This is a genomic window from Arthrobacter sp. UYEF36 (assembly GCF_040547025.1).
Classification (GTDB): domain Bacteria; phylum Actinomycetota; class Actinomycetes; order Actinomycetales; family Micrococcaceae; genus Arthrobacter.
The window spans coordinates 1-57,671 of the sequence record NZ_JBEPOX010000007.1 but is presented as its reverse complement, the minus strand read 5'-3'; the positions used below and the strand labels follow the sequence as shown (position 1 = coordinate 57,671).

Sequence of the window (57,671 nt, the reverse complement as noted above, 5' to 3'; positions counted from 1 at the left end):
GCGGACACCGTTCCGGCCTCCAGCGTCAGCACCTCCTGCTCGGGGTTCTCCAGGCCCTCGATGACCGCGGTGTCGCCGGCAAGGACGTCGACGGCGGGCGCCGCCGCCACGTGCCGGACCGTCAGCTTGCCCTCGCCCTGGGGACTGGGCCGGGTGCTGTTCTTGAACAGGGTGGCGGTGGGGTCCCCGTCGGCATCCAGGTGCGCGACGGCGGTGTAGTTCCGGCCCTCCTTGAGGTGGACCTTGACCGGGCCGATCACCGGGTTGTCGGCGCTGGTGGCGTCGGCGGCCGTGATGGCGATCTTGTAGCTGCCGTGGTCGAGCTTCAGCGGGCCCGCGAGGGTGCCGGGCTCGAAGTCGTCCAGGGTGAGCTTGCCATCCACCCACACGTCCACGGTGAGGCCGGGCACGCCGTGCAGGACGGACAGGAGGGCATCGTCGCTGTGGTGCCTGCCGCCGTCGTGATTCCCGCCGGCCTGGGCGGGGGCGGCGAAGGCGAGGGCTGCCAGCATCGACACGGCCCCGGCGGCATATACGGTTTTGCGCATTTCAAACTCCTCGTTGAGTTGCCCGGATCCGGGCGGTGATTTGCTTACACCGTTACTACCGGCCGGGGCACCCGTTTGGATGCAGCCTGCCGGACTTTTGCCCGCGCCGGGTTCGCGCGCCGGGTTCGCGCGCCGGGTGCCTTCGCCGGGTTCGCGCGCCGGGTGCCTTCGCCGGGTTCGCCGGAAAACGTCGACGTCGCCGTAACCTTACGGCGAGCCCGCAGGTATGGGGCGACCCCGGCGGTTTCGCCTCAGTCCCGACGTCCCGCCGCCCCCTCAGCCCCTGCGGTCCAGCAGCAGGTTGGTGATCCGCAGGGTGCAGAGCCGTTCGCCGGCGGCGTTGTTGATCAGCACCTCGTGGGTGGTGACGGTGCTGCCGAGATGGATGGGGGTGGCGATGATCGTGATGAGCCCCTCGCGGGCGGACTTGTGGTGGGTGGCGGAGACGTCCACGCCGACGGCGGTCTTGCCCAGGGTGCTGGCGTGGATGACCGCGGCCCAGGAGCCCACCGCCTCCCCGACCGCCAGCGAGGCGCCGCCGTGCAGCAGCCCGAAGGACTGCCGGTTGCCCTCCACCGGCATGGTGGCGACGACCCGCTCGACGGATTCCTCAACGATCTTCACGCCCATTTTCTCGTCGAGTTCGCCGAGGGTGATCTTCCACAGCTCGGTACTGCGGGGCTCGGGCGTCATAACGTCTCCTCTGTGGCCGGAAATCCAGGGGTCCCGGCGGGTCAGTGCCCCCGCAGCTAGTGTGCGGCAGGCCTCATTCATGTACTGTAGACATATTACCGAACGGACGGTCAGTAATGCTGGCCGTGTTGATCTTGCCCCTGTTGGAAGGACCCGTCAACGATGACCACCACTGCAACTGCTCCGGAACCCACAGTAGACACTGTCGAGATCGTTCCCAGTTTCATCAGGGATTCCTGGTGGACTCCCGACGCCGGCTCCGCAGCCGGCGCTGCCTCCGTCCTGGACGCGAGCACGGGTGAACTCCTCGCCAAGGTGAGCACCGAGGGACTCGACCTCGCCGCCGTCGTGGATTACGGACGCACCACCGGCCAGGCGGAACTCGGCAAGCTGACCTTCCATCAGCGCGCGCTCAAGCTCAAGGAGCTGGCGCAGTACCTGAACGGCCGCCGCGAGGAGTTCTACGCGCTCTCCGCCCAGACCGGCGCCACCAAGATCGACTCGATGGTCGACATCGACGGCGGCATCGGCGTGCTCTTCACCTTCGGCTCCAAGGGCCGGCGCGAACTCCCCAACGCCCAGGTGATCGTGGACGGGCCCATGGAGGTGCTGTCCAAGGACGGTTCCTTCGCCGGCGAGCACATCTACACCCGCATCCCCGGCGTCGCCGTGCAGATCAACGCCTTCAACTTCCCGGTGTGGGGCATGCTCGAAAAGCTGGCCCCGGCCTTCATCGCCGGCGTGCCCACCATCGTCAAGCCCGCCACCCCCACCGGCTACGTCACCGCCGCCGTGGTCAAGGCGATCATCGAATCCGGCATCCTGCCCAAGGGTTCGCTGCAGCTGATTTCCGGCTCGGTCCGCACCATGCTGGACCACCTCGACTACCGCGACATCGTGGCCTTCACCGGCTCCGCCTCCACCGCCAACACGCTCAAGTCCCACGTCAACGTGGTTAAGGGAGGGGTCCGCTTCACCTCGGAAACCGACTCCCTGAACGCCTCGATCCTGGGCCCGGACGCCGTCAAGGGCACCCCGGAGTTCGACGCCTTCATCAAGTCCCTCGTCACCGAAATGACCGCCAAGGCCGGCCAGAAGTGCACCTCGATCCGCCGGGCCATTGTGCCGCAGGAGCTGGTGCAGGACGTCATCACCGCCGTGGGGGAGCGGATCCAGGAGCGTATTGTCCTCGGTGACCCGCGCGCCGAGGGCGTCAACATGGGTGCCCTGGCGTCCCTGGAGCAGCTCGCCGATGTGCGCGCGGCCGTCCAGTCCATGCTCGACGCCGGCGGCGAACTCGCCTACGGCACGCTCGATTCGCCGAAGGTCACCAGCGCGGACGGTACGGTCGGCGTCGTCGACGACGGCGCCTTTATGTCCCCGGTGCTGCTGAGCTGGGCGGATCCGGAAGCCGAAGAGGTCCACTCGCTGGAAGCCTTCGGCCCGGTCTCCTCGGTGATCGGCTACACGGACCTGGCCGACGCCGTCCGCCTCGCCGCCCGCGGTGGTGGCTCGCTCGTCGCCTCGGTCTGCACCAACGACCCCGACGTCGCCCGCGAACTCGTCACCGGTATCGCCGCCCACCACGGCCGCGTGCACATGCTCAACCGCGAGGACGCCCGCAGCTCCACGGGCCACGGTTCACCGGTCCCGCACCTGGTCCATGGCGGCCCGGGCCGCGCCGGCGGCGGCGAGGAGCTCGGCGGCATCCGCTCCGTGCTGCACCACATGCAGCGCACCGCCATCCAGGGTTCGCCGAACATGCTGACCGCGGTCACCGGCGTCTGGCACACCGGCGCCGACCGCAACTTCACGGTCGAGACCGAGGGCCAGCACCCGTTCCGGAAGCACCTGAGCACCCTGCACATCGGGGACGCCATCCGCTCCGAGCTGCGCGAAGTGACCCTGGACGAGATCACGAAGTTCGCCAACACCACCGGCGACACCTTCTATGCCCACACCAACCAGGAGGCCGCCGAGGCCAACCCGTTCTTCCCGGGCATCGTGGCGCACGGCTACCTGCTGCTGGCCTGGGGCGCCGGGTTGTTCGTGGAGCCCGCTCCGGGTCCCGTGCTGGCGAACTACGGCCTGGAGAGTCTGCGCTTCATCACTCCGGTGGCCGCGGGGGACTCCATCCGGGTCACCCTGACCGCCAAGAAGATCACCCCGCGCGAGACCGACGAGTACGGCGAGGTTGCCTGGGACGCCGTCCTGACCAACCAGAACGACGAAATCGTGGCCACCTACGACGTCCTCACCCTCGTGGAGAAATAGGCACCGCCGCACCCCAGCACCGCCGCACCCCCGCGCCGCCGCACCGCCGCACCGCCGCCGAGGTGAGACTTCACGCCCATTGTCCGCCCGGACACGGGCGCGAAGTCTCACCTCGGCGCGAACATTTGCAGGCTCTTTCCACCCGGCTCCGGCGTAAAATTTTCAACGTAGGAGGTGGCGAAATGACCCTAGTTTTGAACAAAGCCACAACAGTCCTGCCGGTCGATGATGTCGAGCGCGCCCACCGCTTCTATGCGGAAACCCTGGGCCTCCCGCTCCGCGGCAAGGCAGACGACGGAAGCGAACTATATGGCAGCGAAGGCGGCCCCATGCTGCAGTTGATGCCTGTCAGGGACGGAAAGCATTCCGAGCACACAACCCTGAGTTTTGAAGTCTCCGAGATCGAGCGGACCGTCCGCGAGATGGAAGCCAAGGGCGTCCAGTTCCAGGACTACGACCAGCCTGATCTCAAGACCGAGAACCACATCTGTACAACAGATTCCGAGAAGTGCGCCTGGTTCATGGACACCGAGCACAACATCCTCTGCGTCCACGAGAACATCACCTCGCCGGTGGATTACCAGCTCTAACCGGCAGTTGCACCCTAACGAACAGCGCCCCGGCTTCCGTCGGGGCGCTGTTCCGTGCTGGAGGCTGCTGCCGGGTGCTCAACGAGCCCCCGCACCGCCGGGACGGGACCACGGCGACACCGGGCGGGGCTGAAGGATGCCATCGACCGTCAGGTCCACCCTCTCGTTGAAGAAACTGATGAGCCCGTGGATCTGGGCGGCGTCGAGGTACCGCCGGTCATAGCTCCACGCCAGGTTCCTGCCCTGCGCGGAGCCCGGGTAGCTCCAGTAGCGGGCCTGGCCCTTGTAGGGACAGACCGTCCGCTTCGGGCTCTCCTCCAGCAGGTCCAGCCGCACGTCCGCGGGCGGGATGTAGTAACGCACCGGGAGCATCGTCTCGTAGAGCATCTGCGCGCCATTGGTGCGGGCCAGCGTCACGCCGTCGAGCGCCACCTCCACGTCCACGGACGACGCGCGGATATCCACGCGGTGGAACGGATCCCGCGGGTGGCCGATGATTTCCTCGTCGTCCTCGCGCCAGTCGAAGGCCGCGAAATCGAGCACGATGTAGCCGGCCAGGTCGGGGTCCTCGGGCCGGAAAGCGGCCCGCGAAGCGGTCGCCGCTGCCGTCACGACGTCGAATTCCTCGCCGGCGATGGTGTGATTGCCAAACGCCGTGGAGGGGTCCAGCGAGGTCGGGGCCGCGCCTTGCCGAAGGGCGAAGGGGTGCACCCCGGCCGAAGCCGCGGGCAGGGCCGGTGCGGAGAGCCCGGCCAGCAGTTCGTGTTCCGGCACGGCAAAGACGGGGGTGATCCGCCGCGGTTCCCAGACCAGCCAGGCCTGCAGGGAATCGACGACGGCGGTCCGGTTGAGGCTCGCGCGGACCCTTTTGGCGGTGGGTTCGTACCGCAGCTGGGGGAAGGTGCCCATGAGCACCCTGGAGAGTCTGGTGGCCATCCTCCCAGCGTGGCCCCGGCGCCAGGCGCCGTCAATGGGAGGCGGGCGCCGCGCCTTCCGCAGCCCGGGACGCGGGACCCCGGGTGGAGGCGGGGTGGACTACCGGGGGACGTGGAGGCCGTGGAAGGCCATGGTGATGACGTCGTCGGCCAGTTTCTCGGGGGAGAGGGAGCCGCCGGGTTTGTACCACTCGACGATGGAGTTGATGGTGCCGAAGAGCAGCCGGGTGACGGTGCGGGGGTCGATGTCCTGGCGGAGCGACCCCTCGTCGCGGGCGGCGGAAATCAGGGCCGCGACCTTGTGGTCAAAGGCGCGCCGGCGTTCCATCGCGTCGCGTTCGATCTCGGTGTTGCCGCGCAGGCGCAGCAGCAGGGTGACGAACGGGAGCCGCTCCACCAGCACCGAGATGGTCTCGCGAAGGACGAACTCCAGCCGCGCCTCGGCGGAACCGGTCTGGGCCTGCAGCTGGTCCAGGATCGCCTCAAGGCCACCCAGGGCGTGGTCCAACGCGAGCTTCAGAAGATCGCCCTTGGACGGCACGTGGTGGTAGATGGCTGACTTCGAGATGCCCAGGTTTTCAGCGAGGATGCCCATGGACGTGGCGTCGTAGCCATGGCGGTTGAAGACGTCGACAGCGATCACGAGTACCGACTGCTGGTCGTAACCGGGTCGGCCGCGTTTGGTGCTGGCTGCTGTTGTGGGCATACTCGCTAGTTTCTCACGATCGGGAGATCAGCCGGCCCGCCGGGGCGGCCGCGCTGGGCCGGCCCGGCGGGCTGGACATGATGGGGTCAGGCCTTGGGACGCATGTCGTAGATCCGGCGGAGCTTGCCGTTGGACCGCTCCAGGGAGCCGGGCTCGACGACGTCGACGGCGCAGGAGGATCCGACGTGGATCTTGATCTGCTGCTGCAGGACCTTGGCGGCCGAGGCGACACCCTCGACCGTGACGGACTCGCGGCGTTCGATCCGGACGGTCAGCTGGTCCATCCGCTGGCCCTCCGGGCGGGTGAGCTCAAGCTGGAAGTGCGGGCTCAGCTCGGGGATGCGCAGAGCGATTTCCTCGATCTGCGAGGGGAACAGGTTCACGCCGCGCAGGATGATCATGTCGTCGCTGCGGCCGGTGATGCGGCCCATGCGGCGGTGTGCGGGGCGGGCGGTGCCGGGCAGCAGGCGGGTGAGGTCCTTGGTGCGGTACCGGATGATCGGCAGCGCTTCCTTGGTGAGCGAGGTGAAGACCAGCTCGCCGTGTGCTCCGTCGTCCAGGACCACGGAGGGGTCGAAGGCGTCGATGATTTCGGGGCGGAAGTGGTCCTCCCAGATGTGGCTGCCGTCTTGGGTTTCCACGGCCTCGCCGGCGACGCCCGGGCCCATGACCTCGGAGAGCCCGTAGATGTCACAGGCCTTGATGTTCATGGTCACTTCGAGCTCGTGGCGCATTTCCTCGGTCCACGGCTCGGCACCCAGCACGGCGTACTTGAGCGAGGTGGAGGCGGGGTCGATGCCCTGCTTCATCATCGCGTCGGCGATGGTCAGCAGGTAGGTCGGAGTGGCCAGGATCGCGTCCGGCTTGAAGTCCTGGATCAGCGTGATCTGGCGTTCGGTCTGGCCGCCGGAGATCGGGATGACGGTGCAGCCGAGGGCCTCGGCGCCGCCGTGGGCGCCCAGGCCGCCGGTGAACAGGCCGTAGCCGTAGGCGTTGTGGACTTTCATGCCGGGGCGGACGCCGGAGGCGCGCAGCGAGCGGGCCACGAGCTTGGCCCAGTCGGCGAGGTCCTTCTTGGTGTAGCCGACGACGGTTGCGCGGCCGGTGGTGCCGGAGCTGGCGTGGATGCGGGCCACCTCGTGCTGCGGCACGGCGAACATGCCGAAGGGGTACTCCAGGCGGAGGTCCTCCTTGGTGGTGAAGGGGAACTTGCCCAGGTCGGAGAGCTCGCGGAGGTCCGTGGGGTGGACGCCGTGCTCGTCGAACTTGCGCTTGTACAGGGGAACACGGTCGTAGGCGTAGGCCACGGTGTGCTGCAGGCGGCTGAGCTGCAATGCCTCGAGCTCGTCGCGGGAGATGGTTTCTTCGCGGTCCAGGACAGCATCACTGGTGGGTGCGACGGTTTCTTGGGTCATCTGGGGTTCCCTGTTTCTATTTCTTGGAGATGGTGCGGCTGCGGCCGCGGAACTCGGCGACGAGTTCGCCCGGGAGGATATCGGTGGGGAGCTGGCCCGGAACCGTAGCGGTCGGGGCCGTGGCGGCGGGGACGGTGCCCGGGGCCGCGTCGGCGGGTGCTGCGCCGGCGGGTGCCGGCAGTCCGGCTGCAGGCACGCCCGCGACGGGATCGGCGGCATAGATCTGGATGTCGTAGAGCCCGCTGCGTCCGGTGCTGGCGCGGCGGTTGGCCACGGCGGTCAGCACTTGGCCGCGGAAGGCCGGCTTGAGGAAGTTGATGTCGACGCCGGACGCCACGGTGATGTTGCCCTCGTCAGCCGGGCTCGGGTTGGTCTGGTTGCAGGCCAGCGCGAAGGCGGTGTCGCCGAAGGCGAAGATCATTCCGCCGTGGGCCATGCCGAATCCATTAAGCATTTCCTGCCGGAGCATCATGCGGATGGTGGCATGTCCGTCGTCCAGTGCCACAACCTCGATGCCCATCCACTCCGAGGCGTAGTCGTCTTTAAGGATGGGGTGGGTGCTACCGGAAATCGTCAGTTCAGCCATGCGTCATTGCCTCCAGCTTTATTTACCGAATGTTCATTAGGTAATCCCATTTGGGTGCCTTCTGTCAAGAGCTGGCGGGCGTATGAAGCTCACGGCGGACACGGCTGGGCGGCCGGAAAACGGTCGGAAACGCCCGGAATCGAGCGGCGAACCGCGAGAAACGCGGCCCGGCGGCACCGGCGCGGAGCGTCACCGGCCGCAGAGAGGAAGGCCGGCGTGCAGGCCGCCCGTCAGGCCGGCGTGGACAGGCCGGCGTGGACGGACCGGAGGTCAGTTCCGTTCGAAAGTCAGGGACCAGGGTTCGCTCGCGCGGCCGGCCTGGGTCCATCCGTCCCGCCGGATGTCGCTGAGGAGCTCTTCCAGGCTGCGGGTCATTCCCGGGGCCCATTTTTCTTCCGGCGGAACCGGCGAGATAGGCGTCGGCGACGCGAAAGTGGAACTCGAATAGCGGACCTCGTCGGCCACGCGGCCAACGAACCGGAACTGCACACTGCCCGACTGGGACGCGAGGGTGGTGAGTATGCGGGCCCACCAGGCCGTGCCGCCGATGTCCTGCAGTTCCACACGAAGCGTTTCCACGAGTTCCTCCGCTCTGGTCCCCCTCACACTGGCTGGTCGGCGCCGGCAGAGTAAGGGGCCAAAGTCCTGTGGGCAGCCTCCGGGCGCCGCATGGAGAAACAGCGGCAACAAGTGAAAGTATGGAGGGACCGAGCACCCGCACAGCAAAGGGCGAACCATGGCCAAAGGAATCTACGTCAGCGCGACCACCCCGGGCTCCGGGAAGTCGCTTATAGCCCTGGGGCTGGCTGACACCCTGCACCGGCACGCGGACCGGATCGGCTTCTTCAAACCGGTGGTCAACGGCCACGACGCCGCCTCGGATCCCATGGTGGCGCTGATGAAGGCCCGGTTCAACCTCGAGGACGAGCGCTGCCGCGGCGGGCTGACCTTCCCCGAGGTCCGCAGCCTGCTCGCCGAGGGCAAGCGCGAGGAGATCGACTCCCGCTGCGTGGAGATCTTCGCTGAGATGGCCCGGCACTGCGACGTCGTGATCGTGGAGGGGACCGACCTGACCGGCCAGGACGCCGCCGTCGAGTTCGACCTCAATGCCCGGCTGGCCAACAACCTCGCCGCCCCGGTCGTCGCCGTCGTCGGCGCGAAGGGCCGCACCGTCGCGGAGACCGTCGACGCCGTCGAGGTGGCCCGCAAGGAACTCGTCGCCGAGCGGTGCGCGCTGCTGGCCATTATGGTCAACCGCGCCGACCCGGAGGACCTCGAGGCCATCGCCGCCGAGGTCCGCCCCGGCGCCTCCGGCCGTCCCGTGTACGTGCTGCCAGAGCTGGAGGAGATCGCCCGGCCCACCACCGGCGAGGTCGCCGCCGCCCTGGGGATCGGCCAGGTGGCCGGCCTGTCGGACCTGGAACGCGACGTGCGGTCGGTGAAGGTGGCGGCCATGAGCGTGGCCAACTTCCTGCACGTGCTCGACGACGGCGCGCTGGTGATCGTGCCCGGTGACCGCGCCGACGTGCTCGTCGCCTGCCTGGCCTCCTCGTTCTCGCCGGAGTTCCCGGTGCCCTCCGCCCTGATTCTCAGCGGCGGCCTGGCCCCGGACCCCACCATCTACTCGCTGCTGGCGCAGGCCCCGTTCCCGATCTTCGCCGCCCCGGACGACACCTATGTCACCGCCAAGCGCGTCTCCGAGGTGCGCAGCGAGATCTGGTCCGGGCACCGCCGCAAGGTCGCCTCCGCCCTGGGCCTCTGGGCCCGCCGGGTGGACGAGGCGGAGCTGCTGGAGCGGCTGCACCTGCCGCGGCTGGAGCGGATGACGCCGCTGCGCTTCCTGCACGACCTGATCGAACGGGCCCGCACCGAGCGCCGCCACATCGTGCTGCCGGAAGGCACGGACGTCCGCATCCTGCGTGCCGCGGAAATCCTGCACCGCCGCGACGTCTGCGAGCTGACCGTGCTGGGCCGCGAATCCGACGTCCGCGAGCTTGCCTCCACCCAGGGCATCGACCTCTCAGGGATCAACATCATCGATCCCGCCACCTCCGAGCTGCGCCAGGGGTTCGCGGAGAAGTACGCGGAGCTGCGGGCGCACAAGGGCGTGGACCTGGCCAAGGCCCTCGAGGTGATGCTGGACGGGAGCTACTTCGGCACCATGATGGTCCAGCTCGGTGTGGTCGACGGGATGGTCTCCGGCGCCGCCCACACCACCGCGCACACCATCCGGCCGGCGCTGGAGTTCGTCAAAACCCGCGACGGCGTCAAGATCGTCTCGTCCGTGTTCCTGATGCTGATGCCGGACCGGGTGCTGGTCTACGGCGACTGTGCCGTGAACCCGGAGCCCAACGTGGAGCAGCTCGCGGACATCGCCGTGGCCTCGGCCGAAACCGCGGCCCAGTTCGGCGTGGAGCCGCGGGTCGCCATGCTGTCCTACTCCACCGGCGGCTCGGGCGCCGGCGAGGCCGTGGACGCGGTCCGCCAGGCCACCGAGCTCGTGCGGTCACGCCGCCCGGACCTCGCCGTGGAAGGGCCCATCCAGTACGACGCCGCCGTCGACGCCGCCATTGCCGAGTCGAAGATGCCGGGCTCGTCCGTCGCCGGGCAGGCGACCGTCTTCATCTTCCCGGACCTCAACACCGGCAACAACACCTACAAGGCGGTCCAGCAGTCCTCCGGGGCGGTCGCCGTCGGGCCGGTGCTGCAGGGCCTGCGCAAGCCGGTCAACGACCTCTCCCGCGGCTGCACCGTGGAGGACATCGTGAACACGGTGGCCATCACAGCCATCCAGGCGCAGTCCGCGGAGCCCGCCGCCGAGCTGGCACCCGCGGCCGCCCATGCCTAGTCGGCTGTTGTCCGGTCAGTGTTGTCCGGGTCAGCTGTTTTCCGGCTCGGCCGGGCTGTCGGGATCTTCCTGCTGTGCGGGCGCATCGGCCAGGCCTGTCGGCGTGAGGTCCAGGTCCTCCAGGTTCTCGGGGGCCTCCGGGGCTTCTCCGGTCTCGGCGGCCTTGATGTCCCCTGTGTCGTCCAGGGCCGGGTTCGCGCCCTCGACGCCGGTGGGATCCGTCTTACCGGAACCGCTGTCCGGCTCAGTGCCCTCCGGCTGTGTTGTCTCCGGCTGGGTGCCCTCTGGCTGGGTGCCCTCTTGCTGGGTCGCGTCGTCGGTCATGGAAATCCCTTCGTGAGTTGTCCAGTTCGTCCGCCGACTCTAAGCGCCCGCCGCGGCTTTCGCAACGGATTGGCGGCTCCGCCCGTCCGGCAAGAGACAGTCCGGCAATTTATAGTGGTTCCACTGGAGTGCTCCGCCAGGCTCCGCCGTGTTGCCCGTCCCGACGCGCCCCTAGGGGGCAGCGCAGAAGCCAAGGCGTAGGAGGCCCCATGCTCGTGCTCGTTATCAACTCAGGCTCGTCCTCGCTCAAGTACCAGGTCCGCGACGTCGAAGCCGGCAGTGTGCTCGCCGAAGGGCTGGTCGAGAAGATCGGCATGGGCACCGGCGGCGAGGGCGACGGCGAGATCGAGGGCCCCCGCGACCACGCCGAGGCGCTGGAGCAGGTCGACGCCGAGATCCACGCGGCCCTGGGCAACCGGGTGCTCGACGCCGTCGGGCACCGGGTGGTGCACGGCGGGGAGCGCTTCGCTGAGCCGGTCCTGATCAACAACGAGATCACCCGCGCGATCGAGCGGCTCAACCCGCTGGCGCCCCTGCACAACCCCGCGAACGTGCTCGGCATCCGCGCGATCTCGAAGAAGTGGCCGGACATGCCGCAGGTCGCCGTGTTCGACACCGCCTTCCACCGCACCCTGCCGGAGCACGCCTGGCGCTACGCGGTGCCGGAGGAGCTCTACGCCAACCACGGGATCCGCCGCTACGGCTTCCACGGCACCTCGCACGAATACGTCGCTAACCGGGCGGCGGCGCTGCTGGATGTGCCGCTGGACGAGTTCGACGCCGTCATCGCCCACCTGGGCAACGGGGCCTCGGTCACAGCGATCCGCGGCGGCCAGTCCGTGGACACCTCGATGGGTTTCACCCCGCTGGAGGGCCTCGTGATGGGCACCCGCTCCGGGGACCTGGACCCGTCCATCCTCGTCTTCCTCGGCCGGGCCGGCTGGTCCCCGGAGGACCTCGATGCCATGCTCAACCGCCAGTCCGGGCTCAAGGGCCTGGCCGGCAACAACGACATGCGCTCCGTGGTGGAAGCCGCGGAAGCCGGCGACGCCCGGGCGGCCATGGCGCTCGCTGTCGCCTCCTACCGGCTCGCGAAGTACATCGGCGGCTACCACGTGGCCGTCGGCGGGGCGAAGGCCCTCGTCTTCACGGCCGGGATCGGGGAGAACTCGCACCAGTTCCGCGCGCTTGTGGCGGAGCGGCTGGGCGCCCTGGGCGTGCAGCTCGACGACGGCCTGAACCGCGAGCGGTCCAAGGAGCCCCGCGTGATCTCCTCGGCGTCCTCGGCCATCCCGGTGCTCGTGGTGCCCACCGACGAGGAACGCGCGATCGCCGAGGCCACGGCCGGCGTCGTCAGCCACTCATCGGTTGCTCCGTAACGGCCCTTTTGGCGGCTCATAAGGGTGCCTGCGGAGCAGTCGATGGGTAGCGTTGGGGCATGACGGAACCCAAGCTCCCTCTTCACCTGCCCCTCCGGACCGAACGCCTGGTGCTGCGCCGGTTCGAGGCCGGGGACCTGGACGCGTACCACGCCTACCATTCGTTGCCCGAGACCGCCCGGTTCCTGCCCGGGGAGGCGAAGAGCTACACGAAATCCATGGAGTCCGTGGGCAAGTACGCCAACTTCGTCTTCGAGAAGGAGGGCGACTGGATCTGCCTGGCCATCGAGGCCGCGGACTCACCCGGGCTGCTCGGCGAGGTGGTGCTGAAGTGGCTGCCGGGCTGCGGCCAGGCCGAGATCGGCTGGAGCCTCGCCCCGGAAGCCCGCGGCAAAGGCATCGCGACCGAGGCCGCCGGCGCACTGCTGCAACTGGGCTTCGGGGAACTCCGCTTCCACCGGATCGAGGCCAAGCTCGATGCCCTGAACACGGCCTCCGCGGCGCTGTGCGAACGCCTCGGCATGCGGCTGGAATCCACCCAGGTGGACAAATGGCACTACAAGGATCAGTGGGCCACCGAAGTTGTCTACGCCATCCTCGAGCACGAATGGAAGGCCCGGCACGCGGGTTAGAAGCGCGCCGGACTCACCGGATTGACACGAATGGCCGCTAACCGGCTCGGGATAGCGGCCACTCGTGGCGAATTGATGACGAGCGTCGGCCAGCACGTCCGCACTGGTGCACCCATCTGACACGAATGGCCGCCATGGTGCGCGCCGGGGCGCCCATCTGACACGAATGGCCGCCATGCTGCGCGCCGGTGCGCCCATCTGACACGAATGGCCGCTAACCGGCTCGGGATAGCGGCCACTCGTGGCGAATTGATGACGAGCGTCGGCCCGCCCAAACACCCATCTGACACGAATGGCCGCCATGCTGCGCGCCGGGCCACCGATCTGACACGAATGGCCGCTAAATGGCTCGGGATAGCGGCCACTTGTGGCGAATTGATGACGAGCCGGCCAGCACGTCCGCACTGGTGCGCCCATCTGACACGAATGGCCGCTATGCTGCGCGCCGGGCCGCCCATCTGACACGAATGGCCGCTAACCGGCCCGGGATAGCGGCCACTTGTGGCGAATTGATGACGAGCGTCGGCCCGCCCAAACACCCATCTGACACGAATGGCCGCTAAATGGCCCGGGATAGCGGCCACTTGTGGCGAATTGATGACGAGCGTCGGCCAGCACGTCCGCACTGGTGCACCCATCTGACACGAATGGCCGCCATGCTGCGCGCCGGTGCGCCCATCTGACACGAATGGCCGCTAACCGGCTCGGGATAGCGGCCACTTGTGGCGAATTGATGACGAGCGTCGGCCCGCCCAAACACCCATCTGACACGAATGGCCGCCATGGGACGTCCCATCGCGGCCATCCGTGGCGAACCGGTGCAGGCGCGGGTCAGTAGCTCGCGGGGGAGCCGCCGTCGGGCCGGATGAAGTCCGCGGCGAGTGCCTCGGAGCCGCGGGCCAGCAGCGCCACGTCGGCGCCCACCAGGATAAACGAGGCGCCGGCGGCCAGGTAGTGGTGCGCGGTGGCGGGGTTGAAGGCGTTCACCCCGGCGGGTTTGCCGGCCGCAGTGGCGGCGGCCAGGCAGTGTTCGACGGCGGTGCGCACCTGGGGATGTTCCTGCTGGCCGAGCAGCCCCATCGAGGCGGCGAGGTCCGAAGGCCCCAGGAAGATGCCGTCCACGCCGTCGACCGCGAGGATCGAGTCCACCGCGTCGACAGCCGCCGTGGACTCGATCTGGACCGTGACGCTGATGGTCTCGGAGGCCCGGGCAAGGTAGTCGGGAACCCGGTTCCACCGTGCCGCGCGGGCCAGGGCGGAACCGACGCCCCGCACGCCGTGCGGCGGGTACCGGGTGGCGGCCACGGCGGCCTCCGCCTCGGCCGCCGAATTCACCATGGGGATCAGCAGGTTCTGCACGCCCAGGTCCAGGTACTGCTTGATCACCACGGTGTCGTTCACCGGCGGCCGGACCAGGGTGTGGACCGGGTAGCCGTTGATGGCCTGCAGCTGGGCCAGGATGGATTCGAGTCCGTTGGGGCTGTGCTCGGCGTCCACCAGCAGCCAGTCCAGGCCGGAGCCGGCGCAGAGTTCGGCCACCAGGGGGCTGCCGGAGCAGACCCACATCCCGGCCAGCGGGCGGCCCGCAGCGCCGGTTTGGTTGCGCAGGGCGTCCCGGAACGTGGGGGCGGGTTCTACTCGAAGCGGCATGTCACAACTCCCAGGGGTCCGTAGTCGGCGTGGACGGTATCACCCTTGTACACCCAGAGGGGCCGGGTGAAGGAACCGGCGAGGATGATGTCGCCGGCCTTCATTCCGTCCCCGTGGGCGGCGATTTTGTTGGCCAGCCAGTGGACGCCGTTGGCGGGGTGGTCCAGGACGCCGGCGGCGACGCCGGTTTCCTCCACGGTCTGGTTCTTGTAGAGGATGGCCGAGACCCAGCGCAGGTCCACGGCATCCGGGCGGACCGGGTTGCCGCCGACCACCATGGCCCCCATCGCGGCGTTGTCCGAGATGGTGTCCACGATGGTCCGGCCCTCCATTTCGATCCGGGAGTCCAGGATCTCCAGGGCCGGAATGACGTAGTCCGTGGCGTTGAGGACGTCGAAGATGGTGCAGCCCGGGCCGGTGAGGTCCTTTTTCAGCACGAACGCCAGCTCGACCTCCACACGCGGGTGGCTGTACTGGTCCCATGCCACGGAACAGCCCGTCTCCAGCACCATGTCATCGAAGATGGCGCCGTAGTCCGGCTCGGTGATGCCGGTGGCGGCCTGCATCGCCTTGGACGTGAGGCCGATCTTGCGGCCCACCAGCTTCCGTCCCGCGTCCTCGTTGCGGCGCCGCCACAGCTGCTGGACGGCATAGGAGTCCTCGACCGTCATCCCCGGATAGCGGGCGGTCAGCAACGGGACCGGAGTCCGGCTGCGGCCGGCCTCCAGCAGCTCATCGGCGATGGCCTCAATCGTCTTGGCGTCCAGCATGGCTACAGCTGCGCCCCGAGCTTGAACCCCTCGGCCGCAGCGTCGGCGTCCTTGCGGGTGTAGGAGAACCCGTCGGCGCCCACCGTCACGGCCATTTCGCTCTTTTCCTCGCGCACGACGACGGGCTGCGGGTTGCCGTCGAGGTCCAGGACCAGGGAGGCCTCGGTGTACCAGGACGGGACCACGGGGTTGCCCCACCAGTCGCGGCGCTGGTTGTCGTGGACGTCCCAGGTGATGGTGGGGTTGTCCGGGTCGCCCGTGTAGTAGTCCTGGGTGTAGATCTCGATACGGTGGCCGTCCGGGTCCAGGATGTACAGGTAGAAGGCGTTGGAGACACCGTGCCGGCCGGGGCCGCGTTCGATCCGGTCGGAGATCCGCAGGGCGCCCATCTTGTCGCAGATCTGGATGATGTTGTGCTTCTCGTGCGTGGCGAACGCGACGTGGTGCATCCGCGGACCGTTGCCGCCGGTCAGGGCGGTGTCGTGCACGGTCTGCTTGCGGTGCATCCAGACGGCGTAGGAGACGCCGTCGGAATCCTGGATGTCTTCGGACACGCGGAAGCCGAGGTCCTCGAGGTACTTCCTGCCGCGCGGGACGTCCGGGGTGACCTGGTTGAAGTGGTCCAGCCGGACCAGTTCGCCGGCGGAGTAGAGGTCGTAGCGCTGGGTGAGGCGTTCGACGTGCTCCACGTCGTAGAAGAACTCGTAGGGGAAGCCCAGCGGGTCCTCCACGCGGACGGAGTCGCCGATCCCCTTGGTGAAGCCGTCCGCCCGGCGTTCCGTGCGGCAGCCGAGTTCCTTGTAGTAGGCCTCGGCGGCGTCGACCTCGGCGGGGGACTTCACCCGGTAGGCGAAGGCGGCAACCGCTGCGATGGGGCCCTTGCGCAGCACCAGGTTGTGGTGGATGAACTCCTCCAGGGAGCGCAGGTAGATGTTGTTCTCGTCCTCCTCGGTAACGTGCAGGCCGAGGAGGTCAACGTAGAACTCGCGGGACTTGGCCAGGTCGGTGACCACGATTTCCATGTACGCGCAGCGGACGATGTCCGGTGCCGGGACGGAGGGCTTGGGGATGACGTTGCTCATGGGATTCTCTCTTCGTTGAGGAGGGGCAGTGGTTGATGTACGACGACGGCGGGCGGCTTACCCGGTTGCGCTTTCAGTTGTGGTTGCCTTCAGGGCCTCGAAGGGACCGTAAGTGATAGCGCATCGGGGTTAGGCGCCGAATTTGGGGGTGTGGACGGTGCCGAGGGTGATGTGGACGGCCTGCTGGTCGGTGTAGAAGTCGATCGAGCGGTAACCGCCCTCGTGGCCCAGCCCGGAGGACTTGACCCCGCCGAACGGTGTGCGGAGGTCGCGGACGTTGTGGCTGTTGAGCCAGACCATGCCGGCTTCGACGTTCTGCGAGAAGTTGTGCGCCCGGGTCAGGTTCTGGGTCCAGATGTAAGCGGCCAGGCCGTACTTCGTGTTGTTCGCCAGGGCGAGGGCCTCGTCGTCGCTGTCGAACGGGGTGATGGCGACCACCGGGCCGAAGATCTCCTCCTGGAAGATCCGCGCGTCCGGTGCGACGTCGGCGAACACGGTGGGCGCGATGTAGTTGCCCTCCGGGAGGTGGTCCGGGCGGCCGCCGCCGGCGAGCAGCCGGCCCTCGGACTTGCCGATCTCCACATAGGAGGCCACCTTGGCGTAGTGCTCCGGGTGCACCAGGGCGCCGACCTCGGTCTTCGGGTCGTGCGGGTCGCCGACGACGATGTTCTTCGCGCGGGCGGCATACTTGTCGCAGAATTCCTCGTACACGGCGCGCTCCACCAGGATCCGGGACCCGGCGGTGCAGCGTTCGCCGTTGAGCGAGAAGACCCCGAACAGGGCCGAATCGATTGCGGCGTCGATGTCGGCGTCGGCGAACACGACGCACGGTGATTTGCCGCCGAGCTCCATGGACAGGCCTTTGAGGTTCTCCGCGGCGTTGCGGAAGATGGTCTGCCCGGTGGTGGTCTCGCCGGTGAAGGAGATCAGCGGGACGTCAGGGTGTTTGACCAGGGCATCGCCGGCTTCCTCGCCGAGGCCGTTGACCAGGTTGAACACACCGTCGGGCAGGCCGGCGTCCTTGAAGATCTGCGCCCAGAGCGAGGCGGAGAGCGGCGTGAACTCGGCGGGCTTGAGGACCACGGTGTTGCCGGTGGCCAGCGCCGGGGCCAGCTTCCAGGACTCCAGCATGAACGGCGTATTCCAGGGCGTGATGAGGCCGGCGACGCCGATCGGCTTGCGGTTCACGTAGTTGATCTGCGCGCCGGGGACCTTCATGGCGTCGTCGAACTGCGCCACGATGAGGTCCGCGAAGAAGCGGAAGTTCTCCGCCGCCCGCAGCGCCTGGCCCTTGGCCTGGGTGATCGGCAGGCCGGTGTCGAAGGTCTCGAGCTCGGCGAGACGTGCCTCCTGGGCTTCGACGGCGTCGGCGATCTTGTTCAGGATGCGGGCGCGTTCCCGCGGCTTCATCTTCGGCCACGGGCCGTTGACGAACGCTTCGCGGGCGGCGGCGACGGCGAGGTCGATGTCCTCTTTCTGCCCGGCCGCCGCGGTGGCGTAATTGGTATTGGAGACCGGGTCCAGCACATCGAAGGTCTTGCCGCTGACGGAATCAACGAATTCGCCGTTGATGTAGTGCTGGATGTGGGTGGTCAGGTCCTGCGGAATGTAGTGGGTGGTGGCAACCGGAGCAGTAAACGTCATTGTTATCTTCCTTGCTGAACTGATAATGGCAACGCGGGGTCACTTGCGGCCCATGTTGGGGGCCTTAATGGGCGCTATGTGACCCCGCGTTGCTTTGGGCGAGGTAGGCGTCCAGGGTGGCGGAGCGGTGGAGGCGGGCGGCTTTTTCGATCACGTCGGCGTCGGCCGCGGTCTCGATGAGCCGGAGCAGTGCCTCGTGTTCGTCCACCGATTCGTGTGCGCGGCGGGGGACAAAGCGGAACGTGGAGGACCGCAGCGACGCCAGCCGGTTCCAGCCCCGGTGGACCAGGTCCAGGATGTGCGGGTTGGGGCAGTGCTCGAACAGGATGCTGTGGAAGTCCTGGTTCAGCCGGGTGAACCGGACGGGGTCGAAGTGCTCCAGGCATTCGCGCATCTCAGCGTTGACGGACCGGGCCCGGGCCACGTCAGCCGGCCCGATCAGGGGAGCGGACAGGGCCGTGGCGGCGCCCTCGACGATGCTGAGGGTCTGCATCGTGTAGAGGTACTCGGTGGGGTCGATCCCGGCGACGGTGGCGCCGACGTTCCGTTCGAACTTCACCAGGCCTTCGGCTTCGAGCCGGCGGATGGCCTCGCGGACCGGCACCACACTGACGCCCAGGTCCTCGGCGATCTTCGCCAGCACCAGCCGGTAGCCGGGGGAGTAGCTCCCGTCTACAATCCGGGCCTTGACGGCCGCATAGGCCTGCTCGGACTTGCTGGCGGTGTGCGCGGCAGCGGGAGTGGCGGCGGAAGTTGCTGTGTCATTCATTGACTTTCCCGGCTTCCCAGTTCTCGTAGCGGGCCCGCCATTCGGCGTTGAGCGGGTACAGGCCGTCCACGCTGTGGCCCTGCTGCACCATCTCGGCGATGAAGACCTCCTCGCGCTCCTGGGCGATGGAATCGTCCGCGAGCTCCTCGGCCAGCGACGGCGGGATCACCAGGATGCCGTCCGCGTCGGCCACGATGATGTCCCCGGGCTGTACGGTGGTGCCGCCGCAGGCGATCGTGATGTCCGTGTCCCACGGGATGTGCCGGCGCCCCAGCACGGCGGGGTGCGGGTTGGCGTAGTAGGTGGGCATGTCCATCGCGGCCACGGCGGAGAAGTCCCGGACGCCGCCGTCGGTGATGACGGCCGCGGCGCCGCGGACCTGGGCGCGCAGTGCCAGGATGTCGCCGATGGTGCCCGTGCCCTTTTCGCCGCGCGCCTCCATCACCAGGATCTCGCCCTCGTTGACCGAATCGATGGCCTTCTTCTGGGCGTTGAAGCCGCCGCCGTGGGTTTTGAAGAGGTCCTCGCGGTTGGGCACGTAGCGCAGCGTCCGGGCCAGGCCCACGATCCGCCGGTCCGGACGCGTGGAGGTGAGGCCGTCGATGCTCACGTTGTTCAGGCCGCGCTTGCGCAGCTGGGAGGACAGGGTGGCGGTGCAGACGCTCTCCAGTTTCGCCTTCAGCGCAGGCGAGAGGACATGCCCGACGGCGGCGGCGGGCGCCTCTGCCGACGGGACATGTCCGACGGCGGCGGAGGCCCCGGCCGCGAGCCCGGCGGCCGCACGGGAGCCGTAGGCCTCCTCCCGCTGCAGGTCATCGGTCTTGGGCTGCGCACCGAAGTCACCGAACGGCGTCATACCTTCCGCAACCAGGGTGACCAGCCGGCCGGTGGTGAGGACGCCGGACCCGGTGCCACCCGCCGTCGTACTCTCAGTGCTGAGCCCAGCGGTGCTGACTTCGACCTCGACGACGTCGCCCGGCTTGGCCACGGACGCCCCGGCGGGGGTGCCGGTGAGGATGATGTCGCCCTCCTCGAGGGTGAGCAGCTGGGACAGGTCGGCAACCAGGCGGGCGAAGGGGAAGAGGAGGTCCCCGGTGGTGTCGTCCTGGACCAGCTCGCCGTTGTGCCAGGTGCGGATCCGCAGGCCGGAGGGGTCCACGGCGTCCGCGGCGATCAGTCCCGGGCCCACAGGGGTGAAGCCGTCGCCGCCCTTGGAGCGGAGGTTGGAGCCCTTGTCGGCGTAGCGGAGGTCGTAGACGCCGAGGTCGTTGCTGGCCGTGACCCACTCGACGTGGTTCCAGGCGTCCTCGATGCCCACGCGGCGGGCGGGCTTGCCGATGATCAGCGCGATTTCGCCTTCGTAGCCGAGGAGTTCGCAGCCGGCCGGACGTTCCACGGTTGAACCGCTGAGGGCCAGGGACGAGGATGGCTTCAGGAAGTACGAGGGCTGCTCGGGGGTCCGGCCGCGCTGGGCTGCCCGGCTGGGGTAGTTGATATGCACCGCGATGACTTTGCGGGCCGCTGCCAGGGTGTGGTCGGTGACCTGTTCCAAGAATGACTCCTCATCGAGTACGAAATCGTATACGAAGACTATTGCCCAGGAACGGCGGATCGTCAACCCCCAATTCCGGGGGGATTCCCGGACACTTGTAACCCGCGTCATATCTGCGTACAGTTTCGAGTGGAGACAAAAATTCTAATATCGAACGTCCTGTTCTATTATCGAACACGCACTGGCGGTGAGAGCCCCCACGCAGCGACGTCCCACACAACGAAGTGAGGAAAGCCCGTGCAGTTCCACCACCACGGTTACGTATCCGGTGACCCGCGAGTCCAGCCCGCCGCCGGCGTCGGCATCGACCGGCCCACAGAACTTCCCGACGAGGTCGACGTGCTCATTGTGGGCACCGGCCCTGCGGGCGTTGTCACGGCCGCGCAGCTGTCCCAGTTCCCGGGGATCACCACCCGGATCGTGGAGCGCCGCGGCGGCCGGCTCCCCATCGGCCAGGCCGACGGCATCCAGGCCCGGAGCGTCGAGACCTTCCAGGCCTTCGGCTTCGCGGAGCGGATCATCGCGGAGGCGTACCGCATCACCGAGATGGCGTTCTGGAAGCCGGACCCCGCGGATCCGTCCCGGATTGTCCGTGGCGCCCGCGCCGTGGACGACACCACGGGCATCAGCGAGTTCCCGCACCTCATCGTCAACCAGGCCCGCGTCCTGGACTACTTCGGCGAGTTCATGGCGAACGCGCCCACCCGCATGTCCCCGGACTACGGCTTCGAGTTCCGGGGCCTTACGGTCGACGACGCGGCGGAGTACCCCGTCACCGTCACCCTCGTCCGCACCGCCGGCCCCGACGCGGGCCAGGAGCGCATCGTACGGGCGAAATACGTCGTCGGTGCGGACGGCGCCAAGAGCAAGGTGCGGGACTCGATCGGCTGCACCCTCGCGGGCGACCAGGCCAACCACGCCTGGGGCGTTATGGACGTCCTCGCCGTCACGGACTTCCCGGACATCCGCACGAAGTGCGCCATCCAGTCCGGCAGCGGCGGCAGCATCCTGCTGATCCCGCGCGAAGGCGGCTACCTCTTCCGCATGTACGTCGATCTCGGCGAGGTGGACAAGGAGGACAAGGGCGCCGTGCGCAGTACCACCATCGAGCAGATCATCGCCCAGGCCAACGAGATCCTCCACCCCTACACACTCGACGTCCGCAATGTCGCCTGGAACAGCGTGTACGAGGTCGCGCACCGCCTCACGGACCGGTTCGACGACGTCCTGCCGGAGCAGCAGGGCACCCGCACGCCGCGGGTGTTCATCACCGGCGACGCGTGCCACACGCACAGCGCCAAGGCCGGCCAGGGCATGAACGTCTCCATGCAGGACGGCTTCAACCTGGGCTGGAAGCTCGGGCACGTGCTGGAGGGCCGCAGCCCGGAGAGCCTGCTGTCCACCTACTCAGCCGAGCGCCAGGTCATCGCGAAGAACCTCATCGACTTCGACAAGGAGTGGTCCACCCTCATGGCGAAGAAGCCCGAGGAGTTCAAGAGCCCCTCCGAACTCGAGGACTTCTACGTGAGCACCGCCGAGTTCCCCGCCGGATTCATGACCCAGTACACCCCGTCGATGCTCATCGGCGAGGCCACCCACCAGGACCTGGCCACCGGTTTCCCGGTCGGCAAACGCTTCAAGTCCGCGCCCCTGGTGCGGGTCTGCGACACCAACCCGATGCACCTGGGCCACCACGCCACGGCGGACGGCCGGTGGCGGATCTACGTTTTTGCCGACACGGCAGCAGCAGGCACTGCGTCGCCGGTCGCGGACTTCGCCGACTGGATAGCGACCGCGCCGGACTCGCCGCTCGCCGCAACCCCCGAGGGGGCCGACCGCGACGCGTGGTTCGACCTAAAGGTGATCTACCAGCAGGACCACACGAGCATCGACATCGGCGCCGTGCCGGCCGTGTTCAAGCCCCAGGTGGGTCCGTTCCAGCTCACGGACTACGAGAAGGTCTACGCCACGGATCCGAAGGCGGACATCTTCGAACTGCGTGGCCTGGACCGCGGCGGCGTCGTGGTGGTGGTCCGCCCGGACCAGTACGTGGCCAACGTCCTGCCCCTGACGGCGACGGCGGAGCTCGGCGAGTTCTTCGCGCCCCTGCTGCGGGCCGGCAAGCGCGCCCCCGAGCTCCAGGACCACGCGGGCTAAGCACCAATCCCGGCCGGAGGGCGGCTGAACTGCAGCCCTCCGGCGGTGTTGCGGCGCTCCAGCCCAGTTACTTCCCACCGCACCGCCCCGCGCCCGCGGAATTTCGCGGTTCTGCGCGGCAGGAGCGGGGTGCGGTACGAGGTAACCGGGCAGGAGCGTCGCCACCCGGGGAGCAGGGGCGAACGCGACTCCCGCCGCGGAGCATGCCCAGTGCTCCGCACCCGAAACTTGCGTCCCAGTCCTCTCCGCAGCTATTTAAGCTGCGGTAAACGGCCCATGACGCGCAACCGGCCCAGCGCTGCGATATACCCGTAGCGCTGGACCGTTTGCGCGTCGCCAGCCCGGAACCGCAGCGCAGGACGAGCGTAGACGGCGGGAAGTCGTCCTCGGGCGCCCTACCAGCAGAGGTGCGACGCTCCCGCCCAGTTACTTCCGCCCGCACCGCCCCGCGCCCACGGATTTCCACGGTCCAATGGGGCAGAAGCGGGGTGCGGCACCAGGTAACTGGGCCGGAGCGTCCGGGACGAGGCCGCGTCAGCCGGTAAGGTCACGACGCCGGATCAAGTATGAAGCGATTCCAGCCCCCAGCAGCGCGACGGCGGTCAAGGCCAGGGCTGCCGCTGGGTCGAACGGTTCAACTGGCATGGCCGCGGAGTGGCGGAACGGGCTCAGGTCCTGGATCCAGAGCGGCAGGCGCAGCAATTCCCCGAACTGGCCCAGGATCAGGCCGGCGGCCAGCAGGCCCCAGCCCAGGGGAATGCTCAGGCGGGGTGCTGCCGCGAAGACGATTGCGGTTGCCGAGAGGAACACAGTGGCTGCGGGGACATGCGCCAGGGCGGCACCGATCAACAGCGCCTCCGGAGGGCTGCCCGTGCCGGAGAGGGCCAGTCCGATGGTGGCTGTGGTTCCTGCGACGGCGGCCACGACGGCCACCGAGGCGGCGGCAAGGACGAGGTTCGCGCTGAGCCAGCGCGCCCGGGACATCGGGACGGCCAGGAGGAGCTCGGCCCTGCCCTCGACCTCCTCCGCGCGGAGCCGCAGCACCGCCTGGACACCCGCGGCTGCAGCGAAGACTCCGGCGATGCCCAGCAGCGCAGTGGTGAACACGTCGATGATTTCGGCCCGGCTGCCCGGGACGAGCCGGCCGATGAGTTCCTTCAGCGACTCGTTCCCGGCCACCGCATCAGTCACCACGGGCCCGAGGCCACCCGCGAGGGCTCCCAGGACGGCGGCGCCGATGCACCATCCGATCAGCGTGGGCAGCTGAAGCCGCCAGGCCAGGCCCAGGAACGATGTCCCGCCGGCACCGGCGCGCTCCCGGCCGGTACGCTCGGGCAGCAGGCTCCCGCCCAGATCCCGGCGGCTCCTGACCACTAAGACGGCACAGGCCAGGACGGCGGCCGCCCCTGCCATAACCAGCAGCGGCACGGGGTCGGCGGTTGAAAACGGCCGGGAGCGCTGGCCCCAGCCGATCGGCGAGAACAGCGAGGCCCAGCCGCTCGTGACCTGGGTCAGATCGGCACTCGGAGTGCCGAAGGCGTCGCCGATGCCGCGGAGAAGATAGGCGGCGCCGACCAGGCCTGCGGCTGCACCGTTCGCGCTGCGTCCCGAGGGCATGACCTGGGCGACTGCCGCGGCGACGGCGGCAAAGAAAACCCCGACAGCACCCACGGCGGCGCCGGCAGTGACCGCTCCGGCGCCGGGCAGCCCGGCGGCAGCGAAGCCCGCGGCCACACACACGGCCAGCACCAGGTTCGCGGCCGCACCCAGCAGAAGCGTCGCAGCCAGGGTCGCGGCGCGCGGGAGCGGAACTGACCCGAGAAGTTCTTCGCGCCCGAGTTCTTCATCGGCCCGGGTATGCCGGATGACCAGAAAGGTACTCATCAGTCCCGCGAGCACGGCCGTGAACGCGTAGCCCTGAAAGAACACCACCGCTCCGATGCCGGCCCCGTCCGGCAGGCCCCGCAGAAACAGGAACGCCGGGTTGACCGTCGCGACGCCGATGATGGCCGCGCGCTCGGCTTCTTCACCGAATTCCGTGGCCACGGCCGTTGCCGTGACGAACCCCAGCAGTGCTATGCCCAGGATCCAGACCGGAAGGAGTACCCGGTCCCGGCGCGCCTGGGCCAGTGCCAGCCGCACGACGCCGGACATCAGCGCGCCTGCCCGTTCCGGTCGCTGTAGTGACGGAGGAACAGCGACTCCAGCGACGGCGGGGACACGGTCAGGCCGCTGACGCCGCCGCCGGCGGCAACGGCGGCGAGAACGGGTCCAAGGTCCGTGGCGTCCGCGTCGAATTCGACGGCCGTCCCGTTGGTGCGGACGCCCTGCACGCCCGGAATAGCCGCCAGCTTGACGGGGTCGGCTCCGCCCTCGATCCTGAAGTGGGTTCGCTTCAGATGCCGGAGGTCGGTCAGGCTTCCCTTTTCGACGGCCCGGCCGGAACGGATGATCGTCACCCGGTCGCAGAGCTGCTCGACCTCGCTGAGAATGTGGCTGGAGAGCAGCACGGTCGCCCCGTCGTCGCGGACCCGCCGGATCTGGTTCCGGAACACGGTGTCCATCACCGGATCCAGGCCGGCGCTCGGCTCGTCCAGCAGATACAGGCGGGCCGGGCGGGCGAACGCGGCGATCAGCGCCGCCTTCTGCCGGTTGCCCTTGGAATACGTCCGGGCCTTCCGCTTCGGGTCAAACTCAAAGTCCTCGATGAGCGTCCGGCGCAGCCGCTCATCCGCGCCGCCGCGCAGGCCCGTCAGCAAATCAATGACCTCGCCGCCGGAAAGGTTCGGCCACAGACTCACATCGCCCGGGACGTAGGCGAGGTCCCGGTGGACAGCGACCGGGTTGCGCCACGGATCCAGTCCGAAGACACGGACAGTGCCCGACGTCGGGCGGATGAGTCCCAGGAGTACCCGCAGGGTGGTTGATTTGCCGGCACCGTTGGGGCCCAGAAACCCGTGGACCTCGCCCGCGGCGACGCTGAGGTCGAGGCCGTCCAGGGCCCGCGTCGGGCCAAAGGTCTTCACGAGCACCGTGGCTTCAATAACTGGATCGGCTGCAGAAGTCATCGGGGTACTCCGCTCGGATCGTTGCGGTGGGACCAGCGCCGGGCGGCTTTCTCGGCCTCGACGATGATCAGCACCGTCGAGCCGACGGCGGCGCACAGGAGCCATTCCCACGCGGTCAGCGGTGTGAGCTCCAGCAGGCCGGCGGAGACGGGCCAGGTCATGACAGCCCAGTGCAGGGCCAGGGCGGCCAGCGAGGTGTAGAGCAGCGGCTTGTTCGCCAGCAGCCTGAGCTGGAAGAGGGATTTGTTCTCGGCCCGGGAGCTGAAGACCTGGAAGAAACTCAGCATGACGAACATGGTCAGCGCGAGGGTCCGGGCCTGGATTTCAGGGTAGCCGGCGTGCAGGGCCGCGATGAAGCTCAGGATCACGGCCAGGGCCATCCAGGCGCCGGTGATTCCGGCCCGGAACCAGAGGGTGCGGGAGAGGATGCCGTCGGACGGGGGCCGGGGAGGGCGGTTGAGTTCATCGCCCTCGCCCGGTTCGAAGGCCAGGGCGATGTCCTGGACGCCGTTGGTGACCACGTTCATCCACAGCATCTGGACCGGCAGGAACAGCAGGGGCGTGTCCGCGAAGACGCTCAGCGTCACCGCCACCAGGGCTCCGGTCCCGGTGGAGAGCAGGAAGTACGTGGTCTTGCGGATCGCGGCGAAGGTGACCCGGCCTTCTTCGACGGCGTGCACGATCGTGACGAAGTTGTCGTCGGTGAGCACGACGTCGGCTGCTTCCCGGGCGACGTCCGTGCCGGATGTTCCCATGGCGACGCCGATCGCGGCTGCCTTGAGTGCCGGAGCGTCGTTGACGCCGTCACCGGTGACGGCAACGACCTTCCCGACGCTCTGCAGCGCGTGCACAATCCGGAGCTTCTCTACCGGCGAGACCCGGGCCGCGACGCTGGTTTGCTCGAGGCGTGCCGCAAGCATGTGGTCATCCAGGTCCGCCATTTCAGACCCGGTCAGGGCGGGTTTGTCTGTTGACATGCCCAGCCGGCAGGCGATGGCCGTCGCGGTCACCGGATGGTCCCCGGTGATCATCATGACTTTGATCCCGGCCTGCCGGCACCTGGCGATGGCATCGGCGACTCCGGCCCGCGGCGGGTCGGTCATTCCTTCCATGCCCAGGAACGTGAGTCCGGACGGCGGAGGCAGGGGGGCGGGCAGTTCTTCACCAGGATCCAGGATCCGGGACCCGGTGGCGATGACCCGCAGACCGTCCCGGCCCATCGCCTCGTTGGCCGCGTGGATCAGCGCCTGGTCCAGGGGGACTTCGCCATCCTCCCGGGCCATGGTGCCGGCGGCGTTCATTACCGCTTCCGGGGACCCTTTGACGTACAGGGTCCGCCGCCCCTGGGCATCGGTGTGGACCGTCTGTGAATACCGGAGGTGGGGTTCATAGGGCTGGTGGGCCAGGGGCTCCGCGGTGCGGTCCCGTTCTGTGACGGCGCTCCGGGCCACAGCGGTCTTGGCCATGGCCGCGTCGACGGCGTCTCCGGAGTATTCCAGGCCCTCGTCCTCGGAGGAGAGCGTCGCTTCGTTGGTCAGGGCACCGGCCCGCAGGACAGCCCTGACGAGTGCCGGGTCCGATGTTTGGTCTCCGTCAGTCCCGTCAGTCCCGGCGGTAATGTCCAGCAGGCCGGCGGTGGTCCAGATTCTTTCCACCGTCAGCCGGTTCTCGGTCAGCGTCCCTGTTTTGTCGGAGCCGATGACGTTGGTGGAACCCAGGGTTTCGACGGCGGGCAGGGTCCGGATGATCGCGTTGCGTTTCGCCATCCGGGAAACTCCGAGGCTGAGCGCGACGGTCAGGACGATGGGCAGCGATTCAGGGATGGTGGCCACCGCAAGCCCGACGGACGTGCGGAACATGGTGGACACGTCATTGCCGAGCACCAGCCCGGCGATGAAGATGAAAACGAGGGCGGCGAGGATGATCAGGCCGATCCGCCGTTCCAGGCTGTGGGTGAGCTCCTGCAGCGGCGACTTGCCGGGCGGGCCCTGGACGAGGGCGTTGATTTCGCCGAGGGCAGTGCCGGCACCGGTGGCAATGACCAGGCCCTTGCCCCGGCCGCTGCCCACGAACGTGCCGCTGAACGCGATGTTCGCCCGGTCCGCGTCGCCGGTATCGGGCGGAAGCGGTTCCGTGTGCTTGGTGGCCGCGAACGGCTCACCGGTGAGCATGGACTCATCGAGCTGCAGGCCGTTGGATTCGAAAAGCCGCAGATCGGCCGGCACCCGTTCACCGCTCTCCAGCAGCACCACGTCACCGGGGACGACGTCGCGCCCCGGCACCACCCGCTCGGTGCCGTCCCGCAGCACCCGGCACGACGGGGTGGAGAGCGACTGGAGCGCCCGAACGTCGGCCTCTGCTTTGCGCTCCTGGAAGAAGCCCAGGGCAGCATTGAGTGAGAGGACCAGGAAGATCGCGACCGAGTCCACCCAGTGTTGCTGGATCAGGGTGACCACGGCGGCGGCCAGCAGGATCCCGATCAGCGGGCTGATGAACTGGCGCAGCACGACCCGCCACCACGGGGTGGCTCCGGCGAAGCTCAACTCGTTGGGACCGGCGTCGGTCAGTCGACGGGCGGACTCCGCGGTGCTGAGTCCGCCCGGCCCGGACGACAGCCGGGCAAAGACGTCATCGGAAGCAAGGGCGTGCCACAGCGCAGGTTTCGTGGCGGTGCTGCTTGCTCCGGTGGATTGCGACGTCATGGCCTGTTTTTCCAGACGGAGGGGAGTTTCTGGGCCACGGCGGAGTCCTAAAAGTTGAGTCGACAAATAGACTGCCGACCAGACTTCCCGGCGCACCTTCCGTCAGTCTACGGGGCCTGCGCTCCGGCTTCGAGGCTTCCACGAGCCAGCGATCAGCACGGCCAGGAAACCCGCGGCGACGGCCGAGCCTTTCGGCCTACGGCGCCGGCGGGGCCGTCGCCGTTGGGACCGGCGACGGCGTGACCGGCGACGGTGCGGTGGCCGTCCCCGTGGACTCCGTGGGCTGCGGCGCCGCGGGTGCCGTGGCAGGGGAGGTGGCCGCAGGCGCCGTCCCCGTGGCGCCAGGCGTGGCCCCCGTGGTAGCCGAAGGTGTCGCGCCCGGAGTGCCGGAAGGGGTCGCCCCCGGGGTCGCCCCCGGCGAGCTCCACGTCGTGGCGGGAGCCGTGCCCGGCGAACCGCCCGGCGTGGCACTGGGGTCGGACTTGATGACCTCCATGATCTGGGCCTTGAACGCGTCCAGGCGCCCCTGGATCTCCGAGAGCGGGACGTCCTGCAGGTTCCGCCCGTATTCCGCGATCTGCTGCCAGAGTTCGTTGAGCCGGGTCATGCCGTCGGCGCTCAGCGGCCCGTCAAGTGTGAGGACCAGCTGGCTCGCCAGGGCGTAGGTCAGGCACCGCACGCAGTCGTAGTTCGCGGCGGCCGAGAGGTTTTCCGGGATGATCACGTCGGTCTGGCCCACGATCAGCACCACCTGGAAGCCCACCGCGACGGCGGCGCAATCGGTGCAGCTGGCAAAGGCATAGGCCTCGTTGCGGGTGGTCACGTCCTCGCCGTCGTCCGCCCAGACCAAGGCGAAGGCGACGTCGTAGACCACGGACCCGTCCGTGGTGTTGACGGCGAGTGACTGGTTGCCGTCCTCCTCCGGTGCGGCCGGCTGGTCGAAGGGGAAGACCCAGGCGGGGGAGGCGGTTCCGGCGTCGCGCGGGACCAGGACCATGCTGAGCTGCGGATCCTCCCGGGTGGGCTTCTCCGCGCCGGCGGGCCAGAGCGCCACGGTCCGGCCGGCCCGGCCTTCCCGCAGACCGGTGGTGGAACCGGCCGGGAAGATCGCGGTGGTGGCGTCGGCCAGGGTGCCCCGCTCATAGGGCTGGACCGGCCGGTAGCTCTCGGCGCCCGGCCACCAGGCCCAGGCGAGGCCGGCCGTCACGGCCGCAATCACGGCGAGGGTCGTCCCGCGCTGGAGTGCCTTGCCGCGGGCCTTCTGCCACAGGGCTGTAATAACTTGCCGGCCCAGCCGGAACAGGATGTAGAAGATCCCCAGGACCGGAAGTGCGACGGCGGCGATGGCCAGGATCCGCACGGCGGCGTCGAGGATGTCCCCGCCGGCGAGGCTGCTGTTGAACATGGCGTACTGCTTTTGCCCGCTGTCCCACGCGGTGCCCAGGAGCCGCGGCAGGGCCAGCACCATCATCACCAGGCTGAACAGCAGCAGCGGCACGGTGATGAGCACCCAGGCGGTCACCACGGCGCGGGCCCACGGCTTAAGGACCTGCGCCTCCGGGTCCTTCCGGCGCCACGGCAACAGGCTCAGGAGGGTGGGCTTGATCCGCTGGAACAGGTCGGGGACCCCGGTGGCGTCGGCGAGGATGTGGTACCCGTCGAATCGGACCAGCGGCAGCAGTTGCCGGACCATCTGCAGCACCTGGGTCACCAGCACCAGCAGCAGCGCGTCGAACCCGGTGGCCCACCAGATCCCCATGATGGCGACGGCGACGATCGCGTTGAAGTACAGCCCGCCCAGATCGGTCCGGATGCGGCCGGCGCGGCCCAGCCGGTAGGAGTCGGTGACGTCGGTGAAGAACGCGGGCCAGATCAGGTAGAGGCCGGTGCCCATGGCACCCGGGGTGGCGCCGCCGCGGCGGGCGGCCGCTGCGTGCCCGAACTCGTGGAACCCGGCGGACAGCACGGTCACGGCCAGGATCAGGAGCACCAGGCCCGGGTTGGCGAAGGCCTCGTGCGTGGCCGAGGCCAGGCCCTTGACCATGAACACCCACCAGCAGGCAGCGAGGAAGGCCGCGGTCACGAGGACCACGATGAAGGGGTTGAAGAGCGCCGCGAAGGGGGCCGTGATCCGTCGGGTGCGCTCCGGGTCGGTGACGGTGTAGCGGAACTTCATCCCGAGCAGCGGGTCGGCCTTGCGGACCTCGGGCTGGGAGCCGTCGGCCAGCTGCAGCAGGCCCAGGGGCAGCAGCTGGGAGTCGATCAGCGTCCGGACGTTGTCGGCGCTGACCAGCCTGCCGAACCCCGCGCTGGCGTGGCTGGCGATTTCCTCGACGCCGCGGGTGCCATCCATCGCTTCGAGGACCAGGTACAGCAGCCGGGTGAGCTGCAGGGTCTGGCCGTCGGCGCGGCGGACCAGGGAGGGCGCCTCGCGGTAGCCGGAGCCCTGGGTCTCGCCAAGGAGTTGGACCCCGTCGGCCCGGACCGGAACCTGCAGGGTACCGGCAGCTGCCCCCGGCGCGAGGGAAGATGGCGCAGGGGAAACCGGCGGGCCGTCCGTGAGGGACGGCCCGCCGTGCGTTGTACTCATCCGGGGGACTACTGCCGGAGGTCGGACTGCTGGTCGGCGGTGGCCGTGGCTTCGCCCTCGATGTTCTGGTTGATGATCGCGTCCTGCTGTGCCACGGCGAAGGCGTTGCTGTCGATGGAGCCGATGTTGGCGGCGACGGCGGCGTCGATCGGGGCAGCGACGTTGGCGTTGGCGGCCACGGCACCGTTGATCGGGGCGGCGAGGTCGGCGGAGGCGTCCAGGTCCACGTTGACGTTGAGCAGGTTGGAATCGAGGGCGCCGGCGACGTCGGTGGGCAGCCCGCCTTCCTCGGCCGTGACGTCGGTTGCGCCGGTGTCGCTGCCGTCGGTGCTGCCGGATTCCTGCTCGATCGTGCTGTCCTGCGTGGAGTCGGCGGTGGCGTCCGCCTCGATGTTCTGGTTGATGACGACGCCCTGGTCGGCGAGGGCCTGGGCGTCCGAACCGAAGGACAGGATGTTCGCCGAGGCGGCGGCATCGATCGGGGCCGCGACGTTGGCGTTGGCCGCTACGGCGAGGTCGATCGGCGCGGCCGCGTTGAGGCCGAGGTCCAGGTCCGCGTTGAGGTCCAGGATGGAGGCCACTTCCTTGTCCGGAAGCGCAGTGCCTGCCTCCGCCATCAGCTCATCGTCGCTCAGCGGGGTCAAATCCTGTTCAGTGCTCACGAAAAACTCCAGTTCCGGCACGGTTCCTGCTGCCCCCAGTGAGCAGTTTCCAGACCGACGTGCCTCATGCGAGTCAATAGTAAGCATGATGAGCATTTAACCGGTAGGCGACTCCCGAAACCCCCGCCCCAAAGCGCATCGATTGCTCCGTAACGGCCCTTATAGGGCTCCAAAAGGGCCGTTACGGAGCAACCGATGGGACTGACTACTTCAGCCCGGCGCCCGGCAGCAGCTCCGTGGCGCCCAGGGAGTCGGCGACGAAGGCGTAGTCCCAGGCCCGTTCCTTCCACTGCACGTAGCGGCCCGAGCCGCCGCCGTGGCCACCCTCCATCTCGATCTTCATCACGATCGGCTCGCTGCCGGTGTTGAGTTCGCGCAGCCGCTGCACCCACTTGGCGGGCTCCACGTAGAGCACCCGGGTGTCATTAAACGAGGTGACCGCGGCGATCTTGGGGTAGGCCACCGCGCGGACGTTCTCGTAGGGCGTGTAGGACTTCATGTACTCGTACACGGCGCGGTCGGTGATCGGGTTGCCCCATTCCTCCCACTCCAGCGCGGAGAGCGGCAGTTCGGGATCCAGGATGGTGGTCAGGGCGTCCACGAACGGGACGGCGGCCACAATCGCCGCGTACTTCTCCGGCGCCAGGTTGGCGACGGCGCCCATCAGCAGGCCGCCGGCGGAGCCGCCCATGGCCGCGATCCGGGCCGGGTCCACCCAGCCGGAGTCCGCCAGCCAGTCGGTGGCCGCGATGAAGTCAGTGAACGTGTTCTTCTTCTGCAGCTTCTTGCCGGTGTCGTACCAGTGCCGGCCCAGTTCCCCGCCGCCGCGGATGTGGGCGATCACAAACACGATGCCCCGGTCCAGCAGGGACAGCCGGGGGATGCCGAAACCGGGATCCATGCTCAACTCGTAGGAACCGTACCCGTACACCAGGCCCGCCGCCGTCGAGTCCGGGCTGACGGAGGCGTGCCGCAGCACCGACAGCGGAATGCGGGTCCCGTCGGCAGCGACCGCCCATTCGCGGGTGGCGACGTAGTCAGCGGCCGAGTAGCCGCCGAGCACCGGGCTTTCCTTGCGCAGCAGCAGCTCACCGGCGGGCAGCTCCGCGGTGGGCAGCACAAAGTCATAGACCCGGGACGGCGTGAAATAGGAGGTGTAGCCCATCCGGATCACGGGGGCCTCGTAGTCGGAACCGGCCACCCCGGCGGTGTAGAGCTCCTCCTCGAAGGCCGGCTCCACCGGCGCGCCCTGCTCCGGCGTGCCCAGCCCGGCCAGCGGCAGGACCTGCACCCGCTCGATCGTGTCCTTGCGGACGGAGACCACCAGGTGCGTGGAGGTGACGCCGGCGCCGTTGACGCGCACCTGGTCGGAGTGTGCGACGACGGTGGTCCAGTGCTGCTCGGCCACCGGCCTGGCGAGTTCGGCCGCGTCCACCAGCGAGACCATGGAGTTGATGGCGTCCCTGTTGTGGGTCAGGACGATCGCCTCGGACTGCTGGCCCGAGGCGTCCGCCAGCAGGAACGGCTCGGCCTCGTAGAGGATGCGTTCGTCCCGGGAGATCACGGTGCGCAGTCCGGCGTCGAGCGCGTCGAAGCGCAGCAGCCGGGTCTCGCTGAACTCGGAGCAGCCGATGCTCAGCACCAGGTGGCGCCGGTCGGCGGAGAGCTCGAAGCCCAGCCACATGGCGACGTCGTCCTCCTGGTAGATGACCTCATCCGTAGCGACGGGCGTGCCCAGCACGTGCGACTTCACCTGGTAGGGCCGCCAGGAGTCGTCCACCACGGTGTAGAAGATCCGGGTGCCGTCGGGGGAGAAGGAGATGCCGTAGAAGACGTTCTCGATCACGTCGGGAAGGAGTTCCCCGGTCCGCAGGTTTTTGATGCGCAGCGTGAACCGCTCGTCGCCGGCGTTGTCCACGGCGTAGGCGTAGAGGTTCCCGTCGATGGTCACGGCGGCACCGCCGACGGCGAAGAACGGCTTGCCCTCTGCCTCGACGTTGCCGTCCAGCAGGATTTCCTCGCCCGGAATCTCGACGCCGACCTCGACGGCGGGCGGAGTCCAGTCAGCGACGCGGTCCCCGGTGTCCCGGGCGCGGACGCGGCACTGGATGCCGTATTCCTTCCCCTCCACCGAGCGGGTGTAGTACCACCAGCCGTCCTTGCGGTTGGGTACGGAGAGGTCCGTTTCCTGGGTACGGCCCTTGATCTCGCCGAAGATGGCTTCGCGCAGCGGCTCCTGGTGCGCGGTCACGGCCTCCTGGTAGGCGTTCTCGGCCGTGAGCAGCTCCACCACCTCGGCGGATTCCTTATCCCGCAGCCACTCGTAGTTGTCCTCGAAGGCATCGCCGTGGTGAGTGCGGAGGGCGGGGATTTTCTTGGCAACGGGGGGCTGCGGGGAAGGCTGCACAGGAGTCTGGGTCATGGCTCCAATCTACCGGCAGGGCACGGGCAGACCGCCGCACGCCGGGCCGCCCGGTCACTGCTGGCGGGTGCTTCCTCAGTTCCCGCCCTGCAGCCCGTTCGCGGCGATGTACTCGCCCAGCGTCCCGGAGGCCAGCGCGGCGGAAACGGCGGCGGTGGCGGCGGGGTTCTGCAGGATGATGGACTGGCCATCCCGGCTGAATCCCGCGCCTGCGGTGGGGAGAGTGAAGAACAGGCCGTTGCCCGGGGGAGTGCTGCGCAGGCTGAAGACGAGCTGTTCCAGCGTCTCCACCGTGAGGCCCGGGGACACCGTGACGTGGGGGAGGACGGTGGACACCAGCTGCTTCACGGTGTTGCGGTCCGTCAGCGCGCCCTCGGCGGCCATCTTGGCCATCATGGCTTTGAGGAAGGTCTGCTGGTTCCGGACCCGCTGGTAGTCGCCGTCGGAGAAGGCGTGGCGCTCGCGGACAAAGGCCAGCGCCTGCACCCCGTTGAGCCGGTTCACCCCGGGCGGGAAATACACGAAGTCGTCGACGGTCCCCTGAAAGGACTGCGTGATGTTCACATCCACCCCGCCCAGCGCATCGGTCATGGCGGCGAAGCCCTGGAAGTCCGCCATCACGGTGTGGTTGATCGGCTGGCCCAGCAGGGCCTCCACAGTCTGCGTCATGAGGGGCACCCCGCCCAGTTCCAGCCCGGCGTTGACCTTGGCCGCACCGTAGCCGGGAATGTCCACCCACAGGTCGCGCATGATCGAGATGCCGTAGATGCTCTGCCGGTCCGCCGGGAGATGGAGGAGGACCAGGGCGTCCCCCCGCTGGTCCGACGTGGCGCCGGACGCCGCGACTGCCCGTTCGTTGATGCGGCTGTCGCTGCCGACCAGCAGGATGTTCAGCGCGGTGGGCGGCGGATCCGGGGTGGGGGTGGGTGTGGGTTCCGGGGTGGGTTCGGGCGCGGATGTCTCCGGTGCCGGGGCGGAGGTCTGCGCCGGGGTCGCGGTTTCGGTGCGCGGCCGGTTCAGCAGGAACGCGGCGGCGGCGACGGCGAGGATCATCAGCCCGGCAATAACGGCGATGACAATGGTCCGACGGCGGTTTCTTCCGCCCGGTGCCGCGGCGGAGCCTGCGGCTGCTTCTGCTGGTTCCGGCGACGTTCCCATGGCCGGACACTACCACCGCGCTCCGTCAAAAGATGCCGGCGGCGCAGAGGCAAATAGTTCAGCTGTGCTGGCGTGCGAACCGCAGGATGGTGAGGATGGCCGGGGCCAGCTCGTCCTCCATCTGGTTGTAGAGCTCCTGGCCGCGCCGGTAGGGGTCCACCACGTCGTTGTCGGAGGTCTCCGCCGCCAGCGCCAGGTGCCGCACGGAGGCCGCCCGGGCGGGGAGTCCCCGCCAGAACGCAGGAAGGTCGACGACGGCGGACGGCGCGTCGCGCTGTTCCAGGACCTGCAGCATCCGGGCAAATTCACGAATGGTGAAGGTCCGCTTCAGCAGGGACGCATCCATCTGCATCACGGCGCCGCGGTGTTTGGCGGTCATCGCCAGCACCAGGTCGGACTCCCTGAGGAGCTTCGGCGTCAGCAGCCGGGCCGCAAAATCGTCCGGGGTCCCGCCGTACGTCCTGATGATCTCGGCCGAGGGCGGCTGGATCGGATCGCCCACCATGGCGCGTGTTCCGGCACTCCGCACCACGAAAGCGCCGGGCTGGACCTGGTCCAGGCCGGTCTGCAGCAGGCGCTCGGCGACCGGAGAACGGCAGATGTTGCCGGTGCAGACCGTCAGGATCCGAACGGGGTGGGGCGCTTCCAAGGTTTTCCCAACTTCCAATAGCGAGACTCATGCCGGTGGCGTGGTTTTCGAGTCTAGCCGCGCCGGGCCGACCAGGCCGCTTCAGGGAGATAGGGCCGAGTTCTGTCGTTCTTGAAAATAAAGCATCTTGATATTGAAGATTCATGCTTTTCTGCGTACAGTCGTCCAAGGATGCCGAAGCGCTCGGCCGGAGCTTGCCCGTCTGGGGGTTCTCCACAGCACAAGAACTTGGGGTAAATGATGTCGGAGACTAAGAGCCTGGTCGCACCGAAAGCTAGTTTCGACCGCCGTTCCGTTGTGAAGGGCGCAGCGTGGAGCGTGCCTGTTATCGCGGCAGCCATTGCAGCCCCGGCCGCTGCGGCGTCGACGCACACGTACTCGGCAGCCCTTATCGCCGGCAGCGGCTTTCCGACGGTTGTGGGAACTCCCCAAATGTCAGGGACCGGACTCCAGGGCTTTGCCGTCTCCACTACTGGCGCCACTTTCACGGGAGCCGTATCTGTCGTCATCAACGTCCAGCCCGACGCGGCGACGGCGGCGACTGGTGTCGGGCTCGCTGTCACCGCATCGGCACTGGCGCGCACCGCACAGTCCGCACCATACAACTTCGCATACAGCAGAACCGGGGCGGGTAATGCCGCGAGCAATGCCGTTTTGAAGTACACGGTCACTGTGACGGTCACTGTTGTCGAGTCCGCTACCAAGAGCACTGTGCTGCCTGCTATGGCTTTCGTTGCCACTCTCCAGCCGATCACGACGCTAAGCCTGGTGACCGGCAACGGCGCTCCAGTCATCGGCGGAAAGCCGGAGTCATTGGGAACGGGACCCCTGGGCTTTGACGTCACCACCACGGGCTCAGCCGTGGTAGGCCCCATCTCCGTCGCTATCGACGTAAAGCCCGACGTGACTGGGACCGAGGGCATTACGCTCCAAGTGGCCGCAACGGCACAAGCGCGGACCGGTCAGGTCGCACCTTACAACTTCACCTACACCAGAAGCGGTGGGGGTGCAATTACCAACGTTAACGGCGTCAAATACACCGTCACCGTCACTGTCTCCGGCGCCGGGGTCGCAAGCGCCAGCAAGGTGTTCGACGTGATTCTCAAGAAGAAGTAAAACCTCAGGGCCTGCCACGCGAGATGCTGGCATTCCAATAGTGATCTAATGGCCAGAAGCAAGTGCCGGAATCATGTTGGAGTGTCACATCGGAAAAATTCTTCGAGTACGCGTTCTTCGGTCCAGGCAGGAAGATCCCAAGGCGTTGCCGGATGGTGAGACAGATTGAAAGCCCCCAGTAACTTGGCCCTTGATGTGCTGGGCACAAGCTTCACCGTTCACTGGGGTGCAGCGGTGACTTCCGCCCAACGGCAATCCATGACCCGAGCCTGGAGGCGGTGCTTACGAGACTCCTTCCTCGTCGCACAGCAGGCGTTGCCGTGCGCTTCGGACCTGCCCTTCACAGCATCCTTACGCTATGAATCGAAGCTCCCCGGCGTCGGCGTGAGGCATCTCGGCTCGGATAGCTTTGAGGGTTTGGCCGAAGCAGTGACGTCGGAAGTCACCGTTGCTGCCATCCTGGAACGTGCCGGTGAGCTGACAATGCTCCACGCGTGCGGGGTCGCAGACCCCAACGGCGCGGTTATTGCCCTGGTGGCAAAATCCGGCACCGGCAAGACCACCGCCTCGTCGCAGCTTGCCCGGACCTTCGGCTATATAACAGACGAAACCGTCGCGATCCGGGCTGATGGGTCTGTTGTGCCGTACCCGAAGCCGCTGTCCGTTAAACAGGCAAAGCCCGGAGCCGCCAAACTCCAGGTCGGCCCGGACGAGTTGGGCCTGAAAGTCGCTCCGGACGACCCCCGCATCAAGGCCATCGCACTGCTGGACAGAGTGGCCGGCACGGAGTACCAGTTACCCGTTATCGAGCCGGTTCCGTTGGCAGAGGCAGTGCTGGCGCTCATTCCAGACACGTCCTCCCAGGCGGCCGTGGTGGAACCGCTTCAGTCACTCTGCCGGCTGATCGACAGTGTTGGCGGAGTATGTCGAGTCAGCTATTCGGAAGCGGCTGACCTGAAGGACGGCCTGGCGCCGCTGTTCCTGAAGGAACCCATGAACCCGTCGGAGGCCATCGCGGAATGGTCGCCCGCAATGATGGAGCCGCAAGCGAAGCCTGCACGGGCACCAATCCCCAACGGCTGGCTGCAACGGACCGACGCCGTTGACGCAGTGGAGATCGGCGAGGACCTGCTGGTCCTGACGGAAACCGAGCTCACCAGGCTCAGCGGCATCGGACCCGTCATCTGGCAGACCGCCCAGCGTCCCGTCTCGATGCAGACAATAGTGGACCGGATCGAGGCCGTGCACGGGCTGCCTGAAGGCTATGAAGCGCTGCTGGATGCGGCCGTGGACGGCCTCGTTGACCAGGGATTACTCCTGCGCGGTTAATATGCATACCAACGCGGTCACCGTACCGTACAGTAAATTTTCGTGTGGGTCGTTGGGGCCAGGCACGGGGGAGAGGACCTAGGCGTGACTGGTTTTGAAACGGCCGACAACAATAACGGGCAGGCATCGGCGGGGCTCGCGCTTGAGGACTACCTGCGCATCGCCCGGGCGCGCTGGAAGGGAATCCTGGCTTTCACCCTGGCCCTGACCGTGCTGGCTTTCTGCTGGACCCTTCTGCAGCCCAAGATCTACTCCGCACAGTCCACCGGGATTGTGGTAACGGGCGGCTCGGATAACCTCAGCCTTTCGCTCATGGGCGAGAACCTTGCCCAGACCAAGGCCGCCAAGTACGAGTCTGTGGCCAAGTCCCGGCTCGTCGCCGAGCGCGTAGTCACGTCGCTTGGCCTCACCACATCGCCCGATTCTCTCCTGGGGTCCATCTCAGTGACGCTGCCGAAGGAGAGCGCCCAGATTGCGGTAACGGCCACGTCCACGAACCCCGCCACCGCGCAACGGGTTGCTGATGCCTGGGTGGTGGGCCTGGCCGAGCAGGTCAGGGAGATGGAAAGCCTCCCGGCAGTTGAGGGCTCGGATGTCGTCCCCGTCCCGGTCATCCGCGTAGTTCCGCTGGGCCAAGCCCCCCTGCCGACCACGCCGACCTCCCCGAACGTCAAGCTGACGCTCGCGATCGGAGCGCTGGCCGGGCTGGCGCTCGGGATCCTCTATGCCATGCTCCGCCACCACCTGGACCGCCGGCTCCGCAGCGCCACCGCGATCGAACGCCGGTTCGGGGTGCCCGTGCTGGGTACGCTGCCGGTGGACCACCGTCTGGATGGCAAGAGCACCGTGCTCGACGACGGATTCAGCCCCGTAGCGGCGGGCGAAGGCTCGCATGCCATCACCGAGGCCCTGCGGGAGCTCCGGACAAACCTCCAGTACGTCGACGTCGACAACCCACCGCGGATCATCGTGGTGACCAGTTCCGTTCCGGCCGAGGGCAAGTCGACGGTGACCGCCAACCTGGCCGTCACCATGGCGGCCGCCGGCGAGAACGTTGTGGTGGTCGACGGCGATCTGCGCCGCCCCACTCTGGTGGATGTCTTCAACCTGGTCCCCGGGGTCGGTGTCACCGATGTCCTGAGCGGCCATGCCGAGCTGGAGGACGTGCTGCAGGAATGGAGCGCCATGCCGAACCTGCGGGTACTCGGATCCGGCCGGATTCCCCCGAACCCAAGCGAGCTGCTGGGGTCGCAGGCCATGAAGACCCTGCTGAGGACTCTCGCGCAGGACGCCATTGTGCTGGTCGATGCACCGCCGCTGCTCCCCGTTACGGACGCTGCCGTTCTCACGCGCATAGCCGACGGGGCGATTGTGGTCATCAGGGCCGGGAAGACCACCGATGAGGAACTGGGCAAGTCCCTTGGCAACCTCAACCGGGTGAACGGCAACGTCCTCGGCACCATCCTCAACCGTGTGCCCACTACCGGCGCCGGCTCCTACCGGTACTACACCGCGTATCAGTCCCACGAATCCCAGCCCGAGCCGGTGTCCGTCGGAACCCCGCGGGACCACCTGGAACCCGAACCCGTCTACGACCAAAGCGACGAGTCGCCGGCGCGGCCAGCGACGCGGTTGCCGGCGCGAAGCCGGTCATCCTTTGACTGAACACTGAAAATATCCCCTCGGAGCAACCGCTCCGGGGGGATATTCGTTTCTGGGAGCTCAGCCCACTCCGCCGGCGCGGTTCAGCGGCCAGAACCGGCCCGCCACCTGGCCGACCACGGCCGAGGCCGGGATCGTCCGGACGCAGTCGCCAGCCACATCAGCGGACGTCCGGCAGGCAATGGCGGAATCCACGGAGTTGGACCGGTGATCGCCCAGCACCACCAGCTCGCCCTCGGGAACGGTAAACGGGGGAACGCACCGCAGGGACCGCGGGCTGCTTTGGCAGTCGAGGCTGCCTGCCTCAAACGGCAGGTCCACAAAAATGTAGGGCTCGTCCAGCGGCTTGCCGTCGACGAGCAGTTTGCCGTCATCTGCGCAGCAGCTGATGGTCTGGCCGCCGGTCGCCACCACCCGCTTCACCAGGAACTGCTCGTTGGAAGGTCCGATCCCGGTCACATCGCCGAAGGAACGGGCGATTCCGGCGACCCCGCCGCTGCGGGGCACGGTGGATTCCGCCTCCCAGCTGTCCGGCCGGGTGAACACCACGATGTCGCCGGCGCCCGGCCATGAACCAAGATAGGCCAGCCGGTTCACCAGGATTCTGTCGCCGCCGTCCGCGGAACCCTGCAGCGTCGGCTCCATCGATCCGGAGGGGATCCGGTACGCCTTCACCAGGAACCCCTGGACCAGCGAGACGGCCACCAGGGCGATCAGCATGTTCAGGGCCACGGAGGCCCAGAGGGGAAGCTTCTTGCCGGCGCCGATATTCACGAGTTCAAGCTATCACCGGGCCCTGCGCTCAAACGCCGCATATCGCCCCGGTGCTTGACGCATCTCCCGCCTTCCGCATATCCTGAACGAACGGTCGGTAATTATTTATCGGAAATGCATAGGAGCAACCATGGCATCGCAGACCCTGCAGTCAGTGCCCGGAGAGCCATCATCGGCGCGGCACGAACAGAGCCTTGAAGATGTGGCCCGGCGTGACGCTGAAGGCCAGGCATACTTCGACAAAGTCATGGCGGATGACTCGCGGATCGAACCCCGCGACTGGATGCCCCCGGCATACCGCAAAACCCTGTTGCGCCAGATCTCCCAGCACGCACACTCGGAGATCATCGGCATGCAGCCGGAAGCCAACTGGATCTCCCGCGCCCCCAGCCTCAAGCGCAAGGCCATCCTGATGGCCAAGGTCCAGGACGAGGCTGGCCACGGCCTGTACCTCTACTCCGCCGCCGAGACCCTCGGCCAGCCGCGCGATCAGATGAACCAGGACCTGATGGACGGCAAGGCCAAGTACTCCTCCATCTTCAATTACCCCGCCCGTACCTGGGCGGACATGGGTGCCATCGGCTGGATGGTCGACGGCGCCGCTATCGCCAACCAGGTGCCGCTGTGCCGCGCCTCCTTCGGCCCCTACGGCCGCGCCATGGTCCGCGTCTGCAAGGAGGAATCCTTCCACCAGCGCCAGGGCTTCGAGATCCTGCTGGAACTCTCCCACGGCACACCGGAGCAGAAGCAGATGGCACAGGACGCAGTGAACCGCTGGTACGCCCCGGCCTTGATGATGTTCGGCCCGCCGGATGACGATTCGCCCAACTCCAAGCAGTCCATGGCCTGGAACATCAAGCGCTTCAGCAACGACGAACTGCGCAACCGCTTCGTCGGCATGATGATGGAGCAGGTCAAGGTCCTGGAGCTCACCCTCCCGGACAAGGACATCCGTTTCAACGAGGAAACCAAAAAATGGGAGCACGGCCCCCTGGACTGGGACGAATTCCACGAAGTCCTCGCCGGCCGCGGCCCCTGCAACGCCCAGCGCCTGGAACGGCGCCGCGAAGCACACCACAACGGCACCTGGGTCCGCGAAGCCGCCGCCGCCTACGCGGAAAAACAGAGCCGCAAGCAAGCAGAGAAGGAATCCGCAGCATGACCACCCCCGAACCGCACGCAGGAAACGTTTGGCCCATCTGGGAAGTCTTTGTCCGCTCCAGCCGCGGCCTGTCCCACGTCCACGCCGGCTCCCTGCACGCGCCGGACGCCGCCATGGCCCTGCGCAACGCCCGCGACCTCTACACCCGCCGCAACGAGGGCGTGTCCATCTGGGTTGTTCCGGCCGACGCCATCGCCTCCAGCGATCCCGACGCCAAGGGCGCTTTCTTCGAATCGCCCCAGGGCAAGGACTACCGGCACGCAACGTACTACACCAAGAGCGAGGGCGTGAAGCACCTGTGAGCACCTCACCCGAAACCAAGGAAGCGCACGACGGCGGCCACGGCGACCTCTCCGTCGGCGTCAAGGGCTCCGGCAACAGTGGCGAGGCCACGGCCAGCGCCACCCGCATCACCCCCGGCAATGCCCTCCGCCCCGAGGACATCGCCCTGGCCGTCAGCCGCGGCACCGCCAAGCCGAGCGAGGACGTCGCCGAGTTCGCCCTGCGCCTGGGCGACGACGCCCTGGTCCTCGCCCAGCGCCTGGGCCACTGGATCTCCCGCGCCCCGGAGCTCGAGGAAGACATCGCCCTCGGCAACATCGCCCTGGACCAGCTGGGCCACGCCCGGTCCTTCCTCAGCTACGCCGGCGGACTCGACGGCCGGAGCGAGGATGACCTCGCGTACTTCCGCCGCGAGCCCGAGTTCCGTTCCGTGGAGATCTTTGAAATCCCCAATGGCGACTTTGCCGTCACCATTGCCCGCCAGTTCGTGGTCAGCTATTACCAGTTCGAGCTCTACAGCAGGCTGACGCAGTCCACCGACGCGACCCTGGCCGGCATCGCCGCCAAGGCCGTCAAGGAAGTGGACTACCACCGCGACCACAGCGCCCAGTGGGTGCTGCGCCTGGCCCAGGGCACGGACGAGTCCCGCGAGAAGATGATCCACGGCTTCAAGGTCATCTGGCCCTACGTGGATGAGCTCTTCCGCGACGATGAGCTCACCGCCCGCCTCAGCGCGAGCGGCGCCGCCGTCGAGCCGTCCAGCCTGCGTGCCGACTTCGACCGACTCACCGGCGAGGTCCTCGCCGCCGCCGAACTGGACATCCCCAAGGTCCAGCCCGTCCCCGGCGGCGGACGCAAGGGACTGCACTCCGAACACCTCGGCTACCTCCTGGCCGAAATGCAGGTGCTCGCCCGCGAGTACCCCGGCGCCAGCTGGTAACCACCATGGACATGTACGTCAGCCACCCCACGGCCGCAGACGGCCGCCCGGCGGAGCAGCAGACCCCCGAGCAGAAGGCCTGGGACCTCGCTGCCACCGTCACTGACCCGGAAATCCCGGTCCTCACCATCGAGGACCTCGGGATCCTGCGCAACGTCCAGCTCTACGACGACGGCGGCATGGTCCCCGCGGTTCAGGTGACCATCACGCCGACGTACTCCGGCTGCCCGGCCATGGACGCCATCCGCGACGACCTCAAGACGGCCTTCCACCGCGGGGGCTACCCGAGCGTCAACGTGGAAATGGTCCTCTCCCCGGCGTGGACCACCGACTGGATGAGCGAGGCCGGCAAAGCAAAGCTGCAGGAATACGGCATCGCGCCGCCCAGCGGCCACTCGGCTGCCGTGCGGCACGCCGGGCCGGTCCGGCTGTCCCTCGCCGTCAAGTGCCCGCAGTGTTCATCGCTGAACACCAAGGAACTCACCCGCTTCGGCTCCACCTCCTGCAAGGCGCTGTACGTCTGCCAGGACTGCAAGGAACCGTTCGACTACTTCAAAGTTTTGTAAGGAACAGGTGCACCCATGACTGTTGTCCGCCAGACCGCCGCTGAAACGGCTGCAGCCACCGGCCGCCGCCGCGCGTCCTTCCACCCGCTCACCGTGGACGAGGTCCGCCGCCTCACCGATGACGCGATCGAGGTGACCTTCGGCGTGCCGGCTGAGCTCGCCGGCCAGTTCGATTACCTCCCGGGCCAGTACGTCGCACTGCGCACCACCCTGCCGGATGAGACAGGCGAGCCCAAGGAAATCCGGCGCAGCTACTCGATCTGCGCCGAACCGCGGAGCTTCGCGGACGGCAGCAGCGAGGTCCGGGTCGCCATCAAGAAGGACTTGGGCGGGCTGTTCTCCACCTGGGCGAACGCCGAGCTCAAGGCCGGTGACGTCCTGGACGTCATGAGCCCGATGGGCGCGTTCGTGTCTAAGCACGGCCGCGACGGCAAAGAGCAGAACCTGATGAACTCGATGAACCACCCGGAGGCCATGGCCACCGAACTCGCGGGGGAGCCCGGCTCCTTCGTCGCGATCGCCGCCGGCTCCGGCATCACCCCGGTCATCGCGATTGCCCGCACGCTGCTCGCGGCGCACCCGGAAACCCGCTTCGACCTGGTCTACGCCAACAAGGCCGCCATGGATGTGATGTTCCTCGAGGAGCTCGCCGACCTGAAGGACAAGTACCCGGCCCGGCTCGCCCTGCACCATGTGCTCTCCCGCGAGCAGCGGATCGCCCCGCTGCTCAGCGGCCGGATCGACGCGGAGAAGCTGCAGTCCCTGCTGGGCACCGCCATCCACGCCGACGACGTGGACGAGTGGTTCCTGTGCGGCCCGTTCGAGCTGGTCCAGCTGTGCCGGGACACCCTGGCCGAGCGCGGCGTTAACCCGGACCACGTCCGCTTCGAACTGTTCACCACCGGCAAGCCGGACCGCCCCGAGGGCAACGCCGGGCGCCCGGTGATTGTGGACGAATCCCAGGCCACGTACAAGATCACCTTCAAGCTGGACGGTCTCCAGGGCGAGGTTGCCAGCCCCACGCACGCCCGCGAATCCATCCTGAACGCGGCCCTCCGGGTCCGCCCGGACGTGCCGTTCGCGTGCGCCGGCGGCGTCTGCGGAACCTGCCGCGCCAAGGTGGTCACCGGTGCTGTCACCATGGATGAGAACTACGCGCTGGAACAGGACGAACTGGACAAGGGCTACGTGCTCACCTGCCAGTCCCACCCAACGACGCCGGAAGTCACCGTCGACTTCGACGTCTAGCAGCCCACCCCGCTTCCCGCCCCGACCCCAGGAGCCCCATGATTTCCCTTTCCATCGCCGACGGCGTCGCCGAGATCGTTCTTGACGCCCCGCACAAGCTCAACTCGCTGGACGATCAGGCGCTCAGGGATTTAGCACAGGCGTACGACGACGCCGCTGCCGCCGCCTCGCGCGGTGAGGTGCGGGCGCTGCTGCTCAGGGGAGAGGGGCGCGCCTTCTGCGCGGGACGGGACATCGCCGGCGTCACGCCGGAGACCGACGACGTCCAGGCGTACCTGGGCGGGCTCCTGCAGCCGCTGCTCAAGAAGATGAGTGCGTTCCCGGCCCCCACGTTCGCGGCGGCCCAGGGCGCGTGCCTGGGCGTCGGGCTGGGCCTGCTGCTGGCCACCGACGTGGTCTACGTGGCGGAGAACGCCAAGTTCGGATCCCCCTTCGCAAACCTGGGAGCCACGCTCGATTCCGGCGGCCACTGGTACTTCACCGAACGGCTCGGCATGCACCGGACCCTGGACCTGATCTACACCGCCGAGCTGATGAGCGGCGCGGACGCCGTGGCCCAGGGAATGTTCAGCCGTGCCATGCCCGCGGCTGACCTGCTGGAGAACACCCGCGCCATCGTGGCTAAGGCGGCCACCGGCGCCACCAGCGCATTCACCGCCAGCAAGGACCTCGTGGCGCACATTCGGGACCAGCGGCTGGGCCTCTGGGAGTCCATGGAAGAGGAAAACGCCGAGCAGGCCCGGCTCTGCAAAACCGAGGACTATGCGGAAGGGTTCCTGGCGTTCCAGCAAAAGCGCCTGCCTGTTTTCAAGGGTTAGCCGCTAGAATCCCCTCATGACTTTGGGGAAAACCATTAGAAAAGCCGTCATTCCTGCTGCCGGGTTGGGAACGCGTTTCCTGCCCGCTACCAAGGCAATGCCGAAGGAAATGCTGCCGGTCGTGGACCAGCCGGCCATCCAGTACGTTGTCGAGGAAGCCGTGAAGGCAGGCCTGACGGACCTCCTGATGATCACGGGCCGCCAGAAGCGCGCGCTGGAAGACCACTTCGACCGCGAACCGAACCTGGAGCGCACGCTCGAGGACAAGGGCGACGTGGACCGCCTGGAAGCCGTCCAGCACGCCTCCAGCCTCGGCCCCCTGCACTACGTCCGCCAGGGCGATCCCAAGGGCCTGGGACACGCCGTGCTCTGCGCCCGCCAGCACGTGGGCGACGAGCCCTTCGCGGTCCTGCTGGGCGATGACCTGATCGACGAGCGCGACGAGCTACTGAGCACCATGATCGAGGTGCAGGCCCGCACCGGCGGCTCCGTCATTGCCCTGATTGAGGTGGATCCCGCCGAGATCAGTGCCTACGGCTGCGCGGACGTTTCCGCCGTCGACGGCGAAGGCCATGTGCGCGTCAACCGGCTGGTGGAAAAACCTTCAATCGCGGACGCACCGTCCAACCTTGCCGTCATCGGACGGTACGTGCTCCACCCGGCTGTCTTCGACGTGCTGGAAGAAACGGAGCCAGGCCGCGGCGGCGAAATCCAGCTCACCGATGCCCTGCAGACCCTGGCCACCTCGGACTGCGAGGGCGGCGGCGTGTACGGGGTGGTCTTCAAGGGCCGCCGCTACGACACCGGCGACAAGCTGAGCTACTTGAAGGCGGTCATCTCGATCGCCTCAGAACGCGTGGAGTTCGGCGAAGAGCTCAGGACCTGGATGAAGGCCTTCGTTAGCTAGCCGCCCTCGAGCCGCTCCGGGGGCGAACAACGTGCGCCACGAATAGAAATCCCAGGAGGCATCCGGCGGTGTTCGTGGCAAGGTCAAGCGGGCTAGGGAAGCGGCTGTGAAGAAACAGCAGCTGCCCCAGCTCCATGCACCCCGAGATCAGCAATCCCAAGGCGCCGATCTGCCACCATTCTTTCCTCGGGAAGGATAATGCCGCCAGGACGCCGAGGGGCACAAAGAGGGCCACATTGGCGGAGGCTTCAACGAACCCGTAGCCAATCCAGGCCGGAACACCGAATCTGTGGATCAGGAATAGGAATCCGGCAATCTCTCCCTGAACCGGCTGGTCCACCGGGCTCGGCCAGAAGCCCACCAGCGCCAGGGCGGCCAGGAATCCCGCCAGGACCGTGCGCCAAGTCGGGGGTGTTGCCGTGGCCCTCATGTGCTCCTTTAGAGGCAGTCAATGCAAAAGGTGGTGGTCTCCAGTATCCCGGAGACCACCACCTTGTTTGATGCTTGTTGGCTGGTGCTTAGACGGTGACGTCAGCCTTCGCGCGGCGGCGGACCACAACGACGGAGGTTACGCCGGCAGCCAGTGCGCCTGCGCCCACCAAGGACCAGATCATCAGGTTGGCATCGGCACCGGTGTTGGCCAGTGCGGCTCCGTTAGCCTTGTTCGGGAGGCTTGCACCCACTGCGGCGCCCTGCACAGTGACGGTGGAGCTGGCGGTAATTCCCGACTCCAGACCCGTCGCGGTCAGGGTGTAGACGCCGGTCTCGCTGATCGTGACCGGGAAGGTAAAGGCGCCCTGGGCGTCTGCCTTGGAGGAGAATTCCTGCGGTGCCAGCGGCAACGTAATCTTTCCGGTGACCGTCATGCCACGGCCGGCGACGCTTGCGCCGGTTGAGGCGGGCCTGCCACCCGGCGTGACAGTGATGGAGAGACCTTCGCCGGCTTTGAAGCCCTTGCCGCGGAAGACGAACTGCTCGCCAGGGCCAACCGTGCCATCAGAAACGGCGGAGTTGGCGGGCGGAGCCGGGTAAGTCGTGTTGGTTGCCATGGCCGGAACCGCGCCAATGAGAGCGATGGAGCCGGCGAGTGTGAGCGCTGCAAGTGTTTTCTTCATGTGTCCCCCTGAGACCGTACGTACGAGTGTTAAGCGATGTGGAGATTTCCGGCCCCCCAGCGGCCGCCGGTTGAAATCTCATGGAATAAGTCCCTGCTGACGATAGCATTGATCACGCGAGTGACCAAAGATACGCAAGTTGTTTTACGTGACGTTAACTTGATGTTTACTCTGCCTAATTACACGGAGCCATTTCGGGGGCCAGGATGACGTCTTTGACAGGCTGGACAGTGGGCGTGACAACCACGTTCGGCTCTGTGTGCTGAACGATCTTGCCGAAGGTCAGCTCTACCGTGCTGCTTTGGCCGGGTGCCAGCGTGACGGTTATCGTCCCCACGGGCCTATTGGCGTGACGGTGGGCAGCAAAGTCCGTTTTCATGCCGTCCACTGCAGCTGTCTCCACGTTGGCTTGCGCTGGTCCATAGGCGATCACGTTGGTCCGCACTGAACCCGCTGCAACTCCGTAGGATCCCCCAGCGGTGACGTAGGGCGGTAAAGAAGTCGCTGCGTCAGCCGGGGCCGTGTTAGTGCTAGTAACGCGGATTGTAGTTTGTTCGTATCCGCCTATTTCACAGTTCTTGACAAGTTGAACGGTCCGCTTGACATAATAATCCATTTTGGCTCCGGTGCCATCATTGAAATAGACCCCGAACTGCGCGGGGGCGACGCTGGGACCGGCGATTGAGCCGCTCAACGGATACTGGGCAAGGACGGACTGTTCCTCCGCTGAAGCGGACCAAAGCAAAATTCGGCCCTCAGAAGCTCCGCGTGAAATCCCCTCGATGAGGCCCTTGGCGTCGCCCTTCCCGCCGGTGGATAGCGCGCCGAAGACTTCTTTGGCGACTCCAGCAAAGTAGACGTCTTGGTATTGGGGCAGCGTAATTTTGGCGTAGACGTCCGAAAGTAGGGTTGGTACGACGTTCTTGCCGCTCAGCTTGGTTGGCAGTCCGCCGCTAGCCAGTGCCAGGAGCTCGGGAGCTGTGATTTCCACAGGTCCTGTTGCGTCAAGGACATACCCCAACGACATCGGATCCATGGAGATGACACCGTCGACCCTCTGGCCGGTCTTTCTCTCCCACATGGACTGCGCAGAGGCAGCCGCCGTGGGGAAATCAGGGGTCAGATTGACGTCCTGCATGTATTTACCGATTCGTGTGGAGTAGATCTGTTCCTGCTCCTCGTCCACAGCGAGTGCAGGCGACATGACACCCACTTCGCCGGCACTGCTCTGTTGGCCCAGTGTCAGCTTTCCGTTGTCCAATGTTAGTACCGCCAGCGCTCCGGGAATTCCCCCTGAGGCCCGTGCTTCGGCATTGTTCTGGATCATGAGCAAGTAGCTGCGCTGGCCGTCAGCGCCCAACATGCCTGGGGCGATTTGGGCGGCATTCGCGGATGCATCGAGGGCGCCTGTTACTTCCTGCAGCTGCTCCCGGGCCCGCGTCAACGGCTCGGCAACTTGAGGCCACAGGCTGCTCGCGTCAATTCTGTCCAAACGTTCGGCTGAAGCCCTAACAGCCAGAGCAGCCGATGAAACGCTGGGGGCGGCACTTTGGACCGGTTCCAGGTTCGAACCCGTACTACTGGGCAGCAGCTCGTTCCAGTCCAGCGACTCGAAAACGTTGACCAAGGGTGCGACCCCCAGATTGGCGACGTCGTCGGCTGATCGGGCTACTTCAGCGATGGCCCCGAAATTGGCGCCTAACCACGGAATCGACGTGGCCAAGGTCCAAAGCGGATCTCCTGCTGCTTCTCGGGCCGCAGCGGTGTGGGTGCGGAGCTGACCGGCCGTCGCATTGGCGTCGTGTGGCCTGCTGCCGACAATGTTCTCTTTGAGAACCGGGACAAGTTGCGCTGTTGCCTCAAGTTCATTCTTGATGATGGTGGCTCGCGTGCCCAGCCATGCGGCCACGGCAACAGCGAGGGCCGCCGTAAGCGCCAGCCACCCGGAAGCGATGGCGTAACGACGACGGCGCCGTTGCATGTTCCGGCCCGTTGCCGAATTCGTGCGCTCCCGCTCCTCTAGATTGCGGCCACTGCCCTCAGGCGTTTCGTGAGTATCAGTCATCGGCTACGGACGTCCCAGCCCGCGGTAGCTCCAACCGGCAGCACGCCATTTTTCAGCGTCTAGGACGTTGCGGCCGTCTAATATGCGGGGGGAGGCTACCAGCGCGGCGAGCTCGTAGGGGTCGAGGTCGCGGTATTGCTGCCATTCGGTGAGGAGTAGTAATGCGTCTGCCCGCTGGACTGATTTCTCGGTCTCCGATTCGTAGTGCAGCTCAGGGAATCGTCCTGCCGCATTGGCCAGCGCCTTCGGATCCGTCACTGTGACCACAGCACCCTGAAGCTGGAGCTGGGCAGCGATGCTTAGCGCCGGGGAGTCCCTCACATCGTCGCTCTCAGGCTTGAACGCGGCACCAAGGACTGTGATTCGCTTGCCCAGCAGCGTTCCGCCGCACAGCTCGCGTGTGAGCTCTACTACCCGCGTCCGGCGACGCATATTAATCGCGTCCACCTCGCGAAGGAATGTCAACGCCTGGTCTGCGCCCAGCTCGCCGGCACGGGCCATGAATGCACGGATGTCTTTCGGCAGACAACCGCCGCCGAACCCGATTCCAGCGTTGAGGAACTTCCGGCCAATTCTGTCGTCCAGGCCGATCGCCTCAGCCAACTGCGTTACGTCTGCCCCGGCGGCTTCACAGACCTCGGCCATTGCGTTAATGAATGAAATTTTCGTGGCAAGGAAGGAATTTGCCGCGGCCTTGACGAGTTCAGCGGTTGCCAGATCTGCCACCAGCCGAGGAGTACCAGCGTTCAACGGCACGGAATAGACTTCGTCGAGAATTGCCACTGCCGGATGTTCCTCGGAGCCACCCTCGACGCCGTAGACAAAGCGGTCGGGCTGAAGCGTGTCGGAGACCGCGTGGCCCTCACGCAAGAACTCGGGGTTCCACATCAGGTGAGCAGATGGGGCCACGTCGCGGACCAATTCTGCCAGGCGGGCGGCCGTGCCCACCGGCACCGTCGACTTTCCAACGACAACGTTGCCGGGAAGTATGTGCGGGAGGAGCGCGACGGTTGCGGCGTCAACATAACTCATGTCGGCCCCGTTCTCGCCCTTCTTCTGCGGAGTGCCTACGCAAATGAAGTGGATAGCACTCCCTGCTGCGGCGGCCATGTCCGTCGTGAAGGTTAGCCGACCTGTCGCCTGAACTTCCGCCAACAGTTCGTCCAGCGAGGGCTCGTAGAAGGGAGCCTTGGCCGCTGCCAGTGCGGCAATCTTCGCCTCATCCACATCGATACCGACAACGTCATGGCCGAGTTTCGCCATGCATGCGGCATGCACTGCCCCCAAGTATCCGCACCCGATTACTGATATACGCATTGTGTTGCCTTCCCCAAAACCAGGATAGGCGGCGTTTGAGCCGCTGAAATTGGACCGGATCCTGTCAGACCGCTCCGGTGCTAGCAAATACTGCTTTGAAAGTCTTGAAAAGTATGACTACGTCACCCATGAGTGACCAATTTTCTACGTAGTAGAGGTCGAGCCTGATGCTTTCCTCCCAGCTGAGGTTGGAGCGCCCGCTAACTTGCCATAGTCCGCTCATCCCTGGGCTGACATACAACCTGCGGTGTGCCGCGTCATCGTAAAGTGCCACTTCGCCCTCGCGCTGAGGTCGTGGTCCAACCAGGCTCATACTGCCGCCGATAACGTTCAGCAGTTGGGGGAGCTCATCAAGGGAATACTTTCGCAGCACTCGGCCGACTGGGGTTATACGTGGATCGTTCTCCACCTTGAAGAGCGGGGTTGCCGCAGATCCCTGCGCGACGAGGAGTAGTTGGAGTTCCGCGTCGGCATTCACCCTCATAGATCTGAATTTCAGCATCCTGAAGGTCGTGCCCCGGAGTCCGATGCGTTCCTGGGAATAGAAGACTGGCCCATCACTGGTCATTTTGATGAGAAAGGCGAGACCAATAAACACGGGTGACAGAATCACGACAAGGATCCCTGCGATCGCAATGTCGAACACTCTTTTCGCGACTTTCTTGCCTCCGGTGAGCTTCGGCGTTGAAACATGAATAAGGGGCAATCCCGCAACTGGCTGCGTATGGATGCGTGGCCCAGCGACGTCAGTCAACGCGGGCGCCAAGATCATGCCGATGTCTCGCGCAGCTAGCTCCCATCCGAGACGGCGGAGGTCACTTGGGTGAATGTTGGCACCAGCAGAAACGGCTACAGCATCAACTTCCGAAGCTGTGATCGCAGCAAGTATCGCGCCAAAGTCCACTTCCACGCCTGTGACTGGCAAGCTCAGTCCTGACACACTTGGTGAGTCGTGTGAGGCTCCTGGAAGGTGCGCTGCGACCGGCACGTAGCCCGCAGCCGGTGCACTCCGGAAAGATCGAACCAGGTGATCGACGGAGTAGGGGCTCCCGATGATTAGAACGCGCGAGGCGCTGCGGCCAAGGGTTCGCTCCAACGAGAGGTGCTGGCGTACCAACCATCTCGCCACTAGCAGTCCGATGACGCCGGCAGGAAAGGCCAGTCCAACGAAGCCCCGCGCTGTGTCTATCCTCAACGCATAGGAAACGATCGCGACAAACCCAAATAACCACGCTGACGCAGCCAAAACTCGTTTGTACTCTTCAGACCCTGAGCCCAGCACGGTTGGTTCTCGGGATCCCCAAGAGCCAAGCATCAACCACCAGACAATGGCAAGGACACCAGAGAGCAACAAGTACTCGCCGTCTCGGGTTGCCAGGTTGTCGGCTTCTAGGAAGCCGAAGCGAACGACAAATGCCCCAGCAACTGCCCACACGACAACGCCCCCATCGAGGACTCGGAGCCGTCGTGAGTAGCGTACTCGCCACGAGGTGGTGCGAGTCATTATTTCCCCCAATAAAAACCTGATGCGGTAGTTCGGAATTCCCCTGCATCCAAAAGACAACTGTAATACCCGCGGCAAGGGCACTTTAGAGTTCGTGGATGGATCCCCTGTCGACGTCGATTGCACGCAACCGCGGCCGAGAACAAGCCACGTCGGTGCCAACGCGACTCCAATGGTTCAAGGTCTAGGCTGATAGTAGACGTTCTGATCCACGAGCGTCCAACCCGTAGCGAAACGTGATGATGGCGATGGTCCGTCGGGCCTTCTACTACTATTACTTAGCGGATGGTCTATGGCTGAAACGCAATCGACTCACCCGTCGCCCGCATCTCACGAAACCGGATTTTTCTCGCGGCCGGGCGCGAAGTCAGTCCGCGAACGGTAACCACGCCACCTAATGGAGCGCGGCCGTCGCGCTGCCCGCTCGTAGCTCCATAAGCCGCAACACTCTTGGTCATCGCCGGGGTGTTTCCCGATCTTCAATATCGAAAAGTTAGGTTTCCAACATTGGGGAATGAATCCATTGAAGTCTCGGTCGTAATCCCCTCCACGGGACGAACGGAACTGACCAGGGCCGTGCACAGTGCCCGAAATCAAAACTTTGCAGGGCGCGTGGAAATCATCGTGGTGTTCGACCTCGACGAAGCCCGGACGTCGCCCGAAGTCGTTGACTTGGCAACCGGCGCCGATCACGTCATGTATACCGGCGGCCTTCGAAAGGGAGGCGCGGCGCGCAACCTTGGTGTCATGCAGGCAAAGGGCGACTGGGTTGCCTTCCTCGATGACGACGACGAATGGCTGCCGGACAAGCTGGCCATTCAGCTCCAAGTTGCTGCCGAACAAAAGGCCCTAGGTTACGCTCCGGTGGTTGGTTGTCGAGTGGAGCAGGTAGTCGCCAAGAACGGTAAGAGGCATGTAGTTCAAGGAGTTCCCGCGCGGCTTGTATCAAGCCAGGAAAAAATTGAAGACTACCTGTTCGTAAATCGCCGAGCAGGAGCGAAGCGAGCGTCCTTCTTCACCTCGACTGTAGTGGCAGAACGATGGCTTTGTGAGGCGGTCAAGTGGGACGAATCGCTCACACGCCATCAAGATTGGGATTGGCTCATCAGCGTGAGCAGGGTCCCCTCAGTATCGTTCAGCCAAGCCGAACGCGACTTAGTCGCCATTCATGTTGGAACTGCCGGGTCCATCTCCGCCGGCGCCGCATGGGAGGGATCGCTTTCGTGGGCCAAAGCAACCCTTGCTCCCGTTGGTCCCAGAGTCTTTGTCGACTTCTTGTTCGCGCAGACGTTGCGGTACGCGCTTCAGAAGAGGGACTGGGTCGGCGTTCGCACTGTTGTCGCACACGCGGCCCGATTGAGAACGGCGCCTGGTGTTGGGCCGTTTGTAATTGGCGTTGCGGGGATACTGCCGCGAGTCACTATGCAAAATCTGATGCGCCGAATCCGATAATGAGTGCATCAGCGGTAGGGGTCAAAGGAATTTGCGCATGGATGTGAGCTCACGGTCGCGAGTCATAATGGTCGTTTCTCATCTGGCTCCAGTTTTCGGTTTGGAGAGGGTCGCCTTGGACGTTCTCCAACTCCTAAGGAAAACCTACGATGTGGAAATTGTGTGTGTCGGGGGTAGTCATGCCGACACTGCGGAATGTCCGGATGCTCGCCTCTTAGGCAGTTCCCTCCGGGGATTTCGCAGGCTTCATTCCCTCCGAAGGCTGCGCGGGTATGCGCGTACGCTTGAATCAGAAACTGTAATTCTCGTGGGCGTATGGGTTGCGGTTCCCTGGCTTCTTGTCGCAAGAGGATCGGGTCGCCGAACTCTGGTCTGGGAGCACTCAATGATGAAGGCGCGTCTCGAACAGTCGAAGCAACTCCGATTATTAGCACTTGCAGCTCGATTTCTGTACAGAAGAGCCAGTGCAGTCGTTGCCGTGAGTCGTCCGCTGGAGAGTGACCTTGCATCGATATGCAAAGGTGTCTCCATAGTGACCATCCCGAACCCGGTATTGATCGAGGCATCGGGCCTGTCAGCGCAGGCACCGCCCGCGCTTATGCAGTTTCCCCAGCGCAAGACTACGCGGATGCTGACGGTAGGGTCTTTAACCTCGGTGAAGGCCCAACACTTGGTTATCCGGGCATTGGCACTTCTAGACGACTCTTACATTCTCAGTATTGCCGGATCAGGTCCAGAAGAACGCCGGTTAACCGAGCTTGCGCGGGAACTGGGTGTGGCTTCGCGCGTGACTTTCGAAGGTTTCGTGGCGCCTTCTGACTTGAAGGGCCTCATGTCCGAGTCGGATCTCATGGTGCACTGCGCCGTTGTAGAGACGTTCGGACTCGTCTACGTGGAGGCGGCGAACGCCGGATTGTCCGTCATTGCCACTCGCAATTCATTGGCGGAGGAAATGATCCCCAAATTTGTTCCAGGACGGATTTGTGAGCCAGATGCTCCTTCGCTCGCAAAAGCAATAGCTAGTCGTAAAACGCACGTCGTATCCCCCACCGAACTCTCGTTGGCCGCTGCACTAAGGGGCGTGGAGTTTGATCCCGACCGAGTCGCATCGAGATGGACTTCTCTTATTGATGCACGATCCGACTCCGACTGCCTTCAGAAATTCAAGTGATCGAGAAGATGGTGTGACCTGGTGAAAGAATTCCTAGTAGTGTTCATAGCGTGCGCGTCCGTGCCGCCCCTGATCATGAACCTGAAAGCTTTGCGTCGTAGTCTCGGGCGGCGCCAGGGTGATGGCGCCGGGGTCTTCGGCGTGGTCGTTCTCGTCTTAGGTGGACTCCTCTACGAGGCCAGGCTAGTGCCCACTGGCCAGCCGACCCAGCTGGTTGTCCTTGGTTTGCTGCTCGTATCCGTTGTGCTGTTGGCCACTGCATCTTCAGGGTTGGGTAGTGGTCGAAAGTTTCACGTTGGTGGAGCAGCCTTTTTGCCCGCCGCGGTTGCGGGGGTCATGTTTCTCATCAATGCATTGATGAACGATGAACTCCCGCTCGAACAGTCGCTCGGACGTCTTCTTGCTGTCGCGATTCTAGTACTGGCAGGTCTCGGTGCGAGCATCAGCCCAATTTCTATTGAGGATATTTGCAGAATCATAGTCTCCTCAGTCCTTTTCATTCTTATCGTCACGGCCTTCAGGCCCGAAGTCTGGCGAGCTTGTGACATATTCAAATGCGGTCCCTTTGGAGCTATTTATACTGGCCCTTTTAGCTCTGAGAACGCGCTTGCTATATTTGCATGCGTAGGAATCCTTTGTGTTCTAGCTTCGCGCAGTGTTTCCATAGCCTTCTGGACGCTTATTCCTCTGGCCTTGACTCTGTATGCCACGGAATCCAGGACCTCGCAGGCTGCTCTGACAGGGGCAATCGCTACTTGGTTTTCTTTGGTTCTCTGGAAGAAAATGTCAGTCGCTGGGCGGAGTAAGCTAAGCGGGCAACTTCGGTTTCAGGCGGGAGTAGTGATCGTAATAGTTGCTGGTCTGTTCGCTTCCAGCTTCTACCTCATTCTGACTGCTGAACCCTCATCCTTCAGCAATCGCGGGAATATCTGGATTCGAGCGCTAGATGCATTGGATGGCGACTGGTGGCGAGGGCTTGGACTCGATCGATGGTCTTATTTGCAGTCTATTGGAATTCTACCTTTGCTATTTCCCCATAGTCAGTATCTTCTGCTGCTCTTTGGCGGTGGCGTGGCAGCGGTTGCTGTTTTGCTCGTTTTCTTCGGTTCTGTCATTCGGCGTTCTGCGGCGAGTTCATCAAGCCTGACGTTTGCTTCTGCCTATATAGTCTTTCTATCAATATTGGGACTGACGGAGGTTTATTGGAATCCGATGGCATTTGATGGACACACTTTCTTGGTCCTGCCTCTAATATTTCTAATGGTTGCGGGCCGTCGGGATGCTGCTGAAGTCACTAGCCAGGATAAGTACAAAATTATTCCCGCGCTGCGGGCGGGCTGATCGACGCACGGCAGGCCAGCTGAGCGACTAGGTGGGGGGAAGTTGTCGATTTCCCTAGTAGAGCAGTTTTCTGTAAAATTTCCGGCCTTTCGAGGTTGTCCTGGAATCGATTCAGTGTCGCAGCGAAAAAATAGTGCGCCGAATGCTCCTGATTGCCGTCGGCCGCTTCAATTTGATCGATTGATGGATCGCTACCGTCACTGTGCTGGACGATGGCCGGCGCCGATCATCTTGAAATCGATCAGCCGACGCGTTCCCCAGCTGTGGAGTATCGCGGCATACGGAACGGATGCTTCGATGAAGCGGTTGCGGTGGCCCAAGAAGCTGCAGAGGGGTCGATTGCGACGACCTGGACGCCGAGGCGCAACTCCAGCGCCGGGCGAAGAGCCAGTCCCCGACGCCATTGTGGGACCGGTCGGCGACCACGCCCAGGTCCTGCCCGGTGTCTGGATCAACGAGCGTCGTCATCCACGGCTCATGCCGTACCCACGACGTGGAGTCAGGGTCACGGAAATGCCTCGCGACCGGAACCCATGCTCGTCAATGCCCAGCATCCGCGGCCTGAGCTCAGCCACTTCCGGCAGGTTGATGTCAATGGCCAGTAGTTTCTGCCCATGGGCGGCCAGTTGATGTGCCCGCTGGTGGCCAGAAAAGCTGCCCGGTGATGGCCAATAGATCTGCCCACTGATTGGTTCGGCGGGGTTGGCCATCGTTGTTTTGGTCAGTTCAGTCGGGTTACTCCTTTTCCTGCGAGGGCCTGGGTGAGGCGGACGGAATCGCCGTTGGTCTGGCAGACGTGGGCGTGGTGCAGCAGCCGGTCAACGGTGGCGGTGGCGAGGGTCTTGGGCATGAGCTCGTCGAACCCGGCCGGGTGGAGGTTGGAGCTGATCGCGACGGACCGTTTTTCGTAGGCTGCGTCCACGACCCGGTAGAGGCCTTCGGCGGCGTCCGTGGCCACCGGCAACAGGCCTATGTCGTCGACCTATGCGGATGTCCGCATAGGTTGATCTATGCCGAGCCCGCGACTATGCCGAGGTGTCCGCCAGGTCGGGCTGGTGTGCGGGGTCCGGGCCGGTCGCGGGTCGGCATAGTTACAG

The 57,671-nt window shown here is 66.1% G+C and carries 48 protein-coding genes (1 of these 48 running past the window's edge); 19 read left to right on the top strand and 29 right to left on the bottom strand.

Annotated elements, in window-relative coordinates:
- Positions 1–548, bottom strand: partial view of a DUF4397 domain-containing protein gene (locus tag ABIB29_RS11805; protein ID WP_354172992.1) — the 5' portion only. The gene continues 172 nt to the left of window position 1, outside the view; 548 of the gene's 720 nt are visible here — the first part of the coding sequence; the start codon lies at positions 546–548; its stop codon lies beyond the left edge, outside the window.
- Between the two features lie 276 nt (positions 549–824).
- Positions 825–1,241, bottom strand: a complete 417-nt coding sequence (locus ABIB29_RS11800) for a hotdog fold thioesterase (protein ID WP_354172990.1) — start codon at positions 1,239–1,241, stop codon at positions 825–827.
- Between the two features lie 162 nt (positions 1,242–1,403).
- On the opposite strand from ABIB29_RS11800, the gene paaZ reads away from it, so the two are divergent.
- Entirely contained in the window at positions 1,404–3,515 is a 2,112-nt protein-coding gene (gene paaZ, locus ABIB29_RS11795; RefSeq protein ID WP_354172989.1) for a phenylacetic acid degradation bifunctional protein PaaZ, read from the top strand.
- Between the two features lie 182 nt (positions 3,516–3,697).
- Positions 3,698–4,105, top strand: a complete 408-nt coding sequence (locus ABIB29_RS11790; RefSeq protein ID WP_354172987.1) for a VOC family protein — start codon at positions 3,698–3,700, stop codon at positions 4,103–4,105.
- A 78-nt stretch (positions 4,106–4,183) separates the two neighbouring features.
- On the opposite strand, the gene ABIB29_RS11785 is transcribed toward ABIB29_RS11790, so the two are convergent.
- The 5 genes from ABIB29_RS11785 to ABIB29_RS11765 all read right to left on the bottom strand — a co-directional run bounded on the left by ABIB29_RS11785 (position 4,184) and on the right by ABIB29_RS11765 (position 8,326).
- Entirely contained in the window at positions 4,184–5,041 is an 858-nt protein-coding gene (locus ABIB29_RS11785) for a DUF427 domain-containing protein (RefSeq protein ID WP_354172985.1), read from the bottom strand.
- Between the two features lie 99 nt (positions 5,042–5,140).
- Positions 5,141–5,746: a TetR/AcrR family transcriptional regulator gene (locus ABIB29_RS11780; RefSeq protein WP_354172983.1), complete on the bottom strand. Its 606-nt coding sequence runs from the start codon at positions 5,744–5,746 to the stop codon at positions 5,141–5,143.
- An 86-nt stretch (positions 5,747–5,832) separates the two neighbouring features.
- Positions 5,833–7,161 (bottom strand): phenylacetate--CoA ligase PaaK, encoded by a 1,329-nt coding sequence (gene paaK / locus ABIB29_RS11775; RefSeq protein WP_354172981.1) that lies wholly within the window; start codon positions 7,159–7,161, stop codon positions 5,833–5,835.
- Between the two features lie 16 nt (positions 7,162–7,177).
- Entirely contained in the window at positions 7,178–7,747 is a 570-nt protein-coding gene (locus ABIB29_RS11770; RefSeq protein WP_354172979.1) for a hotdog fold thioesterase, read from the bottom strand.
- Positions 7,748–8,017: 270 nt separating this feature from the next.
- Complete coding sequence (locus ABIB29_RS11765; protein WP_354172978.1) at positions 8,018–8,326, bottom strand: hypothetical protein; 309 nt, start codon at positions 8,324–8,326, stop codon at positions 8,018–8,020.
- Positions 8,327–8,483: 157 nt separating this feature from the next.
- Here ABIB29_RS11765 and pta point away from each other — a divergent pair, with 157 nt between their 5' ends.
- On the top strand, positions 8,484–10,595 hold the full coding sequence (pta, locus tag ABIB29_RS11760) for a phosphate acetyltransferase (protein WP_354172976.1): 2,112 nt from the start codon (positions 8,484–8,486) through the stop codon (positions 10,593–10,595).
- Positions 10,596–10,625: 30 nt separating this feature from the next.
- Here the strand turns inward: pta and ABIB29_RS11755 are convergent, their stop codons facing one another.
- Positions 10,626–10,919 carry a hypothetical protein gene (locus ABIB29_RS11755; protein ID WP_354172974.1) on the bottom strand — a complete coding sequence of 98 codons (294 nt, stop codon included), beginning with the start codon at positions 10,917–10,919 and terminating at the stop codon, positions 10,626–10,628.
- A gap of 209 nt (positions 10,920–11,128) precedes the next feature.
- Here ABIB29_RS11755 and ABIB29_RS11750 point away from each other — a divergent pair, with 209 nt between their 5' ends.
- Positions 11,129–12,298, top strand: a complete 1,170-nt coding sequence (locus ABIB29_RS11750; protein ID WP_354172972.1) for an acetate kinase — start codon at positions 11,129–11,131, stop codon at positions 12,296–12,298.
- A gap of 59 nt (positions 12,299–12,357) precedes the next feature.
- Entirely contained in the window at positions 12,358–12,930 is a 573-nt protein-coding gene (locus tag ABIB29_RS11745; RefSeq protein ID WP_354172970.1) for a GNAT family N-acetyltransferase, read from the top strand.
- Positions 12,931–13,761: 831 nt separating this feature from the next.
- Here ABIB29_RS11745 and ABIB29_RS11740 read toward each other — a convergent pair.
- From ABIB29_RS11740 to ABIB29_RS11715, 6 genes are all read right to left on the bottom strand, one after another.
- Entirely contained in the window at positions 13,762–14,580 is an 819-nt protein-coding gene (locus ABIB29_RS11740; RefSeq protein ID WP_354172969.1) for an HpcH/HpaI aldolase family protein, read from the bottom strand.
- Entirely contained in the window at positions 14,565–15,350 is a 786-nt protein-coding gene (gene hpaH / locus ABIB29_RS11735; protein ID WP_354172967.1) for a 2-oxo-hept-4-ene-1,7-dioate hydratase, read from the bottom strand. The genes ABIB29_RS11740 and hpaH overlap by 16 nt, the downstream gene beginning before the upstream one ends.
- A 2-nt stretch (positions 15,351–15,352) precedes the next feature.
- Complete coding sequence (gene hpaD, locus ABIB29_RS11730) at positions 15,353–16,432, bottom strand: 3,4-dihydroxyphenylacetate 2,3-dioxygenase (RefSeq protein WP_354172966.1); 1,080 nt, start codon at positions 16,430–16,432, stop codon at positions 15,353–15,355.
- A 129-nt stretch (positions 16,433–16,561) separates the two neighbouring features.
- Positions 16,562–18,076: a 5-carboxymethyl-2-hydroxymuconate semialdehyde dehydrogenase gene (gene hpaE / locus ABIB29_RS11725; protein ID WP_354172964.1), complete on the bottom strand. Its 1,515-nt coding sequence runs from the start codon at positions 18,074–18,076 to the stop codon at positions 16,562–16,564.
- A gap of 64 nt (positions 18,077–18,140) precedes the next feature.
- Positions 18,141–18,845 (bottom strand): GntR family transcriptional regulator, encoded by a 705-nt coding sequence (locus ABIB29_RS11720; protein WP_354172962.1) that lies wholly within the window; start codon positions 18,843–18,845, stop codon positions 18,141–18,143.
- A complete protein-coding gene (locus ABIB29_RS11715; protein ID WP_354172960.1) occupies positions 18,838–20,397 on the bottom strand; it encodes a fumarylacetoacetate hydrolase family protein in 1,560 nt (519 codons plus the stop codon). The genes ABIB29_RS11720 and ABIB29_RS11715 overlap by 8 nt, the downstream gene beginning before the upstream one ends.
- Positions 20,398–20,634: 237 nt before the next feature.
- Here ABIB29_RS11715 and ABIB29_RS11710 point away from each other — a divergent pair, with 237 nt between their 5' ends.
- Complete coding sequence (locus ABIB29_RS11710; RefSeq protein ID WP_354172959.1) at positions 20,635–22,554, top strand: FAD-binding monooxygenase; 1,920 nt, start codon at positions 20,635–20,637, stop codon at positions 22,552–22,554.
- Between the two features lie 534 nt (positions 22,555–23,088).
- On the opposite strand, the gene ABIB29_RS11705 is transcribed toward ABIB29_RS11710, so the two are convergent.
- The 8 genes from ABIB29_RS11705 to ABIB29_RS11670 all read right to left on the bottom strand — a co-directional run bounded on the left by ABIB29_RS11705 (position 23,089) and on the right by ABIB29_RS11670 (position 35,805).
- Entirely contained in the window at positions 23,089–24,708 is a 1,620-nt protein-coding gene (locus ABIB29_RS11705) for an ABC transporter permease (RefSeq protein ID WP_354172957.1), read from the bottom strand.
- Positions 24,708–25,622, bottom strand: a complete 915-nt coding sequence (locus tag ABIB29_RS11700) for an ABC transporter ATP-binding protein (protein WP_354172955.1) — start codon at positions 25,620–25,622, stop codon at positions 24,708–24,710. Before ABIB29_RS11700 ends, ABIB29_RS11705 begins: the two co-directional genes overlap by 1 nt.
- Positions 25,619–28,324 carry a cation-translocating P-type ATPase gene (locus ABIB29_RS11695; RefSeq protein ID WP_354172953.1) on the bottom strand — a complete coding sequence of 902 codons (2,706 nt, stop codon included), beginning with the start codon at positions 28,322–28,324 and terminating at the stop codon, positions 25,619–25,621. The genes ABIB29_RS11700 and ABIB29_RS11695 overlap by 4 nt, the downstream gene beginning before the upstream one ends.
- Before the next feature lie 196 nt (positions 28,325–28,520).
- Positions 28,521–30,914, bottom strand: coding sequence for a hypothetical protein (locus ABIB29_RS11690; RefSeq protein ID WP_354172951.1), 2,394 nt, complete (start codon positions 30,912–30,914; stop codon positions 28,521–28,523).
- A gap of 8 nt (positions 30,915–30,922) precedes the next feature.
- Positions 30,923–31,576 carry a peptidoglycan-binding protein gene (locus ABIB29_RS11685; protein WP_354172949.1) on the bottom strand — a complete coding sequence of 218 codons (654 nt, stop codon included), beginning with the start codon at positions 31,574–31,576 and terminating at the stop codon, positions 30,923–30,925.
- Positions 31,577–31,781: 205 nt separating this feature from the next.
- Positions 31,782–33,998 carry a S9 family peptidase gene (locus ABIB29_RS11680; protein WP_354172947.1) on the bottom strand — a complete coding sequence of 739 codons (2,217 nt, stop codon included), beginning with the start codon at positions 33,996–33,998 and terminating at the stop codon, positions 31,782–31,784.
- Between the two features lie 75 nt (positions 33,999–34,073).
- Positions 34,074–35,156, bottom strand: coding sequence for an LCP family protein (locus ABIB29_RS11675; protein ID WP_354172945.1), 1,083 nt, complete (start codon positions 35,154–35,156; stop codon positions 34,074–34,076).
- A gap of 58 nt (positions 35,157–35,214) precedes the next feature.
- Complete coding sequence (locus ABIB29_RS11670) at positions 35,215–35,805, bottom strand: arsenate reductase/protein-tyrosine-phosphatase family protein (protein ID WP_354172943.1); 591 nt, start codon at positions 35,803–35,805, stop codon at positions 35,215–35,217.
- A 237-nt stretch (positions 35,806–36,042) separates the two neighbouring features.
- Here ABIB29_RS11670 and ABIB29_RS11665 point away from each other — a divergent pair, with 237 nt between their 5' ends.
- The 3 genes from ABIB29_RS11665 to ABIB29_RS11655 all read left to right on the top strand — a co-directional run bounded on the left by ABIB29_RS11665 (position 36,043) and on the right by ABIB29_RS11655 (position 39,915).
- A complete protein-coding gene (locus tag ABIB29_RS11665) occupies positions 36,043–36,921 on the top strand; it encodes a hypothetical protein (protein WP_354172942.1) in 879 nt (292 codons plus the stop codon).
- A gap of 417 nt (positions 36,922–37,338) precedes the next feature.
- Positions 37,339–38,250 carry a hypothetical protein gene (locus tag ABIB29_RS11660; protein ID WP_354172940.1) on the top strand — a complete coding sequence of 304 codons (912 nt, stop codon included), beginning with the start codon at positions 37,339–37,341 and terminating at the stop codon, positions 38,248–38,250.
- Between the two features lie 84 nt (positions 38,251–38,334).
- The gene (locus tag ABIB29_RS11655; protein WP_354172938.1) at positions 38,335–39,915 is read left to right on the top strand and encodes a tyrosine-protein kinase domain-containing protein; all 1,581 of its coding nucleotides are present in this window, start codon (positions 38,335–38,337) and stop codon (positions 39,913–39,915) included.
- Between the two features lie 57 nt (positions 39,916–39,972).
- Here the strand turns inward: ABIB29_RS11655 and lepB are convergent, their stop codons facing one another.
- Positions 39,973–40,686 (bottom strand): signal peptidase I, encoded by a 714-nt coding sequence (gene lepB, locus ABIB29_RS11650; protein ID WP_354172936.1) that lies wholly within the window; start codon positions 40,684–40,686, stop codon positions 39,973–39,975.
- Positions 40,687–40,816: 130 nt separating this feature from the next.
- Here lepB and paaA point away from each other — a divergent pair, with 130 nt between their 5' ends.
- The 7 genes from paaA to galU are packed head-to-tail and all read left to right on the top strand — an operon-like array spanning position 40,817 to position 46,609.
- Positions 40,817–41,848, top strand: coding sequence for a 1,2-phenylacetyl-CoA epoxidase subunit PaaA (gene paaA / locus ABIB29_RS11645; protein ID WP_354172934.1), 1,032 nt, complete (start codon positions 40,817–40,819; stop codon positions 41,846–41,848).
- Entirely contained in the window at positions 41,845–42,150 is a 306-nt protein-coding gene (paaB, locus tag ABIB29_RS11640) for a 1,2-phenylacetyl-CoA epoxidase subunit PaaB (protein ID WP_091251167.1), read from the top strand. Before paaA ends, paaB begins: the two co-directional genes overlap by 4 nt.
- The gene (gene paaC, locus ABIB29_RS11635; protein WP_354172931.1) at positions 42,147–43,070 is read left to right on the top strand and encodes a 1,2-phenylacetyl-CoA epoxidase subunit PaaC; all 924 of its coding nucleotides are present in this window, start codon (positions 42,147–42,149) and stop codon (positions 43,068–43,070) included. The genes paaB and paaC overlap by 4 nt, the downstream gene beginning before the upstream one ends.
- 11 nt (positions 43,071–43,081) lie before the next feature.
- Positions 43,082–43,636 (top strand): 1,2-phenylacetyl-CoA epoxidase subunit PaaD, encoded by a 555-nt coding sequence (gene paaD, locus ABIB29_RS11630; RefSeq protein ID WP_354173172.1) that lies wholly within the window; start codon positions 43,082–43,084, stop codon positions 43,634–43,636.
- A 15-nt stretch (positions 43,637–43,651) separates the two neighbouring features.
- Entirely contained in the window at positions 43,652–44,884 is a 1,233-nt protein-coding gene (gene paaE / locus ABIB29_RS11625; RefSeq protein ID WP_354172930.1) for a 1,2-phenylacetyl-CoA epoxidase subunit PaaE, read from the top strand.
- 38 nt (positions 44,885–44,922) lie between these two features.
- Positions 44,923–45,702: an enoyl-CoA hydratase/isomerase family protein gene (locus ABIB29_RS11620; RefSeq protein ID WP_354172928.1), complete on the top strand. Its 780-nt coding sequence runs from the start codon at positions 44,923–44,925 to the stop codon at positions 45,700–45,702.
- 16 nt (positions 45,703–45,718) lie between these two features.
- Entirely contained in the window at positions 45,719–46,609 is an 891-nt protein-coding gene (gene galU / locus ABIB29_RS11615; protein WP_354172926.1) for a UTP--glucose-1-phosphate uridylyltransferase GalU, read from the top strand.
- Here the strand turns inward: galU and ABIB29_RS11610 are convergent.
- The 5 genes from ABIB29_RS11610 to ABIB29_RS11590 form a co-directional block, all read right to left on the bottom strand.
- On the bottom strand, positions 46,602–47,039 hold the full coding sequence (locus ABIB29_RS11610) for a VanZ family protein (RefSeq protein WP_354172924.1): 438 nt from the start codon (positions 47,037–47,039) through the stop codon (positions 46,602–46,604). The two genes, galU and ABIB29_RS11610, sit on opposite strands and share 8 nt — an antisense overlap.
- Before the next feature lie 88 nt (positions 47,040–47,127).
- Positions 47,128–47,724, bottom strand: coding sequence for an LPXTG cell wall anchor domain-containing protein (locus ABIB29_RS11605; RefSeq protein ID WP_354172922.1), 597 nt, complete (start codon positions 47,722–47,724; stop codon positions 47,128–47,130).
- A 175-nt stretch (positions 47,725–47,899) separates the two neighbouring features.
- On the bottom strand, positions 47,900–49,789 hold the full coding sequence (locus ABIB29_RS11600; RefSeq protein ID WP_354172920.1) for a DUF4012 domain-containing protein: 1,890 nt from the start codon (positions 49,787–49,789) through the stop codon (positions 47,900–47,902).
- 3 nt (positions 49,790–49,792) lie between these two features.
- On the bottom strand, positions 49,793–51,106 hold the full coding sequence (locus ABIB29_RS11595; protein ID WP_354173171.1) for a UDP-glucose dehydrogenase family protein: 1,314 nt from the start codon (positions 51,104–51,106) through the stop codon (positions 49,793–49,795).
- Positions 51,107–51,170: 64 nt separating this feature from the next.
- Entirely contained in the window at positions 51,171–52,610 is a 1,440-nt protein-coding gene (locus tag ABIB29_RS11590; protein ID WP_354172918.1) for a sugar transferase, read from the bottom strand.
- A gap of 465 nt (positions 52,611–53,075) precedes the next feature.
- Here ABIB29_RS11590 and ABIB29_RS11585 point away from each other — a divergent pair, with 465 nt between their 5' ends.
- Genes ABIB29_RS11585 through ABIB29_RS11575 form a run of 3 tightly spaced genes read left to right on the top strand, consistent with a single transcriptional unit; the run spans position 53,076 to position 56,574 of the window.
- Positions 53,076–54,062: a glycosyltransferase family A protein gene (locus ABIB29_RS11585; protein ID WP_354173170.1), complete on the top strand. Its 987-nt coding sequence runs from the start codon at positions 53,076–53,078 to the stop codon at positions 54,060–54,062.
- 37 nt (positions 54,063–54,099) lie between these two features.
- Complete coding sequence (locus ABIB29_RS11580) at positions 54,100–55,233, top strand: glycosyltransferase (protein WP_354172916.1); 1,134 nt, start codon at positions 54,100–54,102, stop codon at positions 55,231–55,233.
- Between the two features lie 60 nt (positions 55,234–55,293).
- Complete coding sequence (locus ABIB29_RS11575; RefSeq protein ID WP_354172914.1) at positions 55,294–56,574, top strand: O-antigen ligase family protein; 1,281 nt, start codon at positions 55,294–55,296, stop codon at positions 56,572–56,574.
- Positions 56,575–57,295: 721 nt separating this feature from the next.
- Here ABIB29_RS11575 and ABIB29_RS11570 read toward each other — a convergent pair.
- Complete coding sequence (locus tag ABIB29_RS11570; protein ID WP_354173169.1) at positions 57,296–57,547, bottom strand: ATP-binding protein; 252 nt, start codon at positions 57,545–57,547, stop codon at positions 57,296–57,298.
- Between the last annotated feature and the right edge of the window lie 124 nt (positions 57,548–57,671).

Coding starts and splice junctions, on each gene's coding strand:
- ABIB29_RS11800 (WP_354172990.1), bottom strand. CDS start 1,241: ATGACGCCCGAGCCCCGCAGTACCGAGCTGTGGAAGATCACCCTCGGC.
- paaZ (WP_354172989.1), top strand. CDS start 1,404: ATGACCACCACTGCAACTGCTCCGGAACCCACAGTAGACACTGTCGAG.
- ABIB29_RS11790 (WP_354172987.1), top strand. CDS start 3,698: ATGACCCTAGTTTTGAACAAAGCCACAACAGTCCTGCCGGTCGATGAT.
- ABIB29_RS11785 (WP_354172985.1), bottom strand. CDS start 5,041: ATGGCCACCAGACTCTCCAGGGTGCTCATGGGCACCTTCCCCCAGCTG.
- ABIB29_RS11780 (WP_354172983.1), bottom strand. CDS start 5,746: ATGCCCACAACAGCAGCCAGCACCAAACGCGGCCGACCCGGTTACGAC.
- paaK (WP_354172981.1), bottom strand. CDS start 7,161: ATGACCCAAGAAACCGTCGCACCCACCAGTGATGCTGTCCTGGACCGC.
- ABIB29_RS11770 (WP_354172979.1), bottom strand. CDS start 7,747: ATGGCTGAACTGACGATTTCCGGTAGCACCCACCCCATCCTTAAAGAC.
- pta (WP_354172976.1), top strand. CDS start 8,484: ATGGCCAAAGGAATCTACGTCAGCGCGACCACCCCGGGCTCCGGGAAG.
- ABIB29_RS11755 (WP_354172974.1), bottom strand. CDS start 10,919: ATGACCGACGACGCGACCCAGCAAGAGGGCACCCAGCCAGAGGGCACC.
- ABIB29_RS11750 (WP_354172972.1), top strand. CDS start 11,129: ATGCTCGTGCTCGTTATCAACTCAGGCTCGTCCTCGCTCAAGTACCAG.
- ABIB29_RS11745 (WP_354172970.1), top strand. CDS start 12,358: ATGACGGAACCCAAGCTCCCTCTTCACCTGCCCCTCCGGACCGAACGC.
- ABIB29_RS11740 (WP_354172969.1), bottom strand. CDS start 14,580: ATGCCGCTTCGAGTAGAACCCGCCCCCACGTTCCGGGACGCCCTGCGC.
- hpaH (WP_354172967.1), bottom strand. CDS start 15,350: ATGCTGGACGCCAAGACGATTGAGGCCATCGCCGATGAGCTGCTGGAG.
- hpaD (WP_354172966.1), bottom strand. CDS start 16,432: ATGAGCAACGTCATCCCCAAGCCCTCCGTCCCGGCACCGGACATCGTC.
- hpaE (WP_354172964.1), bottom strand. CDS start 18,076: ATGACGTTTACTGCTCCGGTTGCCACCACCCACTACATTCCGCAGGAC.
- ABIB29_RS11720 (WP_354172962.1), bottom strand. CDS start 18,845: ATGAATGACACAGCAACTTCCGCCGCCACTCCCGCTGCCGCGCACACC.
- ABIB29_RS11705 (WP_354172957.1), bottom strand. CDS start 24,708: ATGTCCGGCGTCGTGCGGCTGGCACTGGCCCAGGCGCGCCGGGACCGG.
- ABIB29_RS11700 (WP_354172955.1), bottom strand. CDS start 25,622: ATGACTTCTGCAGCCGATCCAGTTATTGAAGCCACGGTGCTCGTGAAG.
- ABIB29_RS11695 (WP_354172953.1), bottom strand. CDS start 28,324: ATGACGTCGCAATCCACCGGAGCAAGCAGCACCGCCACGAAACCTGCG.
- ABIB29_RS11690 (WP_354172951.1), bottom strand. CDS start 30,914: ATGAGTACAACGCACGGCGGGCCGTCCCTCACGGACGGCCCGCCGGTT.
- ABIB29_RS11680 (WP_354172947.1), bottom strand. CDS start 33,998: ATGACCCAGACTCCTGTGCAGCCTTCCCCGCAGCCCCCCGTTGCCAAG.
- ABIB29_RS11675 (WP_354172945.1), bottom strand. CDS start 35,156: ATGGGAACGTCGCCGGAACCAGCAGAAGCAGCCGCAGGCTCCGCCGCG.
- ABIB29_RS11665 (WP_354172942.1), top strand. CDS start 36,043: ATGATGTCGGAGACTAAGAGCCTGGTCGCACCGAAAGCTAGTTTCGAC.
- paaA (WP_354172934.1), top strand. CDS start 40,817: ATGGCATCGCAGACCCTGCAGTCAGTGCCCGGAGAGCCATCATCGGCG.
- paaB (WP_091251167.1), top strand. CDS start 41,845: ATGACCACCCCCGAACCGCACGCAGGAAACGTTTGGCCCATCTGGGAA.
- paaD (WP_354173172.1), top strand. CDS start 43,082: ATGTACGTCAGCCACCCCACGGCCGCAGACGGCCGCCCGGCGGAGCAG.
- paaE (WP_354172930.1), top strand. CDS start 43,652: ATGACTGTTGTCCGCCAGACCGCCGCTGAAACGGCTGCAGCCACCGGC.
- ABIB29_RS11620 (WP_354172928.1), top strand. CDS start 44,923: ATGATTTCCCTTTCCATCGCCGACGGCGTCGCCGAGATCGTTCTTGAC.
- galU (WP_354172926.1), top strand. CDS start 45,719: ATGACTTTGGGGAAAACCATTAGAAAAGCCGTCATTCCTGCTGCCGGG.
- ABIB29_RS11610 (WP_354172924.1), bottom strand. CDS start 47,039: ATGAGGGCCACGGCAACACCCCCGACTTGGCGCACGGTCCTGGCGGGA.
- ABIB29_RS11605 (WP_354172922.1), bottom strand. CDS start 47,724: ATGAAGAAAACACTTGCAGCGCTCACACTCGCCGGCTCCATCGCTCTC.
- ABIB29_RS11600 (WP_354172920.1), bottom strand. CDS start 49,789: ATGACTGATACTCACGAAACGCCTGAGGGCAGTGGCCGCAATCTAGAG.
- ABIB29_RS11595 (WP_354173171.1), bottom strand. CDS start 51,106: ATGCGTATATCAGTAATCGGGTGCGGATACTTGGGGGCAGTGCATGCC.
- ABIB29_RS11590 (WP_354172918.1), bottom strand. CDS start 52,610: ATGACTCGCACCACCTCGTGGCGAGTACGCTACTCACGACGGCTCCGA.
- ABIB29_RS11580 (WP_354172916.1), top strand. CDS start 54,100: ATGGATGTGAGCTCACGGTCGCGAGTCATAATGGTCGTTTCTCATCTG.